Source organism: Pseudomonas sp. GD03944 (assembly GCF_029839275.1).
GTDB lineage: Bacteria > Pseudomonadota > Gammaproteobacteria > Pseudomonadales > Pseudomonadaceae > Aquipseudomonas.
Genome location: NZ_JAOCAH010000011.1, coordinates 55,258 through 111,182, shown reverse-complemented (window position 1 = coordinate 111,182; position 55,925 = coordinate 55,258). Strand labels below are relative to the sequence as shown.

53 protein-coding genes and 1 pseudogene (2 of these 54 only partly in view) are annotated in these 55,925 nt (G+C 64.1%); 22 read left to right on the top strand and 32 right to left on the bottom strand.

What is annotated here, in order from left to right:
* Both N5C28_RS17415 and N5C28_RS17410 read right to left on the bottom strand, forming a co-directional pair.
* A protein-coding gene (locus tag N5C28_RS17415; RefSeq protein WP_279824315.1) for an exodeoxyribonuclease III crosses the window boundary here: on the bottom strand, positions 1–414 show its 5' portion. It extends 399 nt beyond the left edge of the window; 414 of the gene's 813 nt are visible here — the first part of the coding sequence; it begins with the start codon at positions 412–414; the stop codon falls past the left edge of the window.
* 124 nt (positions 415–538) lie between these two features.
* Positions 539–1,408 carry a helix-turn-helix domain-containing protein gene (locus N5C28_RS17410; protein WP_279824409.1) on the bottom strand — a complete coding sequence of 290 codons (870 nt, stop codon included), beginning with the start codon at positions 1,406–1,408 and terminating at the stop codon, positions 539–541.
* Between the two features lie 308 nt (positions 1,409–1,716).
* On the opposite strand from N5C28_RS17410, the gene N5C28_RS17405 reads away from it, so the two are divergent.
* The 3 genes from N5C28_RS17405 (at position 1,717) to N5C28_RS17395 (ending at position 6,083) form a co-directional block, all read left to right on the top strand.
* Positions 1,717–2,481, top strand: a complete 765-nt coding sequence (locus N5C28_RS17405; protein ID WP_279824313.1) for an SDR family oxidoreductase — start codon at positions 1,717–1,719, stop codon at positions 2,479–2,481.
* Between the two features lie 204 nt (positions 2,482–2,685).
* Complete coding sequence (locus N5C28_RS17400; protein ID WP_279824311.1) at positions 2,686–3,663, top strand: lipid A deacylase LpxR family protein; 978 nt, start codon at positions 2,686–2,688, stop codon at positions 3,661–3,663.
* Positions 3,664–4,190: 527 nt separating this feature from the next.
* Positions 4,191–6,083, top strand: a complete 1,893-nt coding sequence (locus N5C28_RS17395) for a methyl-accepting chemotaxis protein (protein ID WP_279824309.1) — start codon at positions 4,191–4,193, stop codon at positions 6,081–6,083.
* Between the two features lie 95 nt (positions 6,084–6,178).
* Here N5C28_RS17395 and N5C28_RS17390 read toward each other — a convergent pair whose 3' ends face one another.
* Together N5C28_RS17390 and N5C28_RS17385 are read right to left on the bottom strand one after the other, a co-directional pair.
* Positions 6,179–6,820, bottom strand: coding sequence for a helix-turn-helix domain containing protein (locus N5C28_RS17390; RefSeq protein WP_279824308.1), 642 nt, complete (start codon positions 6,818–6,820; stop codon positions 6,179–6,181).
* 214 nt (positions 6,821–7,034) lie between these two features.
* Positions 7,035–7,268 carry a hypothetical protein gene (locus tag N5C28_RS17385; RefSeq protein ID WP_279824307.1) on the bottom strand — a complete coding sequence of 78 codons (234 nt, stop codon included), beginning with the start codon at positions 7,266–7,268 and terminating at the stop codon, positions 7,035–7,037.
* 168 nt (positions 7,269–7,436) lie between these two features.
* Here N5C28_RS17385 and N5C28_RS17380 point away from each other — a divergent pair, with 168 nt between their 5' ends.
* The 3 genes from N5C28_RS17380 to N5C28_RS17370 all read left to right on the top strand — a co-directional run bounded on the left by N5C28_RS17380 (position 7,437) and on the right by N5C28_RS17370 (position 8,936).
* On the top strand, positions 7,437–7,862 hold the full coding sequence (locus N5C28_RS17380; RefSeq protein ID WP_279824305.1) for a hypothetical protein: 426 nt from the start codon (positions 7,437–7,439) through the stop codon (positions 7,860–7,862).
* 50 nt (positions 7,863–7,912) lie between these two features.
* Complete coding sequence (locus tag N5C28_RS17375) at positions 7,913–8,383, top strand: hypothetical protein (RefSeq protein WP_279824304.1); 471 nt, start codon at positions 7,913–7,915, stop codon at positions 8,381–8,383.
* An 88-nt stretch (positions 8,384–8,471) separates the two neighbouring features.
* A complete protein-coding gene (locus N5C28_RS17370) occupies positions 8,472–8,936 on the top strand; it encodes a hypothetical protein (protein WP_279824302.1) in 465 nt (154 codons plus the stop codon).
* A 138-nt stretch (positions 8,937–9,074) separates the two neighbouring features.
* On the opposite strand, the gene N5C28_RS17365 is transcribed toward N5C28_RS17370, so the two are convergent.
* The 4 genes from N5C28_RS17365 to N5C28_RS17350 form a co-directional block, all read right to left on the bottom strand.
* Positions 9,075–10,844: a reverse transcriptase domain-containing protein gene (locus N5C28_RS17365; RefSeq protein ID WP_279824300.1), complete on the bottom strand. Its 1,770-nt coding sequence runs from the start codon at positions 10,842–10,844 to the stop codon at positions 9,075–9,077.
* Positions 10,845–11,267: 423 nt separating this feature from the next.
* Positions 11,268–12,905: a hypothetical protein gene (locus tag N5C28_RS17360; RefSeq protein ID WP_279824298.1), complete on the bottom strand. Its 1,638-nt coding sequence runs from the start codon at positions 12,903–12,905 to the stop codon at positions 11,268–11,270.
* Between the two features lie 3 nt (positions 12,906–12,908).
* Complete coding sequence (locus tag N5C28_RS17355; protein WP_279824296.1) at positions 12,909–14,093, bottom strand: caspase family protein; 1,185 nt, start codon at positions 14,091–14,093, stop codon at positions 12,909–12,911.
* A 2-nt stretch (positions 14,094–14,095) separates the two neighbouring features.
* Entirely contained in the window at positions 14,096–15,274 is a 1,179-nt protein-coding gene (locus N5C28_RS17350; RefSeq protein ID WP_279824293.1) for a hypothetical protein, read from the bottom strand.
* 418 nt (positions 15,275–15,692) lie between these two features.
* Between N5C28_RS17350 and N5C28_RS17345 the strand changes: the two genes are divergently transcribed.
* On the top strand, positions 15,693–15,986 hold the full coding sequence (locus N5C28_RS17345) for a DUF3077 domain-containing protein (RefSeq protein WP_279824291.1): 294 nt from the start codon (positions 15,693–15,695) through the stop codon (positions 15,984–15,986).
* Positions 15,987–16,034: 48 nt separating this feature from the next.
* Here N5C28_RS17345 and N5C28_RS17340 read toward each other — a convergent pair whose 3' ends face one another.
* Positions 16,035–17,177, bottom strand: a complete 1,143-nt coding sequence (locus N5C28_RS17340; protein ID WP_279824290.1) for an aldo/keto reductase — start codon at positions 17,175–17,177, stop codon at positions 16,035–16,037.
* 156 nt (positions 17,178–17,333) lie between these two features.
* On the opposite strand from N5C28_RS17340, the gene N5C28_RS17335 reads away from it, so the two are divergent.
* Positions 17,334–17,660: a YgaP-like transmembrane domain gene (locus N5C28_RS17335; RefSeq protein ID WP_279824287.1), complete on the top strand. Its 327-nt coding sequence runs from the start codon at positions 17,334–17,336 to the stop codon at positions 17,658–17,660.
* A gap of 11 nt (positions 17,661–17,671) precedes the next feature.
* Positions 17,672–18,091, top strand: coding sequence for a DUF1810 domain-containing protein (locus N5C28_RS17330; protein ID WP_279824285.1), 420 nt, complete (start codon positions 17,672–17,674; stop codon positions 18,089–18,091).
* A 3-nt stretch (positions 18,092–18,094) separates the two neighbouring features.
* Here the strand turns inward: N5C28_RS17330 and pdeM are convergent, their stop codons facing one another.
* The 7 genes from pdeM to metR form a co-directional block, all read right to left on the bottom strand.
* The gene (gene pdeM, locus N5C28_RS17325; protein WP_279824283.1) at positions 18,095–18,763 is read right to left on the bottom strand and encodes a ligase-associated DNA damage response endonuclease PdeM; all 669 of its coding nucleotides are present in this window, start codon (positions 18,761–18,763) and stop codon (positions 18,095–18,097) included.
* A gap of 12 nt (positions 18,764–18,775) precedes the next feature.
* Positions 18,776–21,397 carry a ligase-associated DNA damage response DEXH box helicase gene (locus N5C28_RS17320; protein WP_279824282.1) on the bottom strand — a complete coding sequence of 874 codons (2,622 nt, stop codon included), beginning with the start codon at positions 21,395–21,397 and terminating at the stop codon, positions 18,776–18,778.
* Complete coding sequence (locus N5C28_RS17315; RefSeq protein ID WP_279824281.1) at positions 21,397–23,055, bottom strand: ATP-dependent DNA ligase; 1,659 nt, start codon at positions 23,053–23,055, stop codon at positions 21,397–21,399. Before N5C28_RS17315 ends, N5C28_RS17320 begins: the two co-directional genes overlap by 1 nt.
* Positions 23,052–24,059 (bottom strand): ligase-associated DNA damage response exonuclease, encoded by a 1,008-nt coding sequence (locus tag N5C28_RS17310; RefSeq protein WP_279824280.1) that lies wholly within the window; start codon positions 24,057–24,059, stop codon positions 23,052–23,054. Before N5C28_RS17310 ends, N5C28_RS17315 begins: the two co-directional genes overlap by 4 nt.
* A 101-nt stretch (positions 24,060–24,160) precedes the next feature.
* The gene (locus N5C28_RS17305; RefSeq protein ID WP_279824279.1) at positions 24,161–25,831 is read right to left on the bottom strand and encodes an SEC-C metal-binding domain-containing protein; all 1,671 of its coding nucleotides are present in this window, start codon (positions 25,829–25,831) and stop codon (positions 24,161–24,163) included.
* Between the two features lie 2 nt (positions 25,832–25,833).
* Positions 25,834–26,577, bottom strand: coding sequence for a glutathione S-transferase family protein (locus N5C28_RS17300; protein WP_279824277.1), 744 nt, complete (start codon positions 26,575–26,577; stop codon positions 25,834–25,836).
* 167 nt (positions 26,578–26,744) lie between these two features.
* Positions 26,745–27,665: a transcriptional regulator MetR gene (metR, locus tag N5C28_RS17295; RefSeq protein ID WP_279824276.1), complete on the bottom strand. Its 921-nt coding sequence runs from the start codon at positions 27,663–27,665 to the stop codon at positions 26,745–26,747.
* Between the two features lie 194 nt (positions 27,666–27,859).
* Between metR and metE the strand changes: the two genes are divergently transcribed.
* On the top strand, positions 27,860–30,151 hold the full coding sequence (gene metE, locus N5C28_RS17290) for a 5-methyltetrahydropteroyltriglutamate--homocysteine S-methyltransferase (RefSeq protein WP_279824273.1): 2,292 nt from the start codon (positions 27,860–27,862) through the stop codon (positions 30,149–30,151).
* A gap of 252 nt (positions 30,152–30,403) precedes the next feature.
* Positions 30,404–31,393 (top strand): alpha/beta hydrolase, encoded by a 990-nt coding sequence (locus N5C28_RS17285; RefSeq protein WP_279824272.1) that lies wholly within the window; start codon positions 30,404–30,406, stop codon positions 31,391–31,393.
* A gap of 66 nt (positions 31,394–31,459) precedes the next feature.
* Here the strand turns inward: N5C28_RS17285 and glpD are convergent, their stop codons facing one another.
* Positions 31,460–33,001 carry a glycerol-3-phosphate dehydrogenase gene (gene glpD / locus N5C28_RS17280; RefSeq protein ID WP_279824270.1) on the bottom strand — a complete coding sequence of 514 codons (1,542 nt, stop codon included), beginning with the start codon at positions 32,999–33,001 and terminating at the stop codon, positions 31,460–31,462.
* 127 nt (positions 33,002–33,128) lie between these two features.
* Positions 33,129–33,887 (bottom strand): DeoR family transcriptional regulator, encoded by a 759-nt coding sequence (locus tag N5C28_RS17275; RefSeq protein ID WP_279824268.1) that lies wholly within the window; start codon positions 33,885–33,887, stop codon positions 33,129–33,131.
* A gap of 145 nt (positions 33,888–34,032) precedes the next feature.
* Between N5C28_RS17275 and ybaK the strand changes: the two genes are divergently transcribed.
* From ybaK to N5C28_RS17255, 4 genes are all read left to right on the top strand, one after another.
* Positions 34,033–34,503 carry a Cys-tRNA(Pro) deacylase gene (gene ybaK / locus N5C28_RS17270; protein ID WP_279824267.1) on the top strand — a complete coding sequence of 157 codons (471 nt, stop codon included), beginning with the start codon at positions 34,033–34,035 and terminating at the stop codon, positions 34,501–34,503.
* A 61-nt stretch (positions 34,504–34,564) separates the two neighbouring features.
* Entirely contained in the window at positions 34,565–36,052 is a 1,488-nt protein-coding gene (gene glpK / locus N5C28_RS17265; protein ID WP_279824265.1) for a glycerol kinase GlpK, read from the top strand.
* Between the two features lie 20 nt (positions 36,053–36,072).
* Positions 36,073–36,861, top strand: a complete 789-nt coding sequence (locus tag N5C28_RS17260) for a transporter substrate-binding domain-containing protein (protein ID WP_279824262.1) — start codon at positions 36,073–36,075, stop codon at positions 36,859–36,861.
* Between the two features lie 102 nt (positions 36,862–36,963).
* On the top strand, positions 36,964–37,752 hold the full coding sequence (locus N5C28_RS17255) for a PhzF family phenazine biosynthesis protein (RefSeq protein ID WP_279824261.1): 789 nt from the start codon (positions 36,964–36,966) through the stop codon (positions 37,750–37,752).
* Positions 37,753–37,770: 18 nt separating this feature from the next.
* Here N5C28_RS17255 and N5C28_RS17250 read toward each other — a convergent pair whose 3' ends face one another.
* Complete coding sequence (locus N5C28_RS17250; protein ID WP_279824259.1) at positions 37,771–38,877, bottom strand: ABC transporter ATP-binding protein; 1,107 nt, start codon at positions 38,875–38,877, stop codon at positions 37,771–37,773.
* Positions 38,874–39,794, bottom strand: coding sequence for an ornithine carbamoyltransferase (gene argF / locus N5C28_RS17245; protein ID WP_279824257.1), 921 nt, complete (start codon positions 39,792–39,794; stop codon positions 38,874–38,876). Before argF ends, N5C28_RS17250 begins: the two co-directional genes overlap by 4 nt.
* 332 nt (positions 39,795–40,126) lie before the next feature.
* Between argF and N5C28_RS17240 the strand changes: the two genes are divergently transcribed.
* From N5C28_RS17240 to grxD, 3 genes are all read left to right on the top strand, one after another.
* Complete coding sequence (locus tag N5C28_RS17240) at positions 40,127–40,558, top strand: hypothetical protein (protein WP_279824256.1); 432 nt, start codon at positions 40,127–40,129, stop codon at positions 40,556–40,558.
* 147 nt (positions 40,559–40,705) lie between these two features.
* Positions 40,706–42,814: a molybdopterin oxidoreductase family protein gene (locus tag N5C28_RS17235; protein WP_279824255.1), complete on the top strand. Its 2,109-nt coding sequence runs from the start codon at positions 40,706–40,708 to the stop codon at positions 42,812–42,814.
* 109 nt (positions 42,815–42,923) lie between these two features.
* The gene (gene grxD / locus N5C28_RS17230) at positions 42,924–43,250 is read left to right on the top strand and encodes a Grx4 family monothiol glutaredoxin (RefSeq protein WP_279824253.1); all 327 of its coding nucleotides are present in this window, start codon (positions 42,924–42,926) and stop codon (positions 43,248–43,250) included.
* 121 nt (positions 43,251–43,371) lie between these two features.
* Here grxD and bfr read toward each other — a convergent pair whose 3' ends face one another.
* The 3 genes from bfr to N5C28_RS17215 form a co-directional block, all read right to left on the bottom strand.
* Entirely contained in the window at positions 43,372–43,842 is a 471-nt protein-coding gene (gene bfr / locus N5C28_RS17225) for a bacterioferritin (protein WP_279824251.1), read from the bottom strand.
* Between the two features lie 207 nt (positions 43,843–44,049).
* The gene (locus N5C28_RS17220) at positions 44,050–44,268 is read right to left on the bottom strand and encodes a bacterioferritin-associated ferredoxin (RefSeq protein WP_279824249.1); all 219 of its coding nucleotides are present in this window, start codon (positions 44,266–44,268) and stop codon (positions 44,050–44,052) included.
* Between the two features lie 164 nt (positions 44,269–44,432).
* Entirely contained in the window at positions 44,433–45,773 is a 1,341-nt protein-coding gene (locus N5C28_RS17215) for a PLP-dependent aminotransferase family protein (protein WP_279824248.1), read from the bottom strand.
* Between the two features lie 117 nt (positions 45,774–45,890).
* On the opposite strand from N5C28_RS17215, the gene N5C28_RS17210 reads away from it, so the two are divergent.
* The gene (locus N5C28_RS17210; protein WP_279824245.1) at positions 45,891–46,376 is read left to right on the top strand and encodes a PaaI family thioesterase; all 486 of its coding nucleotides are present in this window, start codon (positions 45,891–45,893) and stop codon (positions 46,374–46,376) included.
* A gap of 38 nt (positions 46,377–46,414) precedes the next feature.
* Here the strand turns inward: N5C28_RS17210 and rnt are convergent, their stop codons facing one another.
* The gene (gene rnt / locus N5C28_RS17205; RefSeq protein ID WP_279824242.1) at positions 46,415–47,089 is read right to left on the bottom strand and encodes a ribonuclease T; all 675 of its coding nucleotides are present in this window, start codon (positions 47,087–47,089) and stop codon (positions 46,415–46,417) included.
* Positions 47,086–48,132, bottom strand: a complete 1,047-nt coding sequence (gene pyrC, locus N5C28_RS17200; protein ID WP_279824239.1) for a dihydroorotase — start codon at positions 48,130–48,132, stop codon at positions 47,086–47,088. The genes rnt and pyrC overlap by 4 nt, the downstream gene beginning before the upstream one ends.
* A gap of 165 nt (positions 48,133–48,297) precedes the next feature.
* On the opposite strand from pyrC, the gene N5C28_RS17195 reads away from it, so the two are divergent.
* The 3 genes and pseudogenes from N5C28_RS17195 to N5C28_RS17185 all read left to right on the top strand — a co-directional run.
* Positions 48,298–49,233 (top strand): OmpA family protein, encoded by a 936-nt coding sequence (locus N5C28_RS17195; protein WP_279824237.1) that lies wholly within the window; start codon positions 48,298–48,300, stop codon positions 49,231–49,233.
* A gap of 113 nt (positions 49,234–49,346) precedes the next feature.
* A complete protein-coding gene (locus N5C28_RS17190; protein WP_279824234.1) occupies positions 49,347–50,564 on the top strand; it encodes an argininosuccinate synthase in 1,218 nt (405 codons plus the stop codon).
* A gap of 311 nt (positions 50,565–50,875) precedes the next feature.
* Positions 50,876–51,199, top strand: a pseudogene (locus tag N5C28_RS17185) (GNA1162 family protein); the annotation flags it as partial.
* 81 nt (positions 51,200–51,280) lie between these two features.
* On the opposite strand, the gene N5C28_RS17180 reads toward N5C28_RS17185, so the two are convergent.
* The 7 genes from N5C28_RS17180 to N5C28_RS17150 form a co-directional block, all read right to left on the bottom strand.
* Positions 51,281–51,460: a hypothetical protein gene (locus N5C28_RS17180; protein ID WP_279824231.1), complete on the bottom strand. Its 180-nt coding sequence runs from the start codon at positions 51,458–51,460 to the stop codon at positions 51,281–51,283.
* Between the two features lie 108 nt (positions 51,461–51,568).
* Complete coding sequence (nth, locus tag N5C28_RS17175; protein ID WP_279824228.1) at positions 51,569–52,207, bottom strand: endonuclease III; 639 nt, start codon at positions 52,205–52,207, stop codon at positions 51,569–51,571.
* Positions 52,204–52,779 (bottom strand): hypothetical protein, encoded by a 576-nt coding sequence (locus tag N5C28_RS17170; protein ID WP_279824226.1) that lies wholly within the window; start codon positions 52,777–52,779, stop codon positions 52,204–52,206. Before N5C28_RS17170 ends, nth begins: the two co-directional genes overlap by 4 nt.
* A complete protein-coding gene (locus N5C28_RS17165) occupies positions 52,772–53,386 on the bottom strand; it encodes an RnfABCDGE type electron transport complex subunit G (RefSeq protein ID WP_279824224.1) in 615 nt (204 codons plus the stop codon). Before N5C28_RS17165 ends, N5C28_RS17170 begins: the two co-directional genes overlap by 8 nt.
* Positions 53,383–54,399 carry an RnfABCDGE type electron transport complex subunit D gene (locus N5C28_RS17160; RefSeq protein WP_279824222.1) on the bottom strand — a complete coding sequence of 339 codons (1,017 nt, stop codon included), beginning with the start codon at positions 54,397–54,399 and terminating at the stop codon, positions 53,383–53,385. Before N5C28_RS17160 ends, N5C28_RS17165 begins: the two co-directional genes overlap by 4 nt.
* Positions 54,380–55,516: an RnfABCDGE type electron transport complex subunit B gene (locus N5C28_RS17155; RefSeq protein WP_279824407.1), complete on the bottom strand. Its 1,137-nt coding sequence runs from the start codon at positions 55,514–55,516 to the stop codon at positions 54,380–54,382. The genes N5C28_RS17160 and N5C28_RS17155 overlap by 20 nt, the downstream gene beginning before the upstream one ends.
* 5 nt (positions 55,517–55,521) lie before the next feature.
* Positions 55,522–55,925, bottom strand: the 3' portion of a protein-coding gene (locus tag N5C28_RS17150) for an Rnf-Nqr domain containing protein (RefSeq protein WP_279824220.1). The gene runs 154 nt beyond the window's last position; only the last 404 of its 558 coding nucleotides appear in the window; its start codon lies off the right edge, out of view; it ends in the stop codon at positions 55,522–55,524.

Sequence of the window (55,925 nt, the reverse complement as noted above, 5' to 3'; positions counted from 1 at the left end):
CAGTTGTCCGGCATGGGCGATCAGCCACTCGAACCAGGCCAGCTTGTACTCGAATTTCGGGCCCGGCTGTGGGTTGCCGTTGGGCAGGTACAGCGTGGCGACAATCAGCCCATGGGCCGCGGCCTCCAGGTAGCGCGCCTGGGTGTCACCCTCGGCGCCGGGCAGCCCCCGGCGGATCTCCAGCGGCTGCGCGTCGCGTGCCAGGATGGCGACGCCGTTCCAGGAGGCCTGCCCCAGGTGCAAGGTGCCGTAGCCGGCAGCTTCCAGCTCGCGGGCGGGGAAGGCGCTGTCCCGTGCTTTCAGCTCCTGCAGGCACACGACATCGGGTTTTTCTCGTTCCAGCCACTGCAACAGGTTCGGCAGCCTGGCGTTCATGCCATTGATGTTGAACGTGGCGATCCTGAGGTTGTGCATCCACCCATGCCCCCGCTGGTGCGTGTGATTCGGGCGCGAACGCCGTTGAACAGTGGAGGCGGTGCGAGCTCGGGAGTTCGAGTTTTTCGATACCTGGCGGCTGCCGACCGCGACAGGGGCACGGTCAGGCCTGGCGATAGGCGCTCGGTGCCACGTCCGTTTCGCGGCGGAACACCTGGGAGAAATGGCTCGGGCTCGAATAGCCCACTTCCAGGCCAATGTCGATGATGCTGCGCGGTGTTTCGGTCAGCAGCTGGCGAGCGCGGGCCATGCGCAGGCGGATGAAATACTGTGACGGCGAGAGACCGGTGGCGCGTTTGAACAGGCGGCTGAAGTGATAGACGCTGAGGCCGGCCACCTGAGCCAGCTGCGGCAGGCTGAAGGGCTCGCCCAGACGGGCGTTCATCACTTCGATGACCTGCCGCAGCTTGTAGGCCTGCAGGGCATTGCTGCGCCGGCCGCTGTCCAGCGCATCGGCGTAGGTGCGCACCAGGTGCACCGCCAGTGCCTGGGCCAGGCCCCGCACGTACAGCTGGCTTGGCGGCTGGCGAGTGGACAGCTCGTCACACAACGGCTCGAGCAGGCATCGGACCCGCTCATCACGTGCGCCCGACACGTCACGAAAACGCACGGCGTCGCCGGGTTTGCCCAGTACCTCCTGCACGGCCTCCTCGATCAGCGGCAGACCCAGGTACAGGTGCACCACCTCAAAGCTGTCGCCGTGCAGCGTCTGCCAGCGCATCTCGTAGGGCACGCTGGAATGGGTCAGGTAAAAGTCGCCGGCCTTGACCTGGGCCGCTTCCCAGGCGCCACCCGGCAGGCGCTCCTCGACCGTGGCGGCACCGGCCACCACCAACACCAGCAGGGGTTCCACCACGGCCGGCACGGTGATCGGCTCGGTCACGGTGTGGTGAGTGAAGCGCTGCATGAGCACGTCCTGCACCGGCGCCTGTATCGGCCCATCGCCGGGTTCGGCCGGCAGGTAACGGCCCATGGACGCCGCGTCGACACGCAGCGCCTGCCTCGCGATCGGCTGATCGATGTCGCTTGAACTCACCGCAGTATCCCCCTGCAAGGCGCCTCGGCGCGGGCGTGACGCCTGATCAATAGCACAGTGCTGCGGCGGCGCCCACCGCGCAGCCCCCCGTGCGCCATGCGGCGATTCGGCGCAAAACCCCGACAGCCCGGGCAAAACCCCGAAAGCCCGCCCAGCGCAATCCAGAGACAGTGAAGGTGTCACTCACTGCGGCGCCAAGGCGCACCGCCCGTCGCGTCTTGGCGCGCTTACCCGGAGGAACACCCATGACTACCATCACCAACGCCCCCCAGCAGGAAGTCGACGGCAAGGTCGCCCTGGTCACCGGCGCCGCCAGCGGTATCGGCAAAGCGATCGCCTTGTTGCTGCACGCACGCGGCGCGCAGGTCATCGCCGAGGACCTTGACCCGGCCGTGCAGGACCTGGAACGCCCGGGGCTGGTCGCCCTGGTGGCGGACATCACCCAGGACGGCGCCGCCGAGCGCGCCGTGGCACTGGCCGTCGAACGCTTCGGCCGCCTGGATATCCTGGTGAACAATGCCGGGATCATCATCAACAAAGCGGTCATCGACATGAGCCGCGACGACTGGGAGCGCATCCAGGCGGTCAACGCCACGGCGGCGTTCCTGCACGCCCGCGAGGCGCTCAAGGCGATGATGCCCAACCGGTCTGGCGCCATCGTCAACATCGCCTCCTATGCGTCCTACTTCGCCTTCCCGACCATCGCCGCATACGCCGCGTCGAAAGGGGCGCTCGCGCAGCTGACCCGCACCCTCGCGCTGGAAGCCATCGAGCACGGCATCCGGGTCAACGCCATCGGCGTGGGCGACGTGGTGACCAACATCCTCAACGAGGTGGTCGAGGACGGCCCGGGCTTTCTCGCCCAGCACGGCGAGGCCGCGCCCATCGGGCGTGCGGCCCGGCCCGAAGAAATCGCCGAAGTGGTGGCCTTCCTGGCCTCCGAGCGGGCCAGCTTCATCGTCGGCTCGGTGGTCATGGCCGACGGCGGCATGACCGTCACCGCCGGGTAAAGCCGTTGCGGTTCCGGCAGGCGCCAACCCCCGTGGTGCCTGCCTCTCCAGAGCACGGGCTGCCCCAGGTGCGTGCCCGCAGCGCAAAACTAGAACGAGTCGTCTAATTTTCCTTGAACGCTCGCTTCGTTTCGCTATCTGAGCCTGTGGCGCCATTCGCCACGATTTGGGAAGCCATAACAACAACACGCTCTGGAGCTCTGCATGAAAGCCAACGTTGTCTCTCTGGTGTTCGTTTCTGCATTACTCACAGCCGGTACCGCCAACGCCGACGTCTTCACCCTCAAGATAGAAAACGATGTGATTTCCAGTGGCCGCGACGGCCACTACACCAACGGCCTGGAAGGCTTCTGGGCCTTCGAACCGGGTGGCGACCACTGGACCCGCTCCCTGGCCGGCGCCGTGCCGGGCTGGTCGGGCGAGGACCTCACCTACGCCGCCTACCGCTTCGGCCACCAGATGTACACGCCCGAGGAAATCGAGCGCGAGGCGCTGCAAGAGGATGACCGCCCCTATGCGGGCATGCTGTTCGGCGGCGTCACGCTGTTCGCGAACGAGCAACTGACGGGCCGGCGCGAAACCAGCACCCTGACCCTGGACGTCGGCCTGGTGGGGCAGGGCGCCGGCGGCGAGCGGCTGCAGCGCGAAGTGCACCGCCTCACCGGCAGCGATGCCCCCGAAGGCTGGGACAACCAGCTGGAGAACGAGCCCTTCGTCAATGTCGGCTACGAGAAGCGCTGGTGGTTCCAGAACCGCCTGGGCGGGCTGGAAATGGAATATGGCCCGAGCGTGGGCGGCGCGGCCGGCAACCTCTACACCTTCCTCTCCACCGGCGCCGGCGTGCGCCTGGGCCAGGGCCTGTCGCGCAGCCTCAGCCAGGCCTCGGTCACCCCGACCACCAGCGGCGTGCAGTACTTCACGCCCGATGGCGGCTTTGGCTGGTTCGTTTTCGCCAACCTCGAAGGCCGCTACATGGCCCACAACATGCTGCTCGACGGCAACACCTTCCGCGACAGCCACTCGGTGGACCGCGAAGAACTGGTGGGCGATGCCCAGCTCGGCCTGGCGCTGACCTGGGACCAGTGGCAGGTGTCGTTCGCCAGCGTGTGGCGCACCAAGGAGTTCCGCGGCCAGGACGAGCACGACCAGTTCGGCTCGCTGTCGCTCTCCACCTGGTTCTGACCCCGCAAGCGGTTGCGTGAACACAGCGTGCGCCTTCGGGCGCACGTTTTCGTTGGGGGCGGCCGAGGCGCAGCGGTGGGCGAACAGGGCGTGACGGTCCCAGAACTGTATGCCCTGGCTCCAGCCTGTCGGCAGGTCGGCCGGCGCTGCGTGATCCGAGCGGCCACACCGTCATCATCCAACCGGCTCAACGCTGCAAATCTTTGCCGCAAAATCGTCTAACGGTCATCCACTGACTGACATCAGAATGTCGCTACTCTTACCGTGTGCCGGAAGATTCCTTCCGCACGTTAAACACGCCCCATCCCGGACCACAACAACCACCACAACCGGTAAAGGCTCGTGGCGCCCACATACGGGTGGCGCGGGTTCTGGCGTCTTCAGTCTCTTGCCCATTACCTCGGCGCGCCGCGTTGAGGGCATGCGCTGTGGGCTGGTGATGGCCGTGGGTCGACTGATCCGCCACCGGGTAGTGCCCGGTGCGGTAACCGGCATAGCTGCCAGCAATCTTGGATGGGTACCTTGCGATGTTCTCTAACCTGAAGTTCAGCCAGAAGATCCTGCTCGCGGCTTCACTGGTGACAATCGTTGCCTTCAGCCTGTTCGTGCTGTTCAACGACTACCGCCAGCGTCAGACCCTGAATGACGATGTGCACGCCTCGTTGCAGGAAGTCGGCAGCCTGGCCACACGCAACATCAAGACGTGGCTGGATGGCCGCATCCAGTTGGTCGAGTCCCTGGCGCAACAGCTGGCGACCAATGGCCATCAGGGGCAACCGCTGGCTGCCGCACTCGGCCTGCCGGTCTATGCGCAAGGCTTCCAGCTGACCTACTTCGGTGGTGCGGACGGTGCCATGACCTCGGTGCCTGCCGGCAACCGCCCAGCCGACTACGACCCCCGTGCCCGCGGCTGGTACAAGCTGGCCAGCGATGCCCAGGGCAGTGCGCTGACCGAGCCCTATATCGCCGCCTCCTCGCAGAAGCTGGTGATCACCATCGCGACGCCCGTGCGCCAGAACGGCCAGGTCGTCGGCGTGGCGGGGGCTGACATGGAACTGGCGAGCATTGCCCAACTGCTGGACTCGCTGAAGTTCCAGGGCAATGGCCATGCCTTCCTGGTCAGTGCCGACGGCAAGGTGCTGCTGCACCCGGACAGCACCTACATCCTCAAGCCCATCAGCGAGCTCTACCCGCAGAACACCCCGCGGGTGCAGGCGGGCGTCAGCGAGATCGAGGTCGACGGCAAGACCCAGTTCATCGCCTTCACCCAGCTGCAGGGGCTGCCCTCGGCCAACTGGTACGTCGCCCTGGTGCTGGATCAGGATTCCGCCTTCGCCATGCTGGACGAGGCGCGCGTGTCCGCCGCCGTTGCCACGCTGGTGGCAGTCATCGCCACTGTCTTCTTGCTCGGCCTGCTGATCCGTGTGCTGATGCAGCCGCTGCACACCATGGGCAAGGCCATGGAGGACATCGCCCAGGGCGAGGGCGATCTGACCAAGCGGCTGACCATCCACAGCAACGACGAGTTCGGTGCGCTGGCCAGTTCCTTCAACCGCTTCGTCGAGCGTATCCACAGCTCGATTCGCGAAGTGTCTTCGGCCACCGCCCACGTCAACGAAGTGGCCAAGCTGGTGGTCAACGCCTCCAACTCGTCGATGACCAACTCCGACGAGCAGGCCAGCCGCACCAACAGCGTAGCGGCGGCGATCAACCAGCTCGGCGCCGCTGCCCAGGAAATCGCCCGCAACGCAGCCGATGCCTCCAACCAGGCGTCCGATGCCCGTCACCAGGCCGAAGACGGTGGCCGTGTGGTGCAGCAGGCGATCCAGTCGATGAGCGAGCTGTCGGGCAAGATCAGCGACGCCTGCACCAAGATCGAGATGCTCAACAGCAAGACCGTGGACATCGGCCAGATCCTCGAAGTGATCAAGAGCATCTCCCAGCAGACCAACCTGCTGGCGCTCAACGCCGCCATCGAGGCCGCACGGGCCGGTGAAGCCGGGCGCGGCTTCGCGGTGGTCGCCGACGAGGTGCGCAACCTGGCCCATCGCACCCAGGAGTCGGCGCAGGAAATCGAGAAGATGATCGAGCAGCTGCAGATCGGCTCGCGCGAGTCGGTCACCACCATGACCGAGAGCCAACGCTACAGCGAGAACAGCGTGGAAATCGCCAACCAGGCGGGGCTGCGCCTGGACACGGTGACCTCACGCATCGGCGAGATCGATGGCATGAACCAGTCGGTCGCCACGGCCACCGAAGAACAGACCTCGGTGATCGAGGCGCTGAACATGGACATCATCGAGATCAACACCCTCAACCAGGAAGGCGTGGAGAACCTGCAGGCCACCCTGCGCGCCTGTGGCGACCTGGAGCAGCAGGCTGTGCGCCTCAAGCACCTGGTGGGCAGCTTCCGCATCTGAGTCCTCCTGCGTAGCGGCCATCCGGTTCCGAGCCCAGGTGGTGCCCATGAACAAAACGTGCGCCCTTGGGCGCACGTTTTCGTTGGGGCGTCCGGTTACTGGTGGGGCGTCTCAGTGCGCTCGATCGCTTCGAGGTACGCCACCAGCGCCCGGGGGATTTCCTGCTGCAGCAGGGCGGCGCGCATGCCCGCGTCGTAATCCACCATCAGGTCGGTCACCAGCCCCAGGGGCAGGCCCAGCAGCGTGGCGGCGTAGACGCGCTGGTTGTGTGCGCTGGCGCCGGGCAGGCGCAGGGTGAGCACGCGCAGACAAAGCGCCTGCAGCAGCGGCTGCAACGGGTTGTCAGTAGGTGCCTTGCCCACGGCGCGGTCCAGGCGGATCAGGTACAGCAGCCCCGGGTTCGCGGCGATGTAATTGAGCAGCGGCATCGACATGCGCTGCACCACCTCACAGGCGCTGGCGGCCTGCCAGGTGCTGTCCGGGATGGCATCGATGCGCGCGACGATCGCCTCGATGGCGCCCTCGTGCCGCTCGGCCAGGGCGCGCAGCAGGCTCTGCTTGTTGGGGAAGAAGTGGTACAGCGAACCAATGGACGTCGCCGCCTCGGCCGCCACCCGGTGCATGGCCAGCGCCGACTCGCCTTCCTCTATCAGCAACCGCTCGCAGGCATCGAGAATCGCCGCCACCCGCACCTCGCCCCGGCTCTGCCGAGGCTGGCGCTGGGTTTTGCGGGGCATGGGGGCGAGGGCGGTTTTATGCGGGTGCATGACTCACGGGAACCGAACGGGGTAGGGACAGCCTAGCAACAGGCGCTGGCGCGCGAGCGGCCGGTGTGTGTTGGGATGTGAACGCGTATCCCCGGGCAGGGTTCCAGCATTCGCCTGCGTGCCGGGCGGCGCCGATGCGGCAAGCATTTACCGGCTCACATTTGGCCGCCCGCCTGGCGGGGCCTCACGGCTTCTTGGCCACCTCGACGTCCGTCAGCCCCACCAGCTCGGCCTGCCTCAATACCTCCTCCGGCGTGGCGTCGGCGGAAGGCATGAGCAAGCTGTTCTCCGCATCCCCCACATGCAACTGCAACAGGTGCATCGCCGCCTCATGGGCCGGCAGCTCAGGCTCCTTGAGTTCGAACTGGTGGGTGCGCGGCTCGTTGTTGAAGCGGTAGTGCAGGGTGTAGCGGTGCATGGCGGGGCTCCTTGGTATGGGCGATGTGCAATCCACTATCCTGACCTGCGGGTCAATTTATAGTTCAGGTGATCGCCTTGCCCGTGTTCTGCTCGCCTGCTGTCCTCCGATGCCGCGAAGCTTTTCAGTTATGCTCCCGGCCACTTCCCGTGATACGAGACGGCCCCGATGCAAGACAATTACTGGCCCTTCCACCTGTTTGGCGCGACCTTCGCCAATGAGGCCGAGGCCCACCAATTCGTGTTCGAGCATTGGGAGCCCGAGCCTCCTGCAAGTGCCACCGAGGCCGAATACACAGCCTGGGAAGACCGCAACCCGATTTGGCCGCTGGCGCAGGAGCTGGGGTTTTACATGGACTCGGATTTCGTGGAGCTGAACGGCAGCCTGGCGGATGTCGTCTGGCAAATCCGCAGCCCTGCCGAGCAGGCATTGGTCAGCGCCAACGGTGCAGTGGTTACGCACTTCATCCTGGTTGGCCCAGATGCCATCGGTGGGGACCGGCGTTCAACCGTTACGGGCGATGAGTCGTCCCGGCGCTTGCCGGGGAGTACGGCGACGCTTACTTATCTGGGGAGTTTCAACCAAGCTGCCTGAGTGGCGGTTCTAAATCATCCCCGCTATCACATTGAATTAGGGAGCATTCAATGAACCACCGCATCAACGCCATCTGCCATCAGGCGGTGTTTTCCAAGGGGCCTTGTGCGTGGCTTGCTATCGACGACGTTCCTATCGAGCGCTGGCTGGCGAATCATCTTGATGCCCCCGACGTGGAAAAACTTGCCCTGTCGCTGATGTGGATGTTGGACGAGCAAGAGGATGAGCTTGCCCAACGTCGCTTTGTTCCGGCTGAAGACGGCACCTCTACATTGGTACCGCTGCTGGTATGCAGTGACGACATGGATTTCGATTGCACCGTGCTCATGACGGAGCAGGTCATCGAGGGTGACACCTTGCATTGGCGTCGCTTTGGCTGGAGTGCTTCCGCTGGGTTGGAAGTAGGGATATCGACCAAGTGGATCGGCGATAGCAAGCCAGTGAGTTTTGCATTGAGTGAGTTCAGCGGGGCGTTGAGTGAGCTGAAAAATATAATGAGGGAATGTACTGGGAGAGACTGAGAGTGCCTTCAACCAAGGGTCCAGATCTTGCGGAAAGATTCCAAGCTCTCATCACGTTACGTAAGGCGAGTCCATACGGTTGATCACCATGAACGAAGATGAAGACACTACGCTTACAGATACACCCAGCTGGGATCTGGAGTTTCCCTCAAGAGGCGCGTACATCCGTTTCTGCAAAAAACAGCCGCTCCTCGACGTGCTTCGCAGTATCAAGCATGGTGGCCCTGAATGGGCGCACCGTTGCGTCACGCTGTGCTACGCCGGCTCGGCCAATAGCGGGATATTGTTTTATCCGCTTCAGGACTCGGAGGCGCCATATTTCGATTTTAGGTTCGACGCGAACGTGGATCCGAGGCAAGTTCTGAGACCGCTGCTTGAAAGATACCCTCAGTGCAGCATTCTCGATTGGTCGAGAGGCCGGTTGGCTTGCCTTGAAGCGGTTGGTGTGAACGTCGAGTTGCTATCCGAAATCATGCAAGAGGTAGCAAGCCTAGTTTGGGGCGAGCAGAGCCATCTCGTAGATGGTTGGTACGAGGAAATGGGCAGGGCTTAAGATGTCCGCTACCGGCAAGAAGCGGAAGTTTAAGCTACGCAAAAAAGTTATCCCTATTGTGTCGCTATGCTAATCCAATGCCGCCTGAGTCTATCGGGGGCTTAATCCAGATAGGGGCAGTGATTGATATTTAAATAATTAATTGACACGAGGAGTGCATTGTCTAGAGAAGGTTATGACGTTGCGGTGCAGTAATTGGGCGTAGTGGAAAGTCTTGTGGGCTCTTGATGCTGCAAGTAACCAGTTAAACCTAAATGACTTGGTTTGTACGATTTTGGATAGCGTGGTAATGGGAATGAATCCATAGATATAAGAGTTACTGCTGTTCTTATCTGCTCCTCTGGCGGCCACTCCAATTACTTCTATTGAAGGGTTAAGTATAGGTCCGCCGCTATTGCCGGTCATTAGTATCGCGTCAACGCACCACATATCAAAGGTAATATTTCGGCGCAGCTGGGTTGTTTGTCCAGTGGTAATAGAGGCTCCTGAGCCCTCTACATGCTTTGGATAGCCTATTGATATGATCGGATCAAGCGGTGCTATGGAATTCCTTTTAGAGCGAATTAACTCTTTGATTTCTGAAAAATCTGGGCCAGGGTAAAAAATAGCCAAATCCTCTGACTTGTTACTGTATGCTAGCTCAGCAGAGAATGACTTGTTAATTTCTGGAAGCCTAAAGCTTATCGCGTGAGGGGCAGTGTCTAGGGTTACACCATCTATCACATGTTGATTTGTTATAATTCCATGGTCCTTTAGAAGAAATGCAGTACCTTGGGAGTTGTCATCAATCATGTTGTTTACGATAAAAATCGACCCGCTAAGCAATTCTAGTGGAGTTTTAAGGAAGTCTTTGTTCTCTTTTCCGAGCGCGCAGCTTAGTCGGTAAGCTAGTTTGCGATAAATAGGATCTGTTCGTCCTCTTATCATTTGGATGTAATTGATTCGTCCTTTTAAGACCTTGATAAAAAAATCACCCGCATTGAGCTTAATGCGTTTAGTCTGGCGAGCAAATAGTTGTGCTTTTTTTCCGCCTAATAACTCAAGGTACTTTTCTTCTGCAGCAACAGCGCCATGCTTCTTAAGCGCATCAATCATCGAGTTTGTTTTGCGGATGTACTCGCGTCGCAGATTTGGAAAGCGATTAACTACAAGTCCAGTCACCATCTGGCGCTGATGTCTATTTTGTAATCTGGTTTTTTCTGAATTTATGAAAAAGCCATTAGCTTCTATTATTGCTGTGAGCTCCTGTCCCGCAAATGGCAGTCGATCTGAAGAAAGCTCAACAATGTCTTTTGGAAGATGACGCTCAGAACAGGTAAAAGAAAATGTGATGTCGTCAGCGTAGCGCGAGTAGTGGCATTTTTTACTTTTTGCCAAAGCTTGCAGTTGAGAATCCAGTTTCCGACAAATCATGTTGGAAATAACTGGAGAGGTTGGAGCCCCTTGGGCGAGTTTGCCGTCATAGCAACACATATGAGCCATGACGGCGGCAACATTATGTGGGGCGTTTATTGGCCTTGCCATAAAAAGGTTTTTTATCCGCCCAAAATGGATTGTCTCAAAAAAGTCCTTTAGATCTATGTTGAAGACAAAACTTTTATTGCAGTGTGGCAGTGCATTTGATTTTACACTGCGATCAATAATGAATCCGTGAGAGGATGACTTGGGTGTGTAGTATTTAGATAACTCTAGAGCGAGCGTTTTTTGCGTGCGCTTAAGTGTAGGTTTTGGCGCGCGAATCGTTCGAGTGGCACCATTTCTCTTCAATATCGTAAAGACGCGATAGTTTGCGTGAGGCTTGCGGTATATATATTTTTGAAATGGGTCGCCTTTCACATCTAAAAGCTTGTACAGTGAAGGCAGTGAGGTGAATCCAGGCGGGAGCAGATTGAGAAATTTAAAGTCCATTTTATTTGATGTGACGATCGTGAGGGGTGGATTTTCTCTTGTACCACATCGCGAAACATTAAGACCATTTCGCGCGAAGGGCAAAGGAAGCCTTTTATTGACCGCCGCATAGAGTCAGCGGAAAGTTAAATTGCTCCCCTCACGACCGCGCCACTACTATCGCTAACTCAAATAACCGCTGTCAAGCGACTGCTAAGAACTGTATTGACAGAAGACGATGAGCGCCCATCTCCTGCCGTTCACCACCAATTCACCACATCTGCACGCGCGATAGTGGACGGGCCACGGTCTCGATATCCGCGGGCAGCTTGACCGGTTTCTGCCTGTCATTAAGAACGGCTTACGGCCAACAGCGGGCATTCACGAACGCTCGATCTGAGTGTTTTCAGGCATGTACGAAACCGGGGACGATTCAAATGAGCTCTAGCTATCCTCATTCATTATCGAGGTTGAGTGAGCAATCCGTGCAGCCTGCCAGTATTTCGCACTCTGTCTGGGCCTTGAATTAACCACGACCTGAGGTTCAGGAAGCGATTCATGCATTTGCCGTTCGTTAATGCGCGAAGCGGACTTCATCGTTTCCTCCTGTATAGCCAAGTAATCAGGAAGCGTCTGAATTTCAACAGAAGGGAGTGCCACGTCTGTTCTCAGTTTGACACGCGCAAGTAGAGGCCGTGACAAGTCTAGCAAGCTCATCCAATGATCTACTTCGATGGGGCGCTGCGGAGTTGTGAGAAGCTCGCCGCTTGCCTCAAACATTTTTCCGCTTACAGGAGCGAGCGGTAGTATCACTGAAGTGGCCCCGTATCGAACTGAACGAGGTGAACCTCTGGGGCGGCGCATGAAGACGGGCGGACTGGAGCCTTGGCTCAAAGGCGTGGCTGCACCTGCTTGCTCAGTACCATAGATTGGACTCCACAAGGGCTCAGCAGGGCTCTTACCATAAAACGTCAAATAAGTGCTCTTTGAGCATTTCGCTCGGACATAAGCTTGGGCTGCAAGATACGCCCTGTGGAACTTAGAGTTTTCACTCGCCCCACGATGCATAGCCGCCATGTTGTCGAGCAGTAGGCTCATTCCTAGCGAGAAAATCGGAAGGCCTATCTCCATGGCGTCGAGTAACATCTGGCGGATGTGCTTCTCTGAGACACCATCCTGTTCACGCGCCAATGCAGCCTTCAAAATCTTGACGTCGGCAATGTAGGGGAAGTAGTGCTCTAAATTCCCCAACCAGCGTTCTCGTCGCTCCAGCTGATTTGTCTTGAGCAGAACATAGCCGCCAGCGACAGCAGAGATTGGATTGTCGAATTTCCCCTGTAGCATATGGTCTGCAATGTTCATGATTTCTGCCAGTCGTGACGCTTCCGGGAGGTTGCCTCTAGACAAGTAAGACATGACAAGCTCGTTTTCGGGATCCTGTCGACCAACAGTGATATCCAAGGCGTCCCCACCGACATCTTGCTGGTTTGGGGTCAAAGCAATGTTCACCCGCTCACCCGGTGGCAGCGATACCAGGCGCCACGCCAACTCCTCGCCGCCCAGCTGCAGCAAGTGGGGACGACGTGGAACGTCAATGGTCAGCTGGTGTATCCCTCGTTCCCCTTGGCGACTTTCGAACAGAACTGTCCTAGCCTCCCAGCGCTTCTCCTGAAACTCCCAAAGCGTCGCCCATACTTTGCCAATTCTGCGGGAGGTCCGGACGGGGATCCCTTCTGACTCATGGTTCTGTTCGTAACTCAGGTGGCGCAGGGAACGAAATGGCGTCACCCATTCGAGCCACTCATAAGGACTATGTGTGGTTATGTCGAGGACGGCCTTTCCCCCATCTGCATCCAGTTCCGCGACCTCCTGAAACGTCACTCCACCGGGAAGCTTTGCGAAGATATAGACCCTCTCCAGCAAGAGGCTTCTCCGCGCGTTTTCTCGCGACGACAGATCAAAGACTTCATCTCGTATGGAAGATACTGCGCCAGTACCGATCAACGAGCCCTTTGGAGTGTAGATTTCTATTGGCAAAGCCAGAGCTGAACCGGCCTTTACACTAACTCGAAGACGTTGCATGACTTACTCCGGCACTTTGAATTGCCAGCGAAGGACGGCTGATGTCAGCAATCTGCGATGGGTCTGGTCAGGGAATCGATCCTGATTGAATAGAGCCCCATAGGTCCACTCGCCTCGTTCCTTCAGGAACCGTGCTGGTCCGTCGCCGAGTTTCTTTAGCTCCCGTGGATTGGCCAGATTTTCCATGTAGGCGGAAGCGAGCACTCTATAACCCGGTGGATCAATATCCATTTCGACATGGACTCGTGGACTGTTGGGCAAAATATGAAGCGCGGTACTCCCAGGACCATCTCCTTGAAAACCTCCGAGTGCCTGGGGCTCACCCTCCATGCCTTGCTGCAACAAGTCGAGAAACTCTGCTGTTGCGGTACGTAGGTCGCTCGCCCCAACACTGTAATCCTGAGCCATTCCACATTGCGTACCACAATGTCCTTGTAGAGCACGCAGCAAGGCTTCCGTGAAGCGCGCCACTCCGCGCTCGGGGGCATAGGCCTTCCTGTTCATAGTCGTGGCGCCGATTAGCGACCAATCCTTGGTCTTGGGTGGGCCCGAGCGGGTTCCATGGATAAGTGATTGAGGTGCACCGATGTTATTGAGGAGTTGTTCATTGAACTCCATACAGGCGTCAATCCAGAAGGCCAGTGTCGCAGGGGTCGCCCGAATGGCAGCTTGGCAGGTGTTCGAAACATGAAAGAGTGGCCCCCAGGGGTCATACTCAATCTCCATCACGTCATCTGCTACCAAATGCTGGACAGTACCGTCGCTCAGCCCATGACCGCAGAAATAGAAAATCCCTCTGCTATTGGGGTTTTCACCCAGCCGCTCCAGCCATTTGTGAGTGGCTGCTTTCAGATTTGCAAGGGTTGGCCTAGTGCAGGCTATAACCTCTCCCGAAGGTAAGGTGTAGCTCCCTGCTGGGGACGCAAGTATGGCAAGAGACCCCAGTGGGGCATGTGGATTGTAGAATGCTTTCTCGGGAGGCTGCTCCCGGCCTGCAGGCATTGCGTCACGTCCGGAAAGAAACCAGTTGGCCATGGCCTCTACCGAAAGGCGCGGGGGAGTCAGTGGGTGCAGTCCATTTTTTGCCGCGGCGAGACCAGGGTACTCACCGCATCCCACGAGCAGAACATGCGTCGCAGTTACCCCGGGGTCGTCCTTAAATACCTGGGATTCGAAAACAATACCCATGCCTACTCCATGACCCTCTTAGCAAGTCGCTTGTAGAAGCTGGGGCTTAAAAAGTAGCCACCGTGAGCACCGAGCAGGCCGTAGCCCGTATCGAATTTGTAGTCCTCGGCATCGAGGAACACACTACCCGCCCGAAAGGAGAACACGTCATTCGAGTCATACACGTTGATCCAACGTCCAACATTTGGAGGCTTGGGTAGGCGGTCACCGGGAGGATTTTTGGGTACATTAGGTTGGCTGGCCTTACAGAGGGTCATCTCCTCGAACAAGGCCACTTGAGAGCCGACAGTGATGAAGTAATCTACCTTGATATCAGGTAAGTAGTGGGTAAGCGCATCATATGCAAGCAAGCCTCCTAAACTGTGGCCAACCACTACAAGTTTATCGTCCCCCTGGGTTTTCGCATTATGCGCTTCCTGAAGCTTCGCTAGGACGTCCGCCAAGATGCTAGATGGACCTGCCTGATCACGCGTGGTCAAGTAAATGAAGATGTCACCGAGAAACCTAGACGCGCTTTCATGGATTGATTTTCGTCCTAACTTGGCCGCTACAGTGCCAATGGCATCGCCAGGAGCACTTCCAAGCCGACGTATTGCTTCTCGCGCTGAAGTTAACCAGTCACCGATTCCCAAGGCCACGACCGTTGGAGCGGCTGCATTTTTCTGGAGATAGGGCGTTACAACCTCAAGAAGCTTTTGGGCGAATGCATCATTGTCCAAGGAAGGGGTAGCAAGCGCCCATACCGGAGCTGGGTGGTCTTCGGCATATTGCAGCGATGCTTCGTAATATTTGGCGATTTCTCGGGCGCGGTTAGTGGACGTGGCAATTGAAGCAACGTCCCAGAACAGATCTACTGCGGAGACGAATCCCTCTTTACGACTGATCTCTCCAAGGCTGAGCGCTTTGCCTCCTTTCTGGAGTCTCACTTCTCCGAGCCAGAGTTCGAGCACAGCATCATTTGTACCCAGTGCAACATCATCACGTGGCAATGACGCCTGGTTCCATCGGAATTTAACGCCTTGCCCTCCCCAGTAGGGAAACATCACATGTTGTGCTGGGGGCGACATTCCCACTCGGGGAGCGAAAGTGCTTCGGAAATACTCTCGCTTGATGTCGATCCCAGATTCGTAATCCTTGTCCTCAACACGATTGTTCACGCCATGAATGAATACGATGGGCATACCTCTCTCCTTGAGCTCTGATCTTGAGGTGATCTAACGTGCTGCAACCCGATTAAAGCATCTGTGTGGCGGATTGCCACTAAGCTTCTGATATCGTCCTCTAAAACGATCAAAACCGAGTAGCTGCCTCCCATAAATGCCTGTCCATGGCTGATTGCAGCAATTGGCGACTGTCTGCTTCTGGCCGATTGCAGCCGGTCGCGGCCGCGGGCTTCTGGCAGACGCCTGCCGTTGATCTCCCCTGAGCTGGAGGCCAATTCAGGCATGCGCCCCACGCACCTTGCACAACCAATCCCTCCCCACCTATAGTCCCCACCGTCGCTGCACATTCAGCGGCCGACCTTGGCCGGTCGATTTCAAGTTGGCGCACAAGCGCCGAGCCAGAGCTGGCGCTTCTTTTTAGTAAAAGGAGCTACCGATGACGGATCATCAAACCCCGCTACCCCATCCCCGCACCACCCAAATTCCCTTCTACCCCTGCAATACCGCCCGACAACCCCTCTTCGCCGTGCAGCCCGATGTGCCGTTGGCGGATGCGTTGGACAGTGTGTATTGCTTGCTGGATGTGGCGGAGGGGCTGACGCTGCGGCTGAGTGAGCCGGGCGACCCGAACCGTGAGCAGGTGGGCCATGCCTGCACCTACCTGGTGGAGATGGCCAAGGCCACGGTGCGTTCGTGTATCGAGGGGCTGGAGGTGTCTCGCTCCGAGTGAGGGTATTTGCCTGGCGCGATGATCGCGCCGGGCGTTCACGCCAGCGGGCTAGCCCTGTTTCGGCACCGGCGCATCCGGGTGGATCAGGCCTTGTTCTTCGGCGGCGGTCCAGAATTCAGCGGGCACGGTGGCGGCCATGGAAGCGACGTTCTGGCGGATCTGCTCGGCGGTGCTGCCGCCGGGGATGATGGCGGCGACCACGTCCGGGGCGTTGCAGAAGTGCAGGGCGGCGGTGCGCAGGTCGGTGCCGTGCTCCTTGGCCAGGGCCTGGGCGCGCTGGCGTTTTTCGGCCATACCGGCGGGGATGTCCTTGCTGTAGTTGAAGTAGTCGTTGCCGGCCAGGTAGCCGGAGTTGAGCGGGGCGCCGATCACCAGCGAGACGTTGCGCTCGCGGCACACCGGCAGCAGGCGTTCCACGGCGTCGTCATGTTGTAGCAGCGAGTACTGGCAGGCCTGGAGGATGACGTCCGGGTCGGAGGCTTCGATGGCGCCCAGTGTCGGTTCCAGGGTGTTGACGCCCATGCCCCAGCCTTTGATCAGGCCCTCTTCACGCATTTTCACCAGTTCCGGCATGGCGCCTTTGACGGCGATGTCGAAGCGTTCCTTCCAGCCGTCGCCGAGGTCGGCGTTGTCGGGCGAGAGGTCGTGGATGAACACCAGGTCCAGGCTCGACACGCCCAGGCGCTGCAGGCTGTCTTCCACCGAGCGGCGGGTGCCGGCGGCGGTGTAGTCGTAGGTGTAGCCGAAACCTTCGGTTTGCCAGTCCGGGTGCGAATAGCCGGGGTCGGCGTGCAGCAGGCGGCCGGTCTTGGAGGAGAGTTCGAATTGGGTGCGCCCGTGGTCGGCCAGCAGGTGGCCGGTGCGCCGCTCGCTCACGCCCAGGCCGTACCAGGGCGAGGTGTCGTAGTAACGGATGCCGGCCTCCCAGGCGGCCTGCAGCAGGGCCTGGGCCTGCACGTTGCTGATGGGGCGGCGCATGTTGCCCAGGGCGATGGCAGTGCCGTAGCCGAAGCGGTAGGGCGGCCGGTAGCGCGGGTGCTTGCCGTGGTTCATCGGCAGGGTGCCGGGGGTGCCCGACGCGCTGCCGGCGGCGGCACCGCCCGCGTTACCCTGGGCCTGGGCAAGGCTGCCGAGGGCGAGCCCGGCGGCGCCGATGGCGGTGGTGGCAAAAACGAATTCGCGACGTTGCATGGGAACTCCAGGTTGGGGACTCCAGTTGGAGGCTTCAGGTGAATAGGGCTGAAGGGCGCGCGTGGCCTGACATCTGGCGTGGCCGGCTGTCCGGCGCTCCGGAACGTCTGGCGGGCGTGCCTGTCAGTTGACTGGTCACCGTCTGGAATAGTTGCCATGAAAAAACGCACCGATTTCAACGTGAATGGCGCCGAGCGTGGCGCCTCGTATGGCCTGGGGCTGGCCCTGCTGGGCATGGGCCTGCACCGCGGCGGTTTGCTGGGTGTGGCCGGCGCCGCGCTGGGCGGCCTATTGCTGGCGCGCGGCATCAGCGGGCGTTGCGAACTCAAGCGCGCCTGGCAGGACGCTGCGCCAGCGCCCCGTGCCGACAAGGCCCGCTATGCGCACATGCCGCTGGACTCCGAGGTGCACAGCCCGGATTTCGCCATGCAGGGCGCGCTGCCCGACACCACGCCCATGGGCCATGAGCGGTCGGGTCCGTAACGATCATGGTCATGAACGACCCCTTCGACCTGGCGCGTTTCGTCGCGGCGCAGCAGCGCGATTATCAGCGGGCGCTCGATGAGCTGTGTGCTGGCGCCAAGCGCAGCCACTGGATCTGGTACGTGTTCCCGCAGTTGCGCGGCCTGGGCCGCAGCGAGCTGGCCGAGCACTACGGCCTCACCGGCGTTGCCGAGGCCCGGGCCTACCTGGCGCACCCGCTGCTGGGGCCGCGCCTGGAGGATTGCGTGCGTGCGGTGTTGTCCCATCGCGGGCGCCCGGTGCGGCAGATCATGGGCTCGCCGGACGACCTCAAGTTGCGTTCGAGCATGACCCTATTCCAGGCCGCCGACCCGCAGCAGCCGCTGTTCGGCGAGGTGCTGAAGGCGTTCTACGACGGCGAGGCGGACGACGCCACGCTGCAGCGCCTGTAGGCCTCAACGCACCTGCCAAATGCCGCCATCGCCCACGACGACGATGCGCTGGTCGGGCTCGGCGCGAAAGGTCATCGCGCCAGTGAAGCTGCCGAACGCCGGCAGCAGGCTGACTTCATCCCCCAGCACGAAGCAGGGCAGGCGCAGGCGTTGCCGCCCCCGGCCGTGCAGTGCGTAGGCCGGGTGCACGTGGCCGGCCAGCACATGGTGCGTGGCATGGGCGCGGGGTTCGTGCTGCAGGGCGAAGGGGCCGAGCAGCAGGGGTTCTTCCACTACCTCGATGCGCAGCTCGTCAGGCGGGTCGCCGGCCCGTTTGTCGTGGTTGCCGCGCACCAGGGTGATGGCCAGCTCGGCGTGCCGCTCACGCCAGTCGGCCAAGGCGGCGAGGGTGCTTGGCGTGCGTGAGCCCGGCGCGTGGAGAAAGTCGCCGAGGAAGATCAGCTGGCGGCAGGCGAAGCGCTGCAGCAGGGCGTCCAGCCGTTGTAGGTTGGCGGCGGTGGTGCCGTGGGGCACCGGCTGGCCCAGGGCGCGGTAGGCGGCCGCCTTGCCGATGTGGATGTCGGCGATCAACAGGGCACGCTGCGCCGGCCACCAGATGGCCTTGTCGGCCAGTAGCCAGAGTTCGGCGCCGGCCAGTTGCACGCTGTGGTGGCTGGGGGTGGTTTCGGGCATGGGCGCTCTCTGTCAGCGGCGTTTTTTCGGGCGTTGCGCGGGTGGGCGCGGCAGGCCGTCCTTGCCCTGGCGCGGCGTGCGGCCTTTGCGTGGCACCGGGCGTTCGTCGTCGATGGCAAAGTCTTGCTCCTGATAGCCGCCCGGCCCGGCGGCCTTTTCCAAGTCGGCGACCATGCGCCGGATGCGGTCGGCGAGCTTCTCCGAGCTGAGGTTTTCGCGGAAGCGCTCCACCAGCAGCGGGAAGGCGAACGGCGTGGCGCGCTTGACCGTGCGGATGTCCAGCCGCCGCGCTTGCAGGCGCTGCAGGGTGTGCTGCAGGCGCTGCACGTCCAGCTCCTGACGCAGCACTTCTTCCTGGGCCTGGCCGAGCAGCAGGTTGCCTGGGTCGTGCTGCTTGAACACGTCGAAGAACAGCGCGCTGGAGGCCTGCAACTGGCGGGTGCTTTTCGGCGCGCCGGGGTAGCCGCTGAACACCAGGCCGGCGATGCGGGCGATCTCGCGAAAGCGCCGGCGCGCCAGTTCGCCGGCGTTGAGGCTCGCGAGCACGTCGGGCAGCAGCTCGTCGGTGCTGAACAGGGCAGGCGTCAGCCGCGCGGCGAAATCCACCTCGCTGGGGCACAGCAGTTCCAGGCCGTAGTCGTTGACTGCGATGGACACGCTCAGCGGCTGATCTTTGGCCAGGCGCCAGGCCAGTAGGCTGGCGAGGCCCAGGTGCACCGAGCGGCCGGCGAAGGGGTAGAGGAACAGGTGCCAGCCCTCGCGGGACTTCATCACTTCGGCCAGCAGGGTGGTGGCACCGGGCAGGGTGGACCAGGCCTGTTGCACGTCGAGCAGCGGGCGCAGCAACTGCATCTCCGGGCCAGGGTAATCGCCCTCGGCGGCGGCATCGAGTTTGGCCAGTATCGTGTCGGCCAGCTCGCTGGAGAGTGGCATGCGCCCGCCGTTCCAGCGCGGGATCGCCGCCTTGCGGCTGGTGGCGCGGCGCACGTAGACGGTCATGTTTTCCACCCGCACCAGTTCCAGCGGGCGCCCGGCGAACAGGAAGGCATCGCCGGGGCGCAGGCGGGCGATGAAGCCTTCCTCGACGCTCCCCAGCGAGCCGCCACCGCCGCCCTTGCTCCAGTACTTCACCGCCAGGCTGGCGTCGCTGACGATGGTGCCGATGCTCATGCGGTGGCGCCGCGCCAGGCGTGCGTCGGGCACCTGCCACAGACCGCTGGCGTCCGGCGCGGCGCGGCGGTAGTCGGGGTAGGCGGTCAGAGAATGGCCGCCGTGGCGGATGAAGGCCAGCGCCCACTGCCATTCGTCATCGCTGAGGTGGCGGTAGGCCCAGGCGCTGCGCACTTCGGCCTGCATGGCCTCGGCCTGGAAACCACCGCCCAGGGCCATGCTCACCAGGTGCTGGACCAGCACATCCAGCGGTTTGTCCGGCGATTGCCGGCCCTCGACCTTGCGCTCGTCCACGGCGGTTTTCGCGGCGGCGGCTTCCAGCACTTCCAGGCTGTGGGTCGGTACCAGGGTGGCGCGGGAGGGACGCCCCGGCGCGTGGCCCGAGCGCCCGGCGCGCTGCATCAGCCGGGCAACGCCTTTCGGCGAGCCGATCTGCAACACCCGCTCCACCGGCAGGAAGTCCACGCCCAGGTCCAGGCTGGAGGTGCAGACCACTGCTTTCAAGCGGCCTTCCTTGAGCGCCAGTTCGACCCAGTCGCGCACCTCCCGCGACAGCGAGCCGTGGTGCAGGGCCAGCAGCCCGGCCCAATCGGGGCGCGCTTCGAGCAGCGCGCGGTACCAGGTTTCCGCCTGGGAGCGGGTGTTGGTGAACACCAGCGCGGTGCTGCTGGCCTCCAGTTCGTCCACTACCTGGGGCAGCATGCGCAGCCCCAGGTGCCCGGCCCAAGGGAAGCGCTCGAGGCCGGGCGGCAGCAGGCTGTCGATGCGCAGGTCCTTGGCCAGCTTGCCCTGGACCAGGCGCCCGGCGGGCATCAGCACCTCCTGGGCATGGACCAGGTTGCCCAAGGTGGCGGACAGCGCCCACACCAGCAGCCCCGGGTGCCACAGGCGCAGCCGCGCCAGGGCCAGTTGCAACTGCACACCGCGCTTGTTGCCGAGCAGCTCGTGCCACTCATCGACCACCACCATGCGCAGGTGGGCGAAGGCCTCGCGGGCATCGGCGCGGGTCAGCAGCAGGGTCAGGCTTTCCGGGGTGGTGATCAGCGCGCTGGGCAATTTGCGGCTCTGCCGGGCGCGCTCGGCAGAGCCGGTGTCGCCAGTGCGCAGGCCGATGTTCCACGGGATCTGCAAATCATCCAGGGGCGCCTGCAGGGCGCGGGCGGTGTCGGCAGCCAGGGCGCGCATGGGGGTGATCCACAGCACGGTCAGCGGTGCCATGGCCGGTTTCTTTTTCGGCCGGGGGCTGGCTGTGGCGGCCGGTGAAGCCGTGGCGAAGCGGTCGAGGGCGGCGAACCACACGGCGTAGGTCTTACCGGCGCCGGTGGAGGCGTGCAGCAGGCCCGACTCGCCGGCTTTCACCGCCTGCCAGACCTCCTTCTGAAAGGCGAAGGGCTTCCAGCCGTGCTGGGCGAACCAGGCGCTGGACAGGCGGCTGCGGCGTGCAGGGGCCACGGGCTGGTCCATCAGAGCAGGCCCTGCAGCGTGGCCAGGGTGTCGGCGTCCTCCACCTGTTTGTCGGTGCGCCAGCGCAGCATCCGCGGGAAGCGTACGGCCACGCCGCTCTTGTGCCGCTTGGACAGGGCGATGCCCTCGAAGCCCAGCTCGAACACCAGGGTCGGGGTGACGCTGCGCACCGGGCCGAATTTCTCCACGGTGGTCTTGCGGATGATCGCATCGACCTTGCGCATCTCCTCGTCGGTGAGCCCGGAATAGGCCTTGGCGAAGGGCACCAGCACCCGCTCGCCGGGTGCGGAGTCGTCCCATACGGCGAAGGTGTAGTCGCTGTACAGGCTGGCGCGGCGGCCGTGGCCGCGCTGGGCGTAGATCAGCACCGCGTCGACGCTGAACGGGTCGATCTTCCACTTCCACCACAGGCCCAGGTCGCGGGTGCGGCCCACCCCGTACAGCGAGTCGCGGCGCTTGAGCATCATGCCTTCCACCCCCAGTTGCCGGGAGGCTTCGCGCTGGCGGGCGAGGTCGGCCCAGTCGCTGCCGGTGAGCTGTGGCGACAGCTGCAAACGCGCATCGCCGACCTCGGCCACCAGCAGTTCCAGGCGCTCGCGGCGCTCGTCCTGGGGGCGTGAACGCCAGTCTTCGCCGCGCCACTCCAGCAGGTCGTAGGCCAGCAGCGCTGCGGGCACGTCTTCCAGCAGCTTCCTGCTCAACGTCTTGCGGCCGATGCGCTGTTGCAGCAGGGCGAAGGGCTGGATGCCGAACACCGTGTCGCTGTCGGCGGCGGGTTCCTTCCAGGCCACCAGCTCGCCATCCAGTACGGTGCCGTCCGGCAGGGCATCGGCCAGTTCGTGCAGCTCGGGGAAGCGCTCGGTGATCAGCTCCTCGCCCCGGGACCACAGCCACAGGCGGCCGTCGCGTTTCACCAGTTGCGCGCGGATGCCGTCCCACTTCCACTCCACCAGCCAGTCGCTGGCCGGCCCCAGCTGCGCGTCGAACTGCTCCAGCGGCACCTGCAACGGGTGGGCGAGAAAGAACGGGTAGGGCTGGCCGCCACGCTGGGCGTGTTCGTCATCCGACTCGGCGGCGATCAGCGCCAGGTAGCGCTGCGCCGTGGGCCGGTGCGACAGGTCGGTGTAGCCGACCATACGCTGCGCCACGCGCTTGGCATCGACCTGCGCCAGGCCGGCCAGGGCGCGGGTCACCAGCAGCTTGGACACACCAACGCGGAAGGCGCCGGTGAGCAGCTTGAGGCTGACCATCAGGCTCTGCCGGTCGAGCTGCGCCCACAGCGGCGGCAGGCGCTCGGCCAGCTCCGCGGGCGGCAGGCCGCGCAGGGGCAGCAGCTGTTCTTCCAGCCACCAGGCCAGGCCGTCGTCGGAGGCGTGCTGCGATTCGGGCAGCAGCAGGGCGATGGTTTCCGCCAGGTCGCCCACGGCCTGGTAGCTCTCTTCGAACAGCCAGTCCGGCAGCCCGGCCAGTTGCGTGGCCAGCTCGCGCAGCACCCGGGTCGGTACGACTTGACGCGGCCGGCCGCCTGCCAGGAAGTACACCGCCCAGGCGGCGTCGGCCGGCGGCGCCTCGGCGAAATAGTCCTGCATGGCCTGCAGCTTGGCGTTGCTCGAGGTGGTGGCGTCCAGCCGGGCGTAGAGTTCGGCGAAGGCCTTCATGGGGTGGGCTCCACGTCGTCTTCCTCGCCGTATTCGGTCTGGAAGGCACGGGCGTCCAGGCCCTGCTCACGCAGGTGGCGCACCATCACGTTGACCTGGCCGTGGGTGACCATCACCCGCTCGGCGCCGGTCTGCTCGATGGCCCACAGCAGGCCCGGCCAGTCGGCGTGGTCGGAGAGGGCGAAACCACGGTCCACGCCGCGCCGCCGGCGGGTGCCGCGCAGCAGCATCCAGCCGCTGGCGAAGGCGTCGCTGTAGTCGCCGAAACGGCGCATCCAGGTGCTGCCACCGGCCGAAGGCGGCGCGAGGATCAGCGCCTGGCGCAGCAGCGGGTCGTTCTTGGCGATATCGCCGGCGTACCGGGTGGGTGGCAGGTGCACACCGCCGGCGCGGTATACCTCGTTCAGCGGCTCGACGGCACCGTGCACGAGAATCGGCCCGATGCTGGCGTCGATGCCATGCAGGATGCGTTGCGCCTTGCCGAAGGAATAGGCGAACAACACGCTGGCTTTGCCGGCAGCCGCGTTGTCGCGCCACCAGGCATCGATGCCGGCGAAAATGTTCGCTTGCGGCTGCCAGCGGTAGATCGGCAGGCCGAAGGTGGATTCGGTGATGAAGGTGTGGCAACGCACCGGCTCGAACGGGGCGCAGGTGCCGTCCGGCTCGACCTTGTAGTCCCCGGAGGCGACCCAGACTTCGCCCTGGTATTCCAGGCGCACCTGGGTCGAGCCGAGCACATGCCCGGCGGGGTGAAAACTCAGGGTGACGCCGTGGTGTTCGAGGCGCTCGCCGTACGGCAGGGTCTGCAGGCGGATGTCCTCGCCCAGGCGCGAACGCAGGATGCCTTCGCCGGGAGCAGCCGCGAGGTAGTGGCCGTTGCCACGGCGGGCGTGGTCGCCATGGGCGTGGGTGATGATCGACCGTTCCACCGGCCGCCATGGGTCGATGTAGAAATCACCGGGCGGGCAGTAGAGCCCTTCGGGACGGGCGACGACCAGATCCATGAATCCCCCCTTGGCAGCTTGGTAGAGCTTAGAACGCCAGGGGGCGCAATAGGTTCGGACTCGCGTCGTGCGCGGCTGCAGACGGTATTGGTGCCGCGGTTTCAGGCTCCGCAGCACTTCTTGTATTTCTGCCCCGAGCCGCAGGAACAGGGATCGTTTCGGCCGGGTCTGGTCGTGCCCTGGGCGATTATTGGCTGATGCCGTGTAGCGGCCAGTGCGTTGTGGGGATGTTTGAGGGGCTCGATACCGGCCAGGTGGAGCAGCGTATTAACGGCCGTGGCGTCGTGAAAGGCGGCGCGCTCCAGCAGGGCACTCAATTCGGAGAGATGTTTGCCTGGGGTCGGAACGCCGCGCTCGTCGAACTGCAAGCACACCAACAGGTCACTCAGTTGCAGGCGCGGGTCCGGTCCGAAGCGGCTGATATGCCTTCGGAGCGTGCCAAGCACCTTTTCCGAATATGCCAGGCAGGTATCCCTCAGGTTGTGACAGTCGCCCTCGCGGTCGATGGCCTCGTAGACCGTCAACAGGTAGTGCGCCGCGCGCACCCAGCCTGTCACGCTATCGTCCGTGGTGAGGGTCAGTTCGGCCGCCACCATCGCCGCGCGCGATTGAAACGCGGGAAACGCAAGGCAGCGCTCGTAGAGCCTGAAGGCCTGGGAAATGCCCTGGCCCTCGATGCGCCCCTGTTGAGTCAGAATCCCCAACTGGAACAGGGCGTCCGGGTACGCCTGGTTGGCCGCATCGGTGAGCCATTTGACGGCCGTATCGGTGTTGCGTTCGACGCCTGCGCCGGCCTGATAGAGCACGAACAGGTTGTATTGCGCGGTGGGGTAACCGGCTTCGGCGGCGCGCTGGATGTACTGCGCGGCGGCTATCGGGTCGATGTCACAGCCGATCCCCTTGGCGTGAATGATCCCCAGTTGGCTGAGGGCTTCCGGGTGATCCTGCCTGGCCGCCTGCTCATAGAGTTCCCGCGCGTACGGCAGGTCTTCATCGAAGATGCCGCGGCCGGTGAGATGCCCGTGGGCTACGTAGACCAAGGCATCCGCATGGTCCATCGAGGTGGCATGGGCAATCAGGCGCTCGCCTTCGGTGCGTCGCTCCTGGTTATCGCCCTGATGGCTCGCCAGGTACAGGCCGTACTGGTACATGCAGTCGGGGTGTCGATCATTCGCGCCCTGTTTGAACCAGAACATCGCTTGCTCGATATGTGCCCGGGATGCCATGCCGTAGCCATCTTCTTTTTGAAACCAGTCTTTTTCGGCGAGTTGATCGGCTTTCTCCTTGAAGTAGATGCCCGCCTGGTGCATGGCCTCAGGAGTCGCTTCGATCATGGCGCTGTAGCACATGTCCCTGAGGCCGTCGGACTCGAGGATAGCCACTTCGTACTCGGGAACGTCCTGGTGGCTCAAATGGAAGAATTGCTCGATCAAGCCGCGGGCTGCGATGAGCGTTTCCTGGGCCATGGCCGGAAAATCATGTGTCTCGAAGTCATAGCTTTCCGGGTGGCAAGCCCGGTTGCCATTGCGTTGAAGGGTTCGCAGATGACTGCGTGCTGCTGGCGTAAGCATGCCGCGCGCGTGGAGCGACCTGATTTTCGTGTCAGTGCTCTGGCCTTCGAGGTCGCGGTCCAGGAGGTCGCAGAACGCCGATGCCAGACCGCGCAACGAAGAGAGGGCCTGAATCGGCGTTTCACTGCTGAAGCGCTTGCCATCTCGGTACAGCCGGCCAATCCGCTCGGATGCGCTGAACGCAAATTCGACGTCGTTCATCTTCATTCGCCGCGTCGCTGGCGGTCCTGGGCGTAGCGCTGCAGCACCCATTGCCCGGCGGGGTGGGCGTGCAGGTCGTCGAGGAAGGATTGGGTCGCGGCGTCGTGGCCGCTGATCTCGTGCCAGGGCGTGCCCGGTGGGGTGAACAGCGGGGCGAAGAGGGCGGCGGCGCTGATGTCGGCCAGGGTCAGGCGCTCGCCCACCAGGTAGCGCGACGGGTCGCCCTGGATGCGCGATTCGATCAGCGCCAGGCCGTCGAGCAGTTCGCTTTGCGACTTGGCCACCCGCTGCGGGGTGACGCCGTAGAGTTGCTGCACGCCGCCGATCAGCAGCGGCTTCATCAGGTCGCGCAGGCCGAACAGTGGCCGGTAGACCTTGAGCATGGCGTGCATCACCGAGTCCCACTGCCTGATCTGGCCGTACAGCCAGCGGCGCACGTGCACGCCGAGGCGGTCGAACTGCTCTTCCAGTTCCAGTACCTCGGCCCGTTGCGCCGGGTCTTGCGGCAGCAGGGGCGAATCCGGGTACTGGGCTTCGAGGTACAGGGCGATCTGCGTGGAGTCGCCGATCACGGTGTCGCCGTCACGCAGGATCGGCAGGGTGACGATGCCCGCCAGGCGCTTGCTCTTCAGGCGGTGCAGGCCGGGGAAGAGGTTGTCGACGTTGAAGTCGAGGCCCTTGTGGTCGAGGTGCCAGCGGGTTTTCTCGCAGTAGTGGGAGATCGGAAACTGGTAGAGCGTGCGCATCGTCGACCGTGCCTCGGTGAAGTGGACCGGCAGTGTAGGGCCTGGCGCGGTGACCGCCGAGTCCTGCCGCGCCGTGCTTTGGTTTTGATCGTTCCCACGCTCCGCGTGGGAATGCATCCCCGGACGCTCCGCGTCCCAGCGGTAGAAGGGACGGCGAATAAGTGGGCTCAGCTGCGCGCCACGCTGACGCCTTCGAGGTTGGCGAAGGAGGTGTCCTTGGCGGTCAGCAGGAAGTCGCGCATGAACGGCGCGTCGAGCATGTCGGTGCGGATGCCGGCATACAGCGTGGCGAACAGCCCCTTGTCGCCCAGGCGCTTGGCGGTCACGTAGCCGCGCGAGCTGTATTCGTGCAGCGCCCAGTTGGGCAGCCCGCACACGCCGCGCCCGCTGGCCACCAGCTGCATCATCATCACGGTCAGTTCCGAGGTGCGGACCTGGGCCGGTTCGACGTCGGCCGGTTCGAGGAAGCGGGTGAAGATGTCCAGGCGATCGCGCTCCACCGGGTAGGTGATGAGGGTTTCGCTGGCCAGGTCTTCGGGCTGGATCGACGATTTGCTCGCCAGCGGGTGCTGGTTGGCCACGGCGAGCATGGCCTCGTAGGTGAACAGCGGCACGTAGGTGATGCCGGCCAGCTCCAGCGGGTCGGAGGTCACCACCAGGTCCAGGTCGCCGCGGGCCAGGGCCGGCAGCGGGGCGAAGGAGAAGCCCGAGGCAAGGTCCAGTTCCACCTCGGGCCAGGCGTCGCGGAACTGGTCGATGGTCGGCATCAGCCACTGGAAGCAGCTGTGGCATTCGATGGCCATGTGCAGGCGCCCGGCGGTGCCGCCGGCCAGGCGCGAGAGGTCGCGTTCGGCACTGCGCAGCAGCGGCAGCACCGCGTCGCACAGTTGCAGCAGGCGCAGGCCGGCGCTGGTGAAGCGCACGGGCTTGGTCTTGCGCACGAACAGCTGCATGCCGAGGCGTTCTTCCAGCTCCTTGAACTGGTGCGACAGGGCCGACTGGGTCAAGTGCAGGCGCTCGGCCGCGTCCACCAGGCTTTCGCTTTCGCGCAGGGCATGGAGGGTTTTCAGGTGGCGAAGTTCGAGCATGGCGGGCCTCTGGAGCAGGGAGAGCAGCGAGCCGTCCATCAATCGTTTGAAAGATGGTTGGCGCTCTTCATGAAAATGATTCATGCAGCCTACATGAGTGAAACTCTAGATGAAAGCGAATAGGTTGAGTTTGTCTCACGATCGCTCGGCCCCGAGAATGCGCCCATTCTGTTTATCTGATGGAGCGTATTTACATGGCTGTCTCTCATTCCCTAGGTTTTCCGCGCATCGGGCGTGATCGCGAACTGAAAAAGGCCCTCGAGGCGCACTGGAAAGGCGAGCTGGATGAGGCCGGCCTGCAAGCAGTGGGACGCCAGCTGCGCGCTGCCCACTGGCAGCTGCAGAAGGACGCCGGCATCGAGCTGCTGCCGGTGGGCGACTTCGCCTGGTACGACCAGGTGCTGACCCACTCGCTGAGCTTTGGCGTGATCCCCGAGCGCTTTCGCCCGCACAGTGGCAAGCCGACCCTCGACACACTGTTCGCCATGGCCCGTGGCGTCAGCCATGGCAGCTGCTGCGGCGGTGCCCATGCTCAGGAAATGACCAAGTGGTTCGACACCAACTACCACTACCTGGTCCCTGAGTTCAGCGTCGACCAGCGCTTCCAGCTGAGCTGGGAACAGCTGTTCGACGAGGTCGCGGAAGCCCACGCCCTGGGGCACACCGTCAAGCCGGTGCTGATCGGCCCGCTGACTTATCTGTGGCTGGGCAAGGCCAAGGGCGATGCCTTCGACAAGCTGGAACTGCTCGACCGCCTGCTGCCGGTCTATGGCGAGATTCTCCAGCGCCTGGCTGCGCAGGGCGTGGAGTGGGTGCAGATCGATGAGCCGATCCTGGTGCTCGACCTGCCACAGGACTGGAAGAATGCCTTCGAGCGCGCCTACAACATCTTGCAGCGCGAGCCGGGTAAGAAACTGATCGCCACCTATTTCAGCGGCCTGGAAGACAACCTCGGCCTGGCGGCCAACCTGCCGGTGGACGGCCTGCATATCGACCTGGTGCGGACGCCGGAGCAGTACCCGACCATTCTCGATCGCCTACCGGCGTACAAGGTGCTGTCACTCGGGCTGGTAAACGGCCGCAACGTCTGGCGCTGCGACCTGGAAAAAGCCCTCGATGTCTTGCGCCATGCCCATGAGCGGCTGGGCGAGCGCCTGTGGGTGGCACCTTCCTGCTCGCTGCTGCACAGTCCGATGGACCTGGGCCGTGAAGACCAGCTGGATGCTGAACTGAAGAGCTGGCTGGCCTTTGCCGTGCAGAAGTGCGCCGAGGTCGCGGTGTTGGCCAAGGCCGTCGATCAGCCACAGGCCGCCGACGTGCAGGCGGCACTGGCCGACAGCCGTGCGGTACAGACCGCTCGCAGCCGTTCGCCACGCATCCACAAACCAGCGGTGCAGGCACGCCTGGCGGCCGTGGTGCCGGCGGACAGCCGGCGCCAATCGCCCTTTGCCACGCGCATCGAACAACAGCGTGCGCGCCTGCAACTGCCGGCACTGCCAACCACCACCATCGGCTCCTTCCCGCAGACCTCGGCGATCCGCCTGGCGCGCCAGTCGTTCAAGCAGGGCAAGTTGTCGGCGGCGGAATACACCGAGGCGATGCACAGCGAAATTCGCCATGCCGTGGAGATCCAGGAGCGCCTGGGACTGGACGTGCTGGTGCACGGCGAGGCCGAGCGCAACGACATGGTCGAGTACTTCGCCGAGCAACTGGACGGTTACGCGTTCACGCGCTTTGGCTGGGTGCAGAGTTACGGTTCGCGCTGCGTGAAACCGGCGGTGATCGTTGGCGACCTGAGCCGCCCGCAGGCAATGACCGTCGAATGGATTCGCTACGCCCAGGGCCTGACCAAACAGGTGATGAAGGGCATGCTGACCGGCCCGGTGACCATGCTGATGTGGTCCTTCCCCCGCGAGGACGTCAGCCGTGAGGTGCAGGCGCGACAACTGGCCCTGGCCATTCGCGACGAGGTGCAGGACCTGGAGGCCGCCGGGATCAAGATCGTGCAAATCGACGAGGCGGCGTTCCGCGAAGGGCTGCCGCTGCGCAAGGCGCAATGGTCTGAGTACCTGGATTGGGCCACCGAGGCCTTCCGCCTGTGCGCCTCCGGGGTGCGCGACGAAACGCAGATCCACACTCACATGTGCTACAGCGAGTTCAACGACGTGATCGAGTCGATCGCGGCGATGGATGCCGACGTCATCACCATCGAAACCTCGCGTTCGGACATGGAATTGCTGGAGGCCTTCGAAGCTTTCGCCTACCCCAACGACATAGGCCCGGGTGTGTACGACATCCACTCGCCTCGGGTGCCGGACAGCGCCGAGATGGTCAAGCTGATGCGCAAGGCAGCCCAGCGTATTCCGGCCGAGCGGTTGTGGATCAACCCCGATTGCGGCCTGAAGACCCGCGGCTGGCCGGAGACCGAGGCGGCGCTGGTCAACATGGTGGCGGCGGCGCGTCAGCTGCGCAGCGAGTTGGCGTGAGGTGGTAGCGGACGCGGAGCGTCCGGGATGCATGCCCACGCAGAGCGTGAGAACGATCGGTGGGCCGAGGTTTCTTGCGCTGTTGTGGGAGCCCCGCCCCGGGGCGAAGCGGTTGGCCCGGGGCGTGAAACGACGCCTCTGGCAACGACCACTCGGCAATATTCATCAAATTGTCACGGTTCTGTGGCAGCGCGAATCATGAAATATCACCAGACTCGCCGCTCAATGGGGTTCTGCGTTTCTGGTGTTTTTATGCGTGCGTTCTTTCTTCTCGCCGCACTTCTGTGTGGCGGGCCTCTTGTTGCTGCTGAACGGTGTGACGTTCAGGCGCCGACTCATACCGTGGCGCTGGGCGATGTGCGCCTGGCGTACCAGAGTGTCGGTCGCGAAAGCGATCCGGCGTTGCTGATGGTCATGGGCCTGGGCGGGCAGTTGATCCACTGGCCGGACGAGGTGGTGGCGCGCCTGTGCGAGCAGGGATTCCGGGTGATCCGATTCGATAACCGCGACGTGGGCCTGAGCACCTGGGCCGAGGCGGCGCCGTCGATCAACCTGGCGTACGAGGCCCTGCGTTACCGCCTGGGGCTGTCGGTGCGGGCGCCGTATCACCTGCGGGACATGGCCACCGATGCCCTGGGCCTGATGGATGCGCTGAACGTGCAGCAGTTTCACGTGCTGGGCGCGAGCATGGGCGGGATGATCGCCCAGCACCTGGCCGACCTCGCTCCGCAGCGGGTGCAGAGCCTGACCCTGGTGATGACCAGTTCCGGCGCCCAGGGCCTGCCGGCACCCAGCGCGGCCTTGCTGGCGCTGCTGGCCCGCCGTGAAGCGCCAAGCCGCGAGATCGCTTTGGAACAGCAGGCCGACCTGCTCGCGGCCCTCGGCAGCCCGTCGGTGACCGATGACCGGGCGGCGTTGCTGCACCAGGCCGAAGTCGCCTACGACCGGGCATTCAACCCCGAAGGCGTGGAGCGTCAGCTGGCGGCGATCCTCGCCGAGCCGAGCCGGGTGGAACTGCTCAACCGCCTGCAGGTGCCGACCCTGGTGGTGCACGGCACGGCCGATCCATTGTTGCCGGTGATGCATGGCGTGCACGTGGCGGCGCACATCAAGGGCAGCGAGCTGAAGCTGATTCCCGGCCTGGCCCATCGTTTCCAGGAGGCGTTCAAGGAGCCGTTGCTGGCCGCGGTCCTGCCGCACCTGCAGGCGCACCGTAACGACGCGCACATGGCTCAGCTGTAACGCTCGCCCTCGACAAAAAGCCCCGCTGCTCGTGTGAACAGCGGGGCTTTTTTGTGCCGAACAGAATCAGGCGGCGGTGACATCTTCCGGGCTGTGCGGCGACACGACGTGCAGGTACTGAGTCAGGCGGGCCTGCTGCATGGGCGTCATGAACAGGCCGAGCTTGGTGCGGCGCCAGAGGATATCGGCACTGTCCACGGCCCATTCTTCCTGGCGCAGGTAATCGACTTCCCGGGTGTACAGCCCGCCGCCCAGGTGTTCACCCAGGTCGGTGAGGTCATCCACGTGCTGCAGAAGGGTCCAGGTGCGGCTGCCGTAGGTGCTGGCCCAGCGGCGGGCGAGGCTGGTGGGCAGCCAGCCGTGGCGGGCGCACAGGGCTTCGACCAGGGCGCTCTGGGTGTCGAGTTTTTCCGCGCCGGGCAGGGGCGCGGTGGCGGTCCAGGGTGCGGTCATCTTCGGAAAGAACGGTGCCAGCTCCGCCAGGGCCGATTCGGCCAGCTTGCGGTAGGTGGTCAGCTTGCCGCCGAACACCGACAGCAGCGGCGCTTCGCCCGGCACGCCGGACAGGGCCAGGGTGTAGTCGCGGGTGATGGCCGAGGGCTCGTCGGATTCGTCGTCGCACAGTGGGCGCACGCCGGCATAGGTGTGCAGGATGTCCGCACGGCTCAGTTGCTGCTTGAAGTGGGTGTTGACCACCTCGAGCAGGTAGTCGGTTTCCTGGTCGGTGATCTTCACCTGGGCCGGGTCGCCCTGGTACTCGCGGTCGGTGGTGCCGATCAGGGTGAAGCGTTCCAGGTAGGGGATGGCGAAGACGATCCGCCGGTCCTCGTTCTGCAGGATGTAGGCCTGCTCGCCGTCGAACAGGCGCGGTACGACGATGTGGCTGCCCTGGATCAGGCGGATGCCGTAGGGCGAATGCTGCTTGAGGTCGTCGCGGATGAAGCCGGCCACCCACGGTCCGGCGGCGTTGACCAGGCCACGGGCGCGGATCGAGTAGAGGCTGCCGTCGGCGCGCTCCAGGTGGATGTGCCACAGGCCCTTGCTGCGCCGGGCGCTGACGCAGCGCGTGCGCGGGTGGATGTGGGCGCCGCGCTCGCGGGCGGCCATGGCGTTGAGGATCACCAGGCGCGCGTCGTCGACCCAGCAATCCGAATATTCAAAGCCCTGCTGCATGTCCGCTTTCAACGGGCTGCCGGCGCCGAAGCGCACGCCGCGGGAGCCGGGCAGCTTCTCGCGCTTGCCCAGGTGGTCGTAGAGGAACAGGCCGATACGGATCATCCAGGCCGGGCGCAGGTGCGGCCGGTGCGGCAGGATGAAACGCATGGGTTTGACGATGTGCGGCGCCTTGGCCAGCAGCACTTCGCGCTCGGCAAGGGCTTCGCGGACCAGGCGGAATTCGTAATGTTCCAGGTAACGCAGGCCACCGTGGATCAGCTTGCTGCTGGCCGAGGAGGTGTGCTGCGCCAGGTCGTCTTTTTCGCAAAGGAAAACGGACAGCCCGCGTCCCGCTGCATCGGCTGCAATCCCGACACCATTGATGCCGCCGCCAACGACGGCCAGGTCATAGACTTCCGCAAGGGGTGCTGCTGGGGCGAGGCGATTGGGCATGGGCGGTACCTGGAATCGAAATTGAACCTTGTGGTGTTCGTTTTCGAACATCCTAGTCCAGCAGACGCGACTTCGCCACCCCGGCGCGCGTTTTCGCGCCGAGTGGCAATCCGTGTGAAGCGGAGGCTCAGACCAGGTCGAGGTGGATCTTGTGCTCGGTCAGCAGGCGGGCGATGGCCGGCGAGGGCGCGGCGTCGGTGAACACGTGGTCGACCAGGGTGATCGAGCCCAGGCGCACCACGGCATTGCGCCCGAACTTGCTGGAGTCGGCGGCGAGGAACACCTGGCGGGCGTTGTCGATGATCGCCTGCGACACGCGCACTTCCTGGTAGTCGAAGTCGAGCAGGCTGCCGTCTTCGTCGATACCGCTGATGCCGAGCAGGGCGAAGTCCACCTTGAACTGCTGGATGAAATCCACCGTGGCCTGGCCCACCACGCCACCGTCGCTGCGCACGGTGCCGCCGGCGACGAGGATTTCGAAGTCGGTCTTGTCGCTGAGCTGGGCGGCGACATGCAGGTTGTTGGTAATGATCTTCAGGCCCTTGTGGTTCTGCAGGGCGCGGGCGATGGCCTCGGTGGTGGTGCCGATGGCGATGAACAGCGAGGCGTGGTCGGGAATGTGGCTGGCGATGGCCTCGGCGATGCGCTGCTTCTCGTCGCGCATCTGCCCGGCGCGCATGGCGTAGGCGGTGTTCTGGGTGCTGGAGGCTTCGGCGGCGGCACCGCCGTGGGTGCGCCGCAGCAGGCCGTGTTCGGCGAGCTGGTTGATATCGCGGCGGATGGTCTGCGGGGTGACCGCGAAGGCCTGGGCCAGTTCGTCGATACTGACGTAGCCGCGTTCGCGGGCCAGGTTGAGGATCTCGTGTTGGCGGGGTGCCAGGCTCATGGCGGCTTCCTTTTTGAGGCGCATTATAGGGCGTCGCCCACGAAATTTTCAGTCAGGACCGTTTGCCGCTTGCGCACGGCTTGCGCTGCAACGCGAACAGCCCCTAAGGTACTCGAACTTTGTCAGAGTATTTTCACATTCGAACATGACGCCTGCCATCGATCTGTTGAAAAAAGCCCGGGCCGAGCACCGGGTGCACAGTTACCAGCATGACCCCAAGGCGCCGTCCTATGGCCTGGAGGCTGCGGAAAAGCTCGGTCTGGAGCCGGCACGGGTGTTCAAGACCCTGCTCGCCGCCAGCGAAAAGGGCGAGTTGCTGGTGGCGGTGGTGCCGGTGGCCGGCAGCCTCGACCTCAAGGCGCTGGCCCAGGCCGCCGGGGTGAAGAAGGCCGACATGGCCGACCCGGCTGCGGCGCAGCGTGCCACCGGTTACCTGCTCGGCGGCATCAGCCCGCTGGGGCAGAAGAAACGCCTGCGGACCTTCATCGATGCGACGGCCCGGCAGTACTCGACCCTGTATGTCAGCGCCGGCAGGCGCGGGCTGGAGGTGGAACTGGCGGCGGACACGCTGGCGCAGCACACCCAGGCCCAGTTCGCGGAGATAGGCCGCGAGTGAATCACGCGATCCCGGTGTGCGCGGCGCGCCGGCCGATGCCATAACAACAAGGAAAACCTGCATGTCCCAGTTCCTGCTCGCGATCGACCAAGGCACCACCAGCTCCCGCGCCATCGTCTTCAGCCACGAGGGCTTGCCGGTGGCGTCGGCCCAGCAGGAGTTCAAGCAGCATTTTCCTCAGGACGGCTGGGTCGAGCATGAGGGCATGGACCTCTGGCACAGCACCCTGCAGGTGTGCCGCGACGCGTTGCAGAAGGGCGGGCTGACGGCCAGCGACATCGTCGCCATCGGCATCACCAACCAGCGCGAGACCACCCTGGTGTGGGACGCGGCCACTGGCGAGCCGATCTACCGCGCCATCGTCTGGCAGGACCGGCGCACCGCCGACTACTGCGCCGACCTCAAGGCTGCTGGCCATGAGGCCCTGGTCACGGCCAAGACCGGTTTGCTGATCGACCCGTATTTTTCCGGCACCAAGCTGCGCTGGGTCCTGCAGAACGTGCCGGGCGCCCGTGAGCGGGCCGAGCGCGGCGAGCTGCGCTTCGGCACCGTGGACAGCTTCCTGCTCTGGCACCTGACCGGCGGGGCCTCGCACAAGACCGATGCCACCAACGCTTCGCGCACGCTGCTGTTCAATATCCACACCCAGCAATGGGACGCTGACCTGCTGGAGCTGTTCGACATCCCTGCCGGCATGCTGCCGGAGGTGCTCGACTGCGCGGCGGACTTCGGCACCACCCTGGGCGAGCTGTTCGGGGCGCCGCTGCCGGTGCTGGGCATGGCCGGCGACCAGCAGGCGGCGCTGGTGGGCCAGGCGTGCTTCACCCCGGGCATGGTGAAGAGCACCTACGGCACCGGCTGCTTCATGATCCAGAACACCGGCGACACGCCGGTGGCCTCGAAGAACCGCCTGCTGACCACCGTGGGCTATCGCCTGAACGGCAAGGTCACCTACGCGGTGGAAGGCAGCATCTTCGTGGCCGGCGCCGCGGTGCAGTGGCTGCGCGACGGCATCAAGCTGATCAGCCATGCCCGGGACAGCGAGGCGCTGGCCATCGAGGCCGGCGACGCCTGTGGCGTGTACCTGGTGCCGGCCTTCACCGGGCTGGGCGCGCCGTACTGGGACCCGAAGGCGCGCGGTGCGATCTTCGGCCTGACCCGCGACACCGGGATCAAGGAAATCGTGACGGCGGGCCTGCAGTCGGTGTGCTACCAGACCCGCGACCTGCTGGAAGCCATGCGCCATGACGGTGCCGCCGCGCCCCACGCGCTGCGTGTCGACGGCGGCATGGTCGAGAACAACTGGGTCATGCAGTTCCTGGCGGACATCCTCGGCGTCACCGTGGAGCGGCCCAAGGTAACCGAAACCACGGCCCTGGGCGTGGCCTACCTGGCGGGCCTGCAGGCCGGGCTGTACAGCGACCTGGAGGCCATCGCCGGCCACTGGCACCGCCAGCAGCGCTTCGACGCGAACATGGATGATGCGCACCGCGACAAGCTCTACAGCGGCTGGCTGGATGCGGTGAAACGGGTGCGCAGCGAAGGCTAGACGCCCGCCAGGATGAAGGGATGCAGGCAGTGATTCGTCGCGCGGGCGCCGCCCTTGTCGGGCTGCTGGTCAGTGGGTTTCTCGGGGCGGCCGTTGCGCGGGCCGAGACGCTGGTCATCGCCGCCGATATCTGGTGCCCGATCAATTGTTCGGCCGCCGCCGAGCAGCGCGGCATCTTCGTCGAACTGGCCGAGCAGATCTTCGCCGAGCACGGCATCCGCGTCGAATACCGGACCCTCAACTGGGCGCGCGCCCTGCACGAAACCCGCTCGGGCCGCATCGATGCGGTGATCGGCGCCGGCGTGCGGGACGCCCCGGATTTTCTCTTCGGCGAAACCCCCACCGGTATTTCCCAGAGCTGCTTCTATGCCCGGCCTGAACGGGCCTGGCGCTACCAGGGCGTGGACTCGCTGAGCGCCGTGACCCTGGGCGCGATCAACGGCTATGCCTACAGCGAGGAGCTCGACAATTACATCCGTGCCCACCACGCCCGGCAGCAGCGCGTGCAGCTGGTGTCTGGCGACCATGCCCTGGCCATCAACGTCGACAAGGTGCTGCACGGGCGTGTCGACGTCACGCTGGAAAACCGCTGGGTGATGGAGGCGTTCCGCGCCCGCTCCGGCGAGGCGCGCCAGCTGGTGCAGGTCGGCTGCCTGCAGGTCCGCTCGCCGATCTACCTGGCGTTTTCCCCGGTGCGGGCCTCCAGTGCGCGCTACCTGACGCTCTACCAGGACGGCTTGCGGCGGTTCCAGGAGGACGGGCGCTACGAGCGGATCATGCAGCGCTACGGCGTCTCCCTGGCGCCCTAGGGCGGACTGTTCCGCTGGAATAGCGAGCGTCTGTGCGTGACGGGTGCCGGTGCCGCGGGCATGCTCCCAGGTCCATCATTCACCGAGGAAGGAATCCCCGTCATGGCCCTTGAATTTCACCAGGTCGATGCGTTCAGTGACCGCCCGTTCGCCGGCAACCCGGCCATGGTCTACCGCCTGGAGCGCTGGCTCGACGACAGCCTGATGCAGCGCATCGCCGCCGAGCACAACCTGGCCGAAACCGCGTTTCTGGTGAAGGAAGGCGCAGCCTGGCACATCCGCTGGTTCACCCCGGCCGCCGAGGTACCGCTGTGCGGCCATGCGACGTTGGCCAGTGCTTTCGTGTTGTTCAACTGTTACGGGGAGCCGGGCGACGCCATCGATTTCACCTGCAAGTCCGGTGCGCTGCGGGTGACCCGAGATGGCGAGCGCCTGGTGCTGGATTTCCCGGCGAGTTCGCCGAAGCCGAGCGCGCATCGCCAGGAGGTGGAACGCATCCTCGGCACGCCGGTGCTGGAACTCTGGGAGACCGCGGAGCTGCTGGCGGTGCTGCCCTCCGAGGCGGCGGTGCGTGCTTGTCAGCCGGACCTGCCGGCGCTGGCCAGGCTGCCGGGGCTGGGCGTGATCGTCAGTGCCCCGGGGGAGCGGCATGACTTTGTCTCGCGTTACTTCGCCCCCGGTATCGGCATCGACGAAGACCCGGTGACCGGCTCGACCCACTGCGCCCTGACACCCTACTGGGCTGAGCGCCTGGGCAAGCGTGAGCTGAGCGCTTTCCAGTGCTCCGCCCGGGGCGGTGAACTGCACTGCACGCTGGACGGCGAGCGGGTGAAGATCGCCGGCCAGGCGGTGCTGGTTGCCAGCGGGCGCTTGCAGATCGCAGGGGTGTAAGGCGAGGCGCCGGGCGGCTCAGTTACTGCTGTAACGGCGCACGCCGGATTCCGGCAGGCTGGTGTGGGCCGCGACGCTGCCCGGTGCGGCGAAGGCCACCAGGTGGTCGGCGGCCACGCGGATGCCGACCTGCTGGCCGGGCTGGTGGTCGGCGTGGCTGGGGAAGATCGACTCCAGCTGACTGCCGGTGGGCAGTTGCAGGCGGTACAGGGTCGCCGCGCCCAGGAAGGTCTTGCCGACGATGGTCGCCTTCAGCGGGCTCTCGGGGTCATGCACGATATCGTCGGGGCGCAGCAGCACGTCCACCGCGCTGCCGGTCGGCCAGGTGTAGGCGCGGTTGCCGCGGATCACGCCGAGCTCGGTCTGCACCGTATCGGCGCTGAGCAACTGCCCGCGAATGAAATAGCCCTGCCCGATGAAGCTCGCCACGAAAGGCGTCAGCGGCTCGTGGTAGAGGTTGTAGGGCGTGTCCCACTGCTCCAGGTGGCCGCGGTTGAACACGCCGACATGATCGCTGACGGCGAAGGCTTCTTCCTGGTCGTGGGTCACCAGGATGGCGCTGGTGCCCCGGGCCTTGAGGATGTCGCGGACTTCCTGGCTCAGGCGCCGGCGCAGCTCGCCGTCGAGGTTGGAGAAGGGTTCGTCGAGCAGCAGCAGGCGCGGTTCCGGTGCCAGCGCCCGGGCCAGTGCCACCCGTTGTTGTTGCCCGCCGGACAGCTCGTGGGGGTAGCGTTTGCCCAGCTGGTCGAGCTTGACCAGTTCCAGCAGTTCCTGGGTGACGGTCTCGCAGTCCGGCTGCTTGCGGATGCCGAAGGCGATGTTCTCGGCCACGCTCAGGTGCGGAAACAGCGCGTAGTCCTGGAACACCATGCCGATGCGGCGTTTCTCCGGGGCCAGGGTGAAGCCGGCACGGGAAATGACCTCGCCTTCGAGCTGGATTTCACCTTCTACCACCGGCTCGAAACCGGCGATGGCGCGCAGGGTGGTGGTCTTGCCGCAGCCGGAAGGGCCGAGCAGGCAGCCGATGTCGCCGGCATTCAGGTGCAAGCTGAGGTTCTGCACCACCCGGTGTTCCTGGTAACCACAGGCCAGGTCGCGCAGGCTCAGCAGCAGGGGGGCGCTCATGCGTGGTGGTAGGCCGGCTCGACCAGGAATTCCAGCAGGGCTTTCTGCGCGTGCAGGCGGTTCTCGGCCTGGTCCCAGGCGACGGAACGCGGGTCGTCGAGCAGGTCTTCGCTGATTTCTTCGCCACGGTGGGCCGGCAGGCAGTGCAGGAACAGCACGTTGTCGGCGGCGGCATCGAGCAGGGCGCGGTTGACCTGGTAGGGCGCGAACAGCTTGAGGCGCTCGGCGATTTCCTCTTCCTGGCCCATGGAGGCCCAGACGTCGGTACTGACCAGGTGGGCGCCCGCCACGGCTTCGCGCGGGTCACGGAAGATCGTCACGCGGTCACCGGCCTGGGCCAGGAACGCGGCATTCGGCTCGTAGCCTTCCGGGCAGGCGACGCGCAGCTGGAAGTCGAATTGCTGCGCGGCTTCTATATAGGAGTTGCACATGTTGTTGCCGTCGCCGATCCAGGCCACGGTCTTGCCCACGATGCTGCCACGGTGTTCGTGGTAGGTCTGCATGTCGGCCAGCAGCTGGCAGGGGTGCAGGTCATCGGACAGGCCGTTGATCACCGGGACGCGTGAGTTGGCGGCGAACTCGGTGAGGGTGCTGTGGGCGAAGGTGCGGATCATCACCGCGTCGAGCATGCGCGACATGACGATGGCGGCATCGCCGATCGGCTCGCCACGGCCCAGCTGGGTGTCGCGTGGCGACAGGAAGATGGCCTGGCCGCCGAGCTGGATCATGCCGGCTTCGAACGACAGGCGGGTACGGGTCGAGGCCTTCTCGAAGATCATGCCCAGCACACGGTTCTTCAAGGGTTCGAACAGGACGCCGCGGTTGCGCAAGTCCTTCAGCTCCATGCCGCGGCGGATCAGGCTCACCAGTTCGTCCGGTGTGCAGTCCATCAGCGAGAGAAAGTGTCTTGCGCTCATCGTTAACTACCTTTTTCACAACAACTCGCAGGTTCGACGGCCAGCTTTTACGGAAAAACGGCGGAACCTGCGGCTAGAAGCCGCACAGTGCGACGAAACGGGGAAGGCGCGATCTTATAAGCAAATGACGACTGGGCGCAAATTGTCCGCTCGGACCGCTTAAGTAGGCGGTTTGTAAGCCTTTTTCTTCTCTCGTCGTGCGAGATGTCACAAAACTTAAATCTTCGCTTGCCTGTCTAGAATGCGGGTCTTAGGATGCCGGCGCCTTTTCGAGGCAATGCATTGCCCCCGCAATGGGGTATCCATGGAAATGTTGTGCAAAGGAGTTTTGCATGAAACGCATCGCGTCTATCGCCGCTATCTCTACTCTCGCCCTGCTGACTGGCTGCGCCAGCCAGAACGTTAGCCAGCCGACTGCACCGCTGAACGGTACCGTCAAGACTAACCTGAAGGCAGACGTAAAAGTGGGCGAGACCATCACCGGTCAATCATCGGTCAACATCCTGTTTGGCGTGTTCAAACTCGGTGGCGACACTCAGTTCGCTGACGGCGTGACTTACGGTGGCGGTGAAGGCGGTTTCGCTCTGGGTCTGGACCCGGTTGCCACTGCCAAATCCGCAGCTGCTTTCAAAGCTGTCAAATCCTCGGGTGCCGATCTGATCGTCGCTCCGCGTTACGAAGTTAACGTGCAGGATTACCTGGTATACAAAGCCGTGAACGTCAAAGTGACCGGCAACAAAGGCACCGTTACTTCGATCCGTTAAGATCGTCGCGACAGCCTGAATCGGCCGGCATGATGCTGGCCGATTCATGAGACGAACGCTGCTGGCGCAGCGCCCCTCCAGCCTCCATAGTTCTTGCCTGTAGCGACCCGACCGGTCGTCTCGCACCCAGAACAATGAGGCTAGGCCATGACCAAGACCCTCCATCACCGTGCCTGTCATCTCTGCGAAGCCATCTGCGGCCTGACCATCGAGACCCAGACCGAGGCGGACGGCAGTACCCGAATTCTCTCCATCAAGGGCGATGCCCAGGACAGCTTCAGCCGTGGCCATATCTGCCCCAAGGCCGTGGCCCTGCAGGACATCCAGAACGATCCCGACCGCCTGCACCAGCCCATGCGCCGCGTGGGTAACGAATGGCAGGCCATCGAGTGGGATGAAGCCTTCGCGCTGGTGGCCGAGCGCCTCAGCGGTATCCAGGCGCGTCACGGGCAGAACGCCGTGGCGGTCTACCAGGGCAACCCCAGTGTGCATAACTACGGGCTGATCACCCACAGCAACTACTTCCTCGGCCAACTGAAGACCCGCAACCGCTATTCCGCGACGTCGGTCGACCAGTTGCCCCATCACCTCACCAGCCACCTGATGTACGGCCACGGCCTGCTGATTCCGATCCCGGACATCGACCACACCGACTTCATGCTGATCCTCGGCGGCAACCCGCTGGCGTCCAACGGCAGCATCATGACCGTGCCGGATGTGGAGAAGCGGTTGAAGGCGATCAAGGCGCGGGGTGGGCGTTTGGTCGTGGTCGACCCACGGCGCAGCGAAACCGCGGCGATCGCCGACCAGCACATCTTCGTGCGTCCCGGGCAGGACGCCGCGCTGCTGTTCGGCGTGCTGACCACCCTGTTCGACGAGGGCCTGACCCGTACCGGCCACCTGCCTGTGGAAGGGCTGGACAGTGTGCGCGAGGCGGTCGCCGGCTTTACCGCCGAGGCCATGAGCGCCCGCTGTGGCGTGCCCGCGGAGACCATCCGCCAGTTGGCTCGGGATTTCGCAGCGGCCGACAAAGCCGTGTGCTACGGCCGGATGGGGGTGTCCACCCAGGCGTTTGGCACGCTCTGCCAATGGCTGGTGCAACTGATCAACCTGGTGACCGGCAACCTCGACCGTGAGGGTGGGGTGCTGTGCACCGAGCCGGCGGTCGACCTGGTGGCCTCGACGTCGGGCGGGCATTTCAATCGCTGGCAGAGTCGGGTCTCCGGCCTGCCGGAATACGGCGGTGAGCTGCCGGTGGCAGCGCTGGCCGAGGAGATGCTCACCGAAGGCGAAGGGCAGGTCAGGGCGCTGGTGACAGTGGCCGGCAACCCGGTGCTGTCGACGCCGAATGGGCGGCAGTTGGAGCAGGCACTCGATGGCCTGGAGTTCATGCTCAGCATCGATTTCTATATCAATGAAACCACGCGCTACGCCGACCTGATCCTGCCGCCCACCGCGCCGCTGGAGCACGATCACTACGACACCACCTTCAACCTGTTCGCGGTGCGCAACGTTACCCGTTTCAACGAAGCCGTGTTGGCCAAGCCCAGGGGCGCGCTGCACGACTGGGAGATTTTCGTAGGCCTGGCCAAGGCGTTCGCCGCCCGCACCGGTGCGGAATTGAAGCCGACCATGGCCCCTGACCAGATGATCGACATGGGGCTGCGTTTCGGCCCCTATGGCGACCGTTCCGAGCGCAAGCTGACCCTGGCGGCGGTGCGCGAGCATCCCCATGGCCTGGACCTGGGGGCGCTCAAGCCCAACCTGGCGGCGCGCCTGAAAACCGCCAGCAAGGCGGTCGAGGCGGCGCCGGCGGTGCTGCTGGCGGACCTGCAGCGCTTTGCTGCGCAGCCGGTACCGAAGGGCGATGAGCTGCTGCTGATCGGTCGCCGCCATGTGCGCAGCAACAACTCCTGGATGCACAACTACCACCGCCTGGTGAAGGGCAAGCCGCGCCATCAGTTGCTGATGAACCCGGCGGATCTCGACCGGCGTGGTCTGGCGGACGGGCAGCGGGTGCGGGTGCGCTCCCGGGTCGGGGTGATCGAGGTCGAGGTGGCCGCCAGCGACGAAATGATGGCCGGCGTGGTCAGCCTGCCCCATGGCTGGGGCCATGCGCGGCCAGGCGTGCAGATGGCGATCGCCAGCGAGCAGCCGGGGGCCAGCGCCAACGACCTGACCGACGAGCGGCAGCTCGACAGCCTGTCCGGCAATGCCGCCCTCAATGGCGTGCCGGTGGAGGTCGAGGCGGCCTGAGCGGCAAGGCATCGTTGAGCGGGGAGGCCGAGCATTGCGCTCGGCTTTTCGTTACAATGCCGCCACCGTGCCGACCCGTGAGTCGGGAAGTTCAGTCCTGAGGTGCCCAATGGATATCATCGAAACCATCAAAGAGCAGATCGCCAACAACACCGTTCTGCTGTACATGAAAGGCTCGCCGAATGCTCCGCAGTGCGGCTTTTCCTCCAAGGCGGCGCAGGTGGTGATGGCCTGTGGCGAGAAGTTCGCGTACGTCGACATCCTGCAAAACCCGGAAATCCGTGCGAACCTGCCGAAATACGCCAACTGGCCGACCTTCCCGCAACTGTGGGTCGGTGGCGAACTGGTCGGCGGCAGCGACATCCTTGTCGAGATGTTCGAAAAGGGTGAACTGCAGACCCTGATCAAGGGCGCCGTACAGAAGACCGACGCCTGAGTCGTTCTTCGGTCCTGAAAACCCCGCTTTGGCGGGGTTTTTTATGGCCTGTGGATTTATGGATGCGCAATAAAAAAGGGAGCCTGCTGGCTCCCTTTTTATTTCTCTCGATGAACGAGGGTTATTCGTCCATTTGCGATTGCAGGTAGTTCTGCAGACCGATGGATTGAATCAGGCTGAGTTGGGTTTCCAGCCAGTCGATGTGGTCTTCTTCGGAACAGAGGATGTCTTCGAGCAGTTCGCGGCTGGCGTAGTCACCAATGCTTTCGCAGTAGGCGATGGCGGCTTTCAGGTCGGCGTGGGCCTTGTGCTCGATCTTCAGGTCACACTCGAGCATTTCCTGGGTGTTCTCACCGATCAGGATCTTGCCGAGGTCCTGCAGGTTGGGCAGGCCTTCGAGGAAGAGGATGCGCTTGATCAGCTTGTCCGCATGCTTCATCTCGTCGATGGACTCGTGGTACTCGTGCTCGCCGAGTTTCTTCAGGCCCCAATCTTCGTACATGCGCGCGTGCAGGAAGTACTGGTTGATTGCGACCAGCTCGTTACCGAGGATCTTGTTCAGATGCTGGATGACTTTCTTGTCGCCTTTCATTTTTTACGCCTGCCTTGGGGGGGGTGAAGTTGATATAGTCGGGAATTCTCGTCCCAAGTAAGCGGGCTGTCAAACATAAGTGTTTGATATATAAGCTAAAATAAATATAAATACGAATGTTTAAGTTCTGCGTTATGTCGCTAACTAATTGAATTCAAGGCATAAAAAAACCGGACATTAAGTCCGGTTCTTTAACGCCGTGAAAAATCAGGCGGCAACAAAATTTCCAGGGTAGGCCATGGCGGCCTGACTGCTCTGAACTTCGCTGAGCGTTTCACGTACGACCTGTTTGGCCAGGCACGCACATTTGCCACATTGGCTGGCTACGCCGAGGGTCTCGCGGACATCACGGTAGCTGCAGCAACCTTCGTAGATTGCATCGCGGATCTGACCGTCAGTGACACCTTCGCAGAGGCAGACATACATAAGCTGAACTCATCGCTGGGCAGTGATTCGATGCGTCGGATACTAATGTTAATGAGAATGCTTGTCAAAGATCGATTGAGAACGTGGCGCGCCGGAGGGATGAACGGTCGTTCGGCGGGGTGACCGACATGCTGCTGTCATACCGCTGGACACGTGCCGAAGCGCTAGATCGGAAACCGCTCGATCGCATTGCGCACCCGGCGCAGCACGGCTTCGAGCTGCTCCAGTGGCACGGAACTCAGGCCGAGGCGCAGGGCATGGGGCGCGTGCGTTGTAGTGGCATAGGCTTCGGCCTTGGACACCGCGATGTTGTGTTCGGCCAGCGCCGTGGCGATGCGGTCCATGCGCAGCTCGTCGGGCAACGGCAGCCACACGAACAGCGCGCACGGGTTGGCGATCAGGGGCATGCCCGCGAACACCTGCCGGGCGATGGCCTGCCGGAGCCCAGCTTCTTCCCGGTGCGCCGCTTCCAGGCGGGCCACCGTGCCGTCGGCGATCCAGCGCGTGCCCATGGCGGTGATCAAACTGGGCAGGCTCCAGTGATTGGCGCGCAGTTGGCTTCTGACCCGGCCCATCAGGGCTTCGGGAACCACCAGATAGCCGAAGCGCAGGCCGGTGGCCACGCTCTTGGACAGGCTGGAGACGTACAGCGTGCGCTCTGGCGCCCGCGTGACCAGGGCGGGCGGCGCGCCTTCGGCCAGGTAGGCATAGGCGGCGTCTTCGATAAGAAAGCAGTCGTGGCGCCGGGCGATCTCGACGATGGCCTGGCGCTGACGATCGCTCAGCACCCAGCCCAGCGGATTGTGCAGCGTCGGCATGCAATAGATCGCCCGCACTCGGCGTTCGCGGCAGAGGTGGTCGAGGGCCTGCATATCCGGTCCGTCCTGCAGTCCGGACACCGGCCTGAGCGTCAACCCTTGGGCGCTGGCGATCATTTTCAGGCCGGGGTAAGTGAGGGCATCGACGGCGAGCTGGTCGCCCGGGCCGAGCAGCGTCCTGACGGCGATATCGAGCCCGTGCTGGGCGCCGTTGACCAGGAGGATTTGTTCGCCTTGCACCTCGATGCCCCGGTGGCGAGCGAGAAAGTCCGCGACGATCTGGCGTTCATGGCGCCGTCCGCCGGGCGGTTGCTGGTGCAGGAGGGCTGCCAGGTCGCCCGAGGTGGACAGCTCGCGCAACAAGCTGCGCAGCATGTCCGCCTGGCCCGGCTGGCTGGGGTGGTTGAACGACAGGTCGATGGTTTCACTGCTGAGGCGCGCCTCGTCGGCGCTGTCCCACTCGCGCTGCAGCGGCCGGTCCCGGACGAAGGTGCCGCGCCCGGTTTCCCCGACCACCAGGCCCATGGCCTTGAGCTGGGCGTACACCTTGCTGGCGGTGGCCAGCGCGACGCCATGCTGAGCCGCGAGCTGGCGATGCGTGGGCAGTAGCGTACCGGGCGGCAGGCGGCCGCTGCGGATGTCGTCGGCAAGCCGTTCGGCCAGGCGTGTGGCGGGGGAAGCGGTCATGGGCGTACCTATGACAATTCTTTGATTGTCCTACTCTACGGGACTAGCCTGCGGCTCGGAACCTACCGCGTGGCACCCGGCTCTGGCCTGGCGGCGCGTAATAGAAGGAGAGCCGCCATGCCCGATACCTCACGCTACCTGCCCGTACTGACCTACCTCCAGCGGCAATTGACCGGAGAACTCGGCGCCGGCGAGGTCACCCACATGCATTACCCCACGGCCATTTCCCGCCTGCTTGGTTTTCGCCTGGTCGAGATCGGCGAGGCGATGGCGGTCATCGAACTGGATGCCGACCCCGCGCAGCATGGCAACCAGCAGGGGACGGTGCACGGTGGGCTGCTCTGCGAGCTGGCGGATGCGACGATCGGCACGGCGCATTCGACGTTGATGGAGGCCGGCGAGACGTTCACCAGCATCGACCTCAAGGCGACCTTCCTGCGGCCCGTCTGGCAGACCCGCTTGCGCGCACAGGCGCGGCCGACCCATCGGGGCAGGACCATCAGTCATTATCTGTGCGAGATCACCCGCGACGACGGCAAGGTCGTGGCCAGTGTGGCGAGTGCCGTGATGACCCTGCGCGGCGAGGGCGCGCAGGGCCGGTGAAAGCGGTCCCCAGGCGCTGAAGGCCCGGGGGCAACGACTCAGTCGTCGAACTCCATCCAGCCGCCCATTTCCTTCCAGCGGTTGACGATGCCGCAGAACAGCTCGGCGGTCTTCTCGGTGTCGTAGCGGGCCGAGTGGGCTTCGCGGCCATCGAACTCGATGCCGGCGGCCTGACACGCCTTAGCCAGCACCGTTTGCCCGTAGGCCAGGCCGGCCAGGGTGGCGGTGTCGAAGCTGGAGAACGGGTGGAAGGGGTTGCGCTTGATGCCGGTGCGCGCCACGGCCGCGTTCAGGAAGCCGAGGTCGAAGCTGCTGTTATGCCCGACCAGGATCGCGCGCTTGCAGCTGTTGGCTTTCAGCGATTTGCGCAGGCCACGGAAGATTTCGCCCAGGGCGTGCTCTTCGGTGACGGCCATGCGCAGCGGGTGGTCCAGCTTGATCCCGGTGAACTCCAGCGCCGCCTGTTCGATGTTGGCGCCTTCGAACGGCTCGATGCGGAAGAAGTGCGTGTGGTCCGGATAGAGGAAGCCACCTTCGTCCATGCCGATGGTGGTCGCGGCGATTTCCAGCAGGGCGTCGGTGGCGCTGTTGAAGCCACCGGTCTCCACGTCCACGACCACTGGCAGGTAGCCGCGGAAGCGAGCGGCCATCGGGTGGCGCGGGCCACTGGGGGCGGCGCCATCGAGTTCGTCGTCGTACAGGTCTTCGCTCACGCGTTGTCCTCCTGCAGGCGCCAGCGCAGGGTTTCACCGGCGCGCAACGGGATGACGGTCTGTTCGCCGAAGGGCAGGCTGGCCGGGGCCGTCCAGTCTTCGCGTACCAGGGTGATGGTGTCGGTGTTGCGCGGCAGGCCGTAGAAGTCCGGGCCGTAGTGGCTGGCGAAGGCTTCCAGCTTGTCCAGCGCGTTACGCTGCTCGAAGGCTTCGGCGTACAGCTCGATGGCGGCGTAGGCGGTGTAGCAGCCGGCACAGCCGCAGGCTGCTTCCTTGGCATGCTGGGCGTGAGGCGCCGAGTCGGTGCCGAGGAAGAACTTGGGGCTGCCGCTGGTGGCCGCGTCGAGCAGTGCCACTTGGTGCGTGTTGCGCTTGAGGATCGGCAGGCAATAGAAGTGCGGACGGATGCCGCCGACCAGCATGTGGTTGCGGTTGTACAGGAGGTGCTGGGCGGTGATGGTGGCGGCGACGTTGCTCGGCGCCTCCTTGACGAACTGGGCGGCATCGCCGGTGGTGATGTGTTCGAACACCACTTTCAGCGTCGGGAAACGCTCGACCAGACGACGCATGTGCTCGTCGATGAAGATCTTCTCGCGGTCGAAGACGTCCACGTCACCCCGGGTGACCTCGCCATGGACCAGCAGCGGCATGCCAACCTCGGCCAGGGCTTCCAGGGCGCCGGTGATGTTGTCCAGGCTGGTGACGCCCGAGTCCGAGTTGGTGGTCGCGCCGGCCGGGTACATCTTGGCCGCGTGCACGAAACCGCTGGCCTTGGCGGCGCGGATGTCTTCGGCACTGGTACGGTCGGTGAGGTACAGCACCATCAGCGGCTCGAAGCGGCTGCCGGCCGGGCGGGCAGCCAGGATGCGCTCGCGGTAGGCACCGGCTTCGGCGGCATTGCGCACCGGCGGCACCAGGTTCGGCATGATGATGGCGCGGGCGAAGGTGCGCGCCACGTCGGCAACGGTGTGCGGCAGCACCGCGCCGTCGCGCAGGTGAATGTGCCAGTCGTCGGGACGCAGCAGGGTAAGACGGTTGGTCATGGAGGTATCCAGGCGGGCGAAACGTGGCGGGAATGCTACCGGAAAAGCCCTGCCAGGGCACGCCGGACATCAGCCGGGGACGGGTGGATGCGGATGGGTGGGCTTAAGTTTTTCCGTTTGCCACCGATACCTCCTTGGAACGCCGTTATTCCCGTGGAGCTTGCCGTGCGCCAGCCTTGTTTTGTCATTCTAAGCCTGATCGCCAGCTTGCCGGTTTGCCTGCCAGCCTGGGGCATCAGCTTCCAGACGCGCCTGGAAAAAGTCGAATGGCAGGTCGCCGGGGATCAGTTCGAGTGCCGGTTGGCACAGCCCATCACCGATTTCGGCTCCGGCGAGTTCGTGCGCCGCGCAGGCGAGCAGGCCACCTTCCGCCTGCAGGCCCGCGAGCGTTGGCTCGGGACCGGCTCGGCCACCTTGCTCGCCGCGGCGGCGCCCTGGCAGCCGGGCCGGGGCGACATCAACCTGGGGGTGGTCAGCGTCGGCAACGGCGAGGTGCTGTTCAACAGCTCCCAGGAACAGGCCGGGCGGCTGCTGACCGGGTTGCTCGAGGGGCGTAGCCCCCTGGTGCGGCACCGCACGATGCAAGGCAACGACAACCTCGAGGTGCGGCTGCTGCCGGTGAAGTTCCAGAAGGCCTACAACGACTACCTGGCCTGCACCGCCAAGCTGCTGCCGGTGAACTTCGACCAGGTGCGGCAAAGCCAGGTGGCTTTCCCGGGCGGCGGCGTGGACCTCGACCCGATGGCCCAGGCCAAGCTGGAAATCATCCTGGCGTTTCTCAAGGCCGATCCCAGCGTCAACCGCATCCAGCTCGACGGCCATTCGGACAACAGCGGCAACCGCCTGACCAACCGCGACCTGTCGCGGCGTCGTGCCCTGGCGGTCATGGAGTTCCTCAAGGCCAATGGTGTGCCGGCCGAGCAGATCACCCTGCGCTTCCATGGCGAACGCTACCCGGTGGTGCCGAACAACAGCCCGGCGAACCGGGCGAAGAACCGCCGTGTGACCCTGACCCTGGACCGCGTGCCCGAGGCCCCTGTGGAGCCGGAAGCACCTGCCGCTCCCGCCGAGACCGCAAGCGGGCCGACGGCAGCCTCCTGATCCCTGCAAAAAGAAGCTGTCGCTTCATCGTCAGAAGCTGTCGCGCCTCTGTAAATTGCCCGTGAGGGTCAGTACAATCACGGGTTTTCCGTACAACCCGTGGAGTTGATGGCATGGCCGACGTAAACAAGGTAGTCCTGGCATATTCCGGTGGCCTGGACACCTCGGTAATCCTCAAGTGGCTGCAAGACACCTATAACTGCGAAGTGGTGACCTTCACCGCAGACCTCGGCCAGGGTGAAGAGGTCGAGCCGGCACGCGCCAAGGCCCAGGCCATGGGCGTCAAGGAAATCTACATCGACGACCTGCGCGAAGAGTTCGTTCGCGACTTCGTCTACCCGATGTTCCGCGCCAACACCATCTACGAAGGCGAGTACCTGCTGGGTACCTCCATCGCCCGTCCGCTGATCGCCAAGCGCCTGATCGAAATCGCCAACGAAACCGGCGCCGACGCCATTTCCCATGGTGCCACCGGCAAGGGCAACGACCAGGTGCGTTTCGAACTGGGCGCCTATGCCCTGAAGCCGGGCGTGAAAGTGATCGCTCCATGGCGCGAGTGGGACCTGCTGTCCCGCGAGAAGCTGATGGACTACGCCGAGAAGCACGCCATCCCGATCGAGCGCCACGGCAAGAAGAAGTCGCCGTACTCCATGGACGCCAACCTGCTGCACATCTCCTATGAAGGCGGCGTGCTGGAAGACACTTGGACCGAGCACGAAGAAGACATGTGGCGCTGGACCAAGTCCCCGGAAGCCGCACCGAACACCCCGACCTACATCGAGCTGACCTACCGCGCCGGTGACATCGTCGCCATCGACGGCAAGGAAATGACCCCGGCCACCGTGCTGGCCGAACTGAACCGCATCGGCGGCGAGAACGGCATCGGTCGCCTGGACATCGTCGAGAACCGTTACGTCGGCATGAAGTCCCGTGGCTGCTACGAGACCCCCGGCGGCACCATCATGCTGCGCGCCCACCGCGCCATCGAGTCGATCACCCTGGACCGCGAAGTCGCGCACCTGAAAGACGACCTGATGCCCAAGTACGCCAGCCTGATCTACAACGGCTTCTGGTGGAGCCCTGAGCGTCTGATGCTGCAACAGATGATCGACGCTTCCCAGGCCAACGTGAACGGTGTGGTTCGCCTGAAGCTGTACAAGGGCAACGTCGTTGTCGTGGGTCGCAAGTCCGACGACTCGCTGTTCGACGCCAACATCGCGACCTTCGAAGAAGACGGCGGCGCCTACAACCAGGCCGACGCGGCGGGCTTCATCAAGCTCAACGCCCTGCGCCTGCGCATTGCCGCCGGCAAGGGCCGCAAGCTCCTGTAACAGCGCTCTGCCGTTTGTCTCCACAGCCCTCCTCGTGAGGGCTGTGGTGTTTTCGGGCACTGCATTTCTGCACGAGCGAACGACCCGTTTGCCGGGCAGGAAGCCGCATGCTGATTTTCAGAGCGTTCCTACAGCGCATTCCCAGCGCAATCGCCATCCTCGCCACCCACCCGCGTACGCACCCAGACGGAACAGGGAAGGCCGTATCGTTTCGGCAAAACGTCCCGTTTCTGCGTGGGCGTCTGGTGCCTGGAAGATGGCGATGCGATATCGTCGCACCGCTTTGTTTTATCCCCGTCCTAAGCGTTCCTGCGCTGTACGTCACGGTGGTGCAGTACGGCTCCACCTACACCCTGATCGACAGCTCGGTGAAGGTCGAGGCCAAGGCCAATCTGGTCGACCTGCGTACCGGCAAGCTGCTGTGGAGCGGTTCGGCGTTCGCCACCGACCAGAACAGCAACAACAGCGGCGGTCTGGTGGGGATGTTGATCACCGCGGCGGTGAAGCAGGTGATGAACACCCTGACCGATGCCACCTACCCGGTGGCCGGCATGGCCAGTGGTCAGCTGCTTTCCGCCGGCCGTGTGAACGGCATCCTGCACGGGCCGCGTTCGCCGCAGTACGGCCTCGAGTAATCGCTGCGGGGGCGGCCAGCCGCCGGTTAGGGCGGGCGGCCCATAAACAAAAAGCCCCGCTGCAAGGGCGGGGCTTTGGCGTTACAGGTCGAAGTCGTATTCGGCCAGCTGCTTGTGCAGGCGGCGCTCTTCGAGGAAGTTATCGATGATGCGGCGCTTGGTCAGGTTGGTCTTGGCAACTTCGACAGGTGCTTCTGCATCGTCCGCATCTTCTGCGACGAAGTCTTCATCGAGCTCTAGGTCTTCTTTACCGGTGCTCATCTGTTTCACTCCAGGCTACGGTGGGCCATTTGCGCACCTTATAACGGCAAAACCTGGGCGGGTAAAAAAGATTTTTTCAATCGACTGATCAGCCGAATCAATGATCGCTCAATCGTCGGATGTCTTGAGCTTGTATTCGCACAGGTCCTCGATACGGCAGCTCCCGCAGCGTGGTTTGCGGGCCTGGCACACGTAGCGGCCGTGCAGGATCAGCCAGTGGTGCGAGTCGAGCAGAAACTCCCTGGGCACGAATTTCAGCAGCTTCTTCTCCACCTCCACCACGTTCTTGCCCGGGGCGATGCCGGTGCGGTTGCTCACGCGGAAGATATGGGTGTCCACGGCCATGGTCAGTTGGCGGAACGCGGTATTGAGCACCACGTTGGCCGTCTTGCGACCCACGCCGGGCAAGGCTTCCAGCGCTTCGCGGGTCTGCGGGACCTCGCTGCCATGCAGCTCGACCAGCATGCGGCAGGTCTCGATGACGTTCTTCGCCTTGCTCGGGTAGAGGCCGATGGTCTTGATGTACTCGCACAGGCCGTCGTAGCCCAGCGCGTAGATCGCTTCCGGGGTGTTAGCGACCGGGAACAGGCGCGCGGTGGCCTTGTTCACACCCACGTCCGTGGCCTGGGCCGAGAGGATGACGGCAATCAGCAGCTCGAACGGTGTGCTGTAGGCCAGTTCGGTCTTCGGCTCGGGGTTGTCTTCGTGCAGGCGGCGGAAGATTTCGTAGCGTTTGGCGGCGTTCATGGGCGTTCGTCGTGGTGAAAGTGGCGAAGGGCTGCCAGGAGCAGGCCGAGCAGGATAAAGGCGCCGGGCGCCAGCGTCAGCAGGTGTGCGCCATTCAGGTTGGCCAGGGACAACTGCAAACCCGCTGAGCCCGGGCCCAGCAGCCAGTCGCCATGGGTCAGCAGCGTGGCGTTGCCGAGCCCTTCGCGCAGCAGGCCGAGCAGCAGGGCCAGTGCCGCGAACCACAGGCCGATGACCAGGCCGGAGCGGGCCTCGACACGGCTATCCAGCACCAGTCCCAGGCAAGGCAACAGCAGCAGTGGCAAGGACGGTGCGAGGTAGGCATGCAGTTCAGCGCTGTGGACCTGAAGCAGCAGGGCCGCCAGGCTGATCAGCACGCCGCCGACCAGCAGTGCGGCGAACAGTAGGGCAGGCCCGTGCAGCAGGCGGCGCAATGGCACCAGCAGCAGGCCGCAGAGGCTCAGCACCACCAGGCCGATACCGCCGATGGTGATGGCCGTGACCAGCAGGCCGGTGCTGCCCAGCAGGGCGAGCACGCCCAGCAGAACGAGGGTGGTGCGCGGTTCAGTCATGGCCGGCTTCTCCGAGCAGCTGAGGACGTTGCGCCTCGAAGAAACGCAGGGCGCGCTGCAGGGCGTCCGTGGTGCTGCGTGACGTCACCGTGGCGCCGGCGATCTGGTCGAACTGGCCGCCTTCGGCGCGCAGCGTCCAGCTGGCTGGGGAATCGTCCAGGGATTTGCCCTCGAAGCCCAGCAACCAAGGGCTTCGCTGGGGTTCGATAAGATCGCCCAGGCCGGGCGTTTCGCGGTGCTGCAGCACTTTGCTGGCGATCAGGCGCCCGTCCGGGGCAATCGCCACCAGCAACAGAATCGGACCCTCGTAGCCCTTGGCCTGCACCGGCAGCAACACAGCCGTCAGTTGGCCACCGAGCCTCGCCTGGTAAGCCTCGGTGGGCTGGCCATTGCCCAGCAGGCCGCCGGCCGGCAGGGGGATCGGTTGGCGCAAGGGGTGGTTGTCGTAGCTGCCGGTGGGCAGCAGGTCGAGCAGTTTGCGTTCGGCGGCGGCCTGGCGCTGCTGCTCGATGGCAGGGGCTGCCAGCTGCTGCAGGGTAATCAGCAGGCCGCCACCGAGGAGGGCGACCAGCAACAGGGTCAGCACCTGGCGCGCGCGGCTGTTCATGGTTTCGCCCCCTGGCGCGCGGCGAAACGCTCCAGCTGCGGCACGCAGAGGTTCATCAGCAGCACGGCGAAGGCCGCGCCGTCCGCGTAGCCGCCCCAGGTCCGGATGACATAGACCAGCAGGCCGACCCCGATCCCGAAATACAGGCGGCTGCGGTCGCTGCCGGGGCCGCTGACCGGTTCGGTGACGATGAAGAAGGCGCACAGCATCGTGGCACCGCTGAACAGGTGCAGCAGGGGCGAGCCATTGGAGTCCGACCCCGAGCCGTTCCAGCACAGCAGGCTGATCACGAACAGCGCGGCCAGCATGCCCACCGGCGCCTGCCAGCGGATGACCCGTTGCTGCAGGAGGCACAGGCCGCCGGTGAGAAACGCCAGGTTGACCCATTCCGCCCCCAGCCCACCGACCCCGCCGAAGGCCGGATGGCTGGCGAACAGTTCGTCGATGGTCAGACGGTCGTTGTGCTTGAGGCTGTCCAGGACCGTGGCCTGGCTCCAGCCATCGACCAGGCCACTGCCGAGCCCGAGGATCTGTTGCAGCGCCGCCAGCAGCGACGCGCTGCTCTGGGGAGAAGGCCAGTGCGCCATGTGCAGCGGGAAGGCGACGAGCACGAAGGCATAACCCAGCATGGCCGGGTTGAACGGGTTGCGGCCGAAACCGCCGAACAGGGATTTTCCGAACAGCGTGGCGAAGGCGGCGCCGCTCACCGTCAGCCACCAGGGCGTGTAGGTGGGCAGTGCCAGCGCCAACAGGACGGCAGTGACCAGGCTGCTGCCTTCGGCCAGGGGCGGCAGGTTGAACAGGCTGTCCGCTGCCAGCGGTGCCGGTTGCCGACGCAGCCGGTGTGTCAGGTACTCGCAGGCGCAGCAACTGGCGCTGGCCAGCAGCAGTTGCAGCAGCAGGCCCCAGCCGTTGAACCACAGCAACGCCAGCGCGCCCGGCAGGCAGGCGAGCAGCACGCGCTGCATGCCGAGGCGTGGGTCGAAGGTCGATTCAGTTGGCAGCGTAGTCATGCAGGCGCTGTTCGATGGCGGCCAGGCGCTCGCGGGCCTGTTGCAGCATGGCTGCATCGACCGGTTGCCGGCGCTCCAGGCGCTGGAGTGCGGCGCGGGCATAAGCCAATTCGGTTTTCATCTCGCGCAACTGCGTGTCCACCGGTTTCTTGTCGGTGCGCACCAGCACCGGCTGGGGCTTGCCGCTGGCGTCTTCGGCATCGTGCAACGCGCGCTCGGCGTCGGCCAGGGCCTGGCGCAGTGGCAGCAATTGGGCCTCGCTCAAACCTTGGCGTTCGGCCTTGCCCAATTCGGTACGGCGCATGGCGAGGGCGATTTTGGCTTGCTTGAGTGCGGCTTCCCCGGCGGTTGGCGGGACCTGGGCGGCGTCCAGATCGCGCTGGGCCTGCTCGGTGGCCTGGCGCAGGGCGTCGACCTGGCGCTGCAGCTCGGGGGTGCCGCGGCTGGCCAGTTGCTTCTCGGCCTTGGCCAGCGCCACCTTGGCCATGGCGGCCTCGATCTTCAGGCGCTTGTGGCGCTCCCGGGCTTCCACGTCGGCAGGGGGTTGAACCGAGGTTGGCGGCGCAACCGGATTTTCTGTAGCCGTGCTGGTGGCCATCGCTGGCAGGACGCGGGCGGCACGGTCAGCCTGGCGCCGCGCTGCCTCGTTGGCCAGGCGGGTCTGGCGGGCGTCGTGCCGCTGGCGGAACTGGTCGGCACGCTGGCGTTGCGCCTCCGCTGCCTCACCGTTCAGGGGCAGGATGTCGATGCAGTCCACCGGGCAGGGCGCCACGCACAGCTCGCAGCCGGTGCACTCGGCGGTGATCACGGTGTGCATCAGCTTGGCGGCGCCGAGAATCGCGTCCACCGGGCAGGCCTGGATGCATTTGGTGCAGCCAATGCATTCGGCTTCGCGAATCAGGGCGATCTGGGGGGGGACTGCCGGCAGTTCCAGTGGCAGTTCCGGTACCTGCAGCAGCTGAGCAAGGGCACGGACGGTCATCTCGCCGCCGGGCGGGCACTTGTTGATCGCTTCGCCCTGGGCGATGCCTTGCGCGTAGGGCAGGCAGCCGGGGTGGCCGCACTTGCCGCACTGGGTCTGGGGCAGCAGGGCGTCGATGGCCTGCACGCTGATCAGGCTGCTCATGCCGCCCCCAGGCCGTTGAGGCCGAGAAAGGCCATGCCCATCAGGCCGGTGCAGATCAGCTGCAACGGCGCACCGCGGAACGGGGTCGGCACGTCGCACTGCTCGACACGCTCGAACAGGTCGTTCAATAGCTGCAGGATCAGCCAGAAACCCAGGCCGCCACCCAGGCCGAGTGTCAACGCGATGGGAAAGCTCTCCGCGGAGGTGCCTGCCAGGAGGGCGCCCAGGCCGGCACCATTGCCTAGCAACAGCGGCAGCAGGCCGTCGAGCGGTTGTTCAGGGCGTTGCCAGCGCAGGATCAGAACTTGGATGCCCCAGGCCAGGGTCGCGAGCAGAGGCAGCACGAGCATCAGGTGCAGGTAGCCGAGGTCGAAGGCCTGCAGCTGGCGCTGCAGCAGCC

Coding starts and splice junctions, on each gene's coding strand:
- N5C28_RS17410 (WP_279824409.1), bottom strand. CDS start 1,408: ATGGGCCGTTACCTGCCGGCCGAACCCGGCGATGGGCCGATACAGGCG.
- N5C28_RS17405 (WP_279824313.1), top strand. CDS start 1,717: ATGACTACCATCACCAACGCCCCCCAGCAGGAAGTCGACGGCAAGGTC.
- N5C28_RS17400 (WP_279824311.1), top strand. CDS start 2,686: ATGAAAGCCAACGTTGTCTCTCTGGTGTTCGTTTCTGCATTACTCACA.
- N5C28_RS17395 (WP_279824309.1), top strand. CDS start 4,191: ATGTTCTCTAACCTGAAGTTCAGCCAGAAGATCCTGCTCGCGGCTTCA.
- N5C28_RS17390 (WP_279824308.1), bottom strand. CDS start 6,820: ATGCCCCGCAAAACCCAGCGCCAGCCTCGGCAGAGCCGGGGCGAGGTG.
- N5C28_RS17385 (WP_279824307.1), bottom strand. CDS start 7,268: ATGCACCGCTACACCCTGCACTACCGCTTCAACAACGAGCCGCGCACC.
- N5C28_RS17380 (WP_279824305.1), top strand. CDS start 7,437: ATGCAAGACAATTACTGGCCCTTCCACCTGTTTGGCGCGACCTTCGCC.
- N5C28_RS17375 (WP_279824304.1), top strand. CDS start 7,913: ATGAACCACCGCATCAACGCCATCTGCCATCAGGCGGTGTTTTCCAAG.
- N5C28_RS17370 (WP_279824302.1), top strand. CDS start 8,472: ATGAACGAAGATGAAGACACTACGCTTACAGATACACCCAGCTGGGAT.
- N5C28_RS17365 (WP_279824300.1), bottom strand. CDS start 10,844: ATGGACTTTAAATTTCTCAATCTGCTCCCGCCTGGATTCACCTCACTG.
- N5C28_RS17360 (WP_279824298.1), bottom strand. CDS start 12,905: ATGCAACGTCTTCGAGTTAGTGTAAAGGCCGGTTCAGCTCTGGCTTTG.
- N5C28_RS17355 (WP_279824296.1), bottom strand. CDS start 14,093: ATGGGTATTGTTTTCGAATCCCAGGTATTTAAGGACGACCCCGGGGTA.
- N5C28_RS17350 (WP_279824293.1), bottom strand. CDS start 15,274: ATGCCCATCGTATTCATTCATGGCGTGAACAATCGTGTTGAGGACAAG.
- N5C28_RS17345 (WP_279824291.1), top strand. CDS start 15,693: ATGACGGATCATCAAACCCCGCTACCCCATCCCCGCACCACCCAAATT.
- N5C28_RS17340 (WP_279824290.1), bottom strand. CDS start 17,177: ATGCAACGTCGCGAATTCGTTTTTGCCACCACCGCCATCGGCGCCGCC.
- N5C28_RS17335 (WP_279824287.1), top strand. CDS start 17,334: ATGAAAAAACGCACCGATTTCAACGTGAATGGCGCCGAGCGTGGCGCC.
- N5C28_RS17330 (WP_279824285.1), top strand. CDS start 17,672: ATGAACGACCCCTTCGACCTGGCGCGTTTCGTCGCGGCGCAGCAGCGC.
- pdeM (WP_279824283.1), bottom strand. CDS start 18,763: ATGCCCGAAACCACCCCCAGCCACCACAGCGTGCAACTGGCCGGCGCC.
- N5C28_RS17320 (WP_279824282.1), bottom strand. CDS start 21,397: ATGGACCAGCCCGTGGCCCCTGCACGCCGCAGCCGCCTGTCCAGCGCC.
- N5C28_RS17315 (WP_279824281.1), bottom strand. CDS start 23,055: ATGAAGGCCTTCGCCGAACTCTACGCCCGGCTGGACGCCACCACCTCG.
- N5C28_RS17310 (WP_279824280.1), bottom strand. CDS start 24,059: ATGGATCTGGTCGTCGCCCGTCCCGAAGGGCTCTACTGCCCGCCCGGT.
- N5C28_RS17305 (WP_279824279.1), bottom strand. CDS start 25,831: ATGAACGACGTCGAATTTGCGTTCAGCGCATCCGAGCGGATTGGCCGG.
- N5C28_RS17300 (WP_279824277.1), bottom strand. CDS start 26,577: ATGCGCACGCTCTACCAGTTTCCGATCTCCCACTACTGCGAGAAAACC.
- metR (WP_279824276.1), bottom strand. CDS start 27,665: ATGCTCGAACTTCGCCACCTGAAAACCCTCCATGCCCTGCGCGAAAGC.
- metE (WP_279824273.1), top strand. CDS start 27,860: ATGGCTGTCTCTCATTCCCTAGGTTTTCCGCGCATCGGGCGTGATCGC.
- N5C28_RS17285 (WP_279824272.1), top strand. CDS start 30,404: ATGCGTGCGTTCTTTCTTCTCGCCGCACTTCTGTGTGGCGGGCCTCTT.
- glpD (WP_279824270.1), bottom strand. CDS start 33,001: ATGCCCAATCGCCTCGCCCCAGCAGCACCCCTTGCGGAAGTCTATGAC.
- N5C28_RS17275 (WP_279824268.1), bottom strand. CDS start 33,887: ATGAGCCTGGCACCCCGCCAACACGAGATCCTCAACCTGGCCCGCGAA.
- ybaK (WP_279824267.1), top strand. CDS start 34,033: ATGACGCCTGCCATCGATCTGTTGAAAAAAGCCCGGGCCGAGCACCGG.
- glpK (WP_279824265.1), top strand. CDS start 34,565: ATGTCCCAGTTCCTGCTCGCGATCGACCAAGGCACCACCAGCTCCCGC.
- N5C28_RS17260 (WP_279824262.1), top strand. CDS start 36,073: ATGCAGGCAGTGATTCGTCGCGCGGGCGCCGCCCTTGTCGGGCTGCTG.
- N5C28_RS17255 (WP_279824261.1), top strand. CDS start 36,964: ATGGCCCTTGAATTTCACCAGGTCGATGCGTTCAGTGACCGCCCGTTC.
- N5C28_RS17250 (WP_279824259.1), bottom strand. CDS start 38,877: ATGAGCGCCCCCCTGCTGCTGAGCCTGCGCGACCTGGCCTGTGGTTAC.
- argF (WP_279824257.1), bottom strand. CDS start 39,794: ATGAGCGCAAGACACTTTCTCTCGCTGATGGACTGCACACCGGACGAA.
- N5C28_RS17240 (WP_279824256.1), top strand. CDS start 40,127: ATGAAACGCATCGCGTCTATCGCCGCTATCTCTACTCTCGCCCTGCTG.
- N5C28_RS17235 (WP_279824255.1), top strand. CDS start 40,706: ATGACCAAGACCCTCCATCACCGTGCCTGTCATCTCTGCGAAGCCATC.
- grxD (WP_279824253.1), top strand. CDS start 42,924: ATGGATATCATCGAAACCATCAAAGAGCAGATCGCCAACAACACCGTT.
- bfr (WP_279824251.1), bottom strand. CDS start 43,842: ATGAAAGGCGACAAGAAAGTCATCCAGCATCTGAACAAGATCCTCGGT.
- N5C28_RS17220 (WP_279824249.1), bottom strand. CDS start 44,268: ATGTATGTCTGCCTCTGCGAAGGTGTCACTGACGGTCAGATCCGCGAT.
- N5C28_RS17215 (WP_279824248.1), bottom strand. CDS start 45,773: ATGACCGCTTCCCCCGCCACACGCCTGGCCGAACGGCTTGCCGACGAC.
- N5C28_RS17210 (WP_279824245.1), top strand. CDS start 45,891: ATGCCCGATACCTCACGCTACCTGCCCGTACTGACCTACCTCCAGCGG.
- pyrC (WP_279824239.1), bottom strand. CDS start 48,132: ATGACCAACCGTCTTACCCTGCTGCGTCCCGACGACTGGCACATTCAC.
- N5C28_RS17190 (WP_279824234.1), top strand. CDS start 49,347: ATGGCCGACGTAAACAAGGTAGTCCTGGCATATTCCGGTGGCCTGGAC.
- N5C28_RS17180 (WP_279824231.1), bottom strand. CDS start 51,460: ATGAGCACCGGTAAAGAAGACCTAGAGCTCGATGAAGACTTCGTCGCA.
- nth (WP_279824228.1), bottom strand. CDS start 52,207: ATGAACGCCGCCAAACGCTACGAAATCTTCCGCCGCCTGCACGAAGAC.
- N5C28_RS17170 (WP_279824226.1), bottom strand. CDS start 52,779: ATGACTGAACCGCGCACCACCCTCGTTCTGCTGGGCGTGCTCGCCCTG.
- N5C28_RS17165 (WP_279824224.1), bottom strand. CDS start 53,386: ATGAACAGCCGCGCGCGCCAGGTGCTGACCCTGTTGCTGGTCGCCCTC.
- N5C28_RS17160 (WP_279824222.1), bottom strand. CDS start 54,399: ATGACTACGCTGCCAACTGAATCGACCTTCGACCCACGCCTCGGCATG.